The organism is Glutamicibacter sp. NPDC087661 (assembly GCF_044743275.1).
Taxonomy (GTDB): Bacteria; Actinomycetota; Actinomycetes; order Actinomycetales; family Micrococcaceae; genus Glutamicibacter.
This window is the reverse complement of the sequence record NZ_JBIUWE010000001.1, coordinates 620,153-677,673: the sequence shown is the minus strand read 5'-3', so window position 1 is coordinate 677,673 and position 57,521 is coordinate 620,153. Positions and strand designations below refer to the sequence as shown.

Annotated in this window: 50 protein-coding genes (1 of these 50 cut by a window edge); 23 read left to right on the top strand and 27 right to left on the bottom strand. The window is 60.5% G+C overall.

The window, feature by feature from the left end; all coding sequences use genetic code 11:
* On the top strand, positions 1–1,102 hold the 3' portion of the coding sequence (locus tag ACIOTN_RS03175; RefSeq protein ID WP_332498792.1) for a benzoate/H(+) symporter BenE family transporter. 86 nt of this gene lie to the left of the window's left edge; only the last 1,102 of its 1,188 coding nucleotides appear in the window; its start codon lies off the left edge, out of view; its stop codon occupies positions 1,100–1,102.
* 24 nt (positions 1,103–1,126) lie between these two features.
* On the opposite strand, the gene zapE is transcribed toward ACIOTN_RS03175, so the two are convergent.
* A complete protein-coding gene (gene zapE / locus ACIOTN_RS03170; RefSeq protein WP_388022377.1) occupies positions 1,127–2,167 on the bottom strand; it encodes a cell division protein ZapE in 1,041 nt (346 codons plus the stop codon).
* A gap of 214 nt (positions 2,168–2,381) precedes the next feature.
* Here zapE and ACIOTN_RS03165 point away from each other — a divergent pair, with 214 nt between their 5' ends.
* From ACIOTN_RS03165 to ybaK, 3 genes are read left to right on the top strand one after another with little or no spacing between them, the layout of a single operon-like run.
* Positions 2,382–3,296 carry a sulfurtransferase gene (locus ACIOTN_RS03165; RefSeq protein WP_332594951.1) on the top strand — a complete coding sequence of 305 codons (915 nt, stop codon included), beginning with the start codon at positions 2,382–2,384 and terminating at the stop codon, positions 3,294–3,296.
* Positions 3,293–3,733, top strand: a complete 441-nt coding sequence (locus ACIOTN_RS03160) for a SufE family protein (protein WP_105656729.1) — start codon at positions 3,293–3,295, stop codon at positions 3,731–3,733. Before ACIOTN_RS03165 ends, ACIOTN_RS03160 begins: the two co-directional genes overlap by 4 nt.
* A 57-nt stretch (positions 3,734–3,790) precedes the next feature.
* A complete protein-coding gene (ybaK, locus tag ACIOTN_RS03155; protein ID WP_332594950.1) occupies positions 3,791–4,294 on the top strand; it encodes a Cys-tRNA(Pro) deacylase in 504 nt (167 codons plus the stop codon).
* A gap of 85 nt (positions 4,295–4,379) precedes the next feature.
* Here ybaK and ACIOTN_RS03150 read toward each other — a convergent pair whose 3' ends face one another.
* Positions 4,380–5,603, bottom strand: a complete 1,224-nt coding sequence (locus ACIOTN_RS03150) for a S9 family peptidase (protein ID WP_105656731.1) — start codon at positions 5,601–5,603, stop codon at positions 4,380–4,382.
* Positions 5,604–5,665: 62 nt separating this feature from the next.
* On the opposite strand from ACIOTN_RS03150, the gene msrB reads away from it, so the two are divergent.
* From msrB to ACIOTN_RS03110, 8 genes are all read left to right on the top strand, one after another.
* Positions 5,666–6,109: a peptide-methionine (R)-S-oxide reductase MsrB gene (msrB, locus tag ACIOTN_RS03145; protein WP_105656732.1), complete on the top strand. Its 444-nt coding sequence runs from the start codon at positions 5,666–5,668 to the stop codon at positions 6,107–6,109.
* A 149-nt stretch (positions 6,110–6,258) separates the two neighbouring features.
* Complete coding sequence (locus tag ACIOTN_RS03140) at positions 6,259–7,644, top strand: DUF6421 family protein (RefSeq protein ID WP_402734774.1); 1,386 nt, start codon at positions 6,259–6,261, stop codon at positions 7,642–7,644.
* Positions 7,645–7,666: 22 nt separating this feature from the next.
* Positions 7,667–8,371 carry an SDR family oxidoreductase gene (locus ACIOTN_RS03135; protein WP_286134570.1) on the top strand — a complete coding sequence of 235 codons (705 nt, stop codon included), beginning with the start codon at positions 7,667–7,669 and terminating at the stop codon, positions 8,369–8,371.
* A gap of 82 nt (positions 8,372–8,453) precedes the next feature.
* Positions 8,454–9,515 carry a low specificity L-threonine aldolase gene (locus ACIOTN_RS03130; protein ID WP_105656735.1) on the top strand — a complete coding sequence of 354 codons (1,062 nt, stop codon included), beginning with the start codon at positions 8,454–8,456 and terminating at the stop codon, positions 9,513–9,515.
* A 61-nt stretch (positions 9,516–9,576) separates the two neighbouring features.
* On the top strand, positions 9,577–10,215 hold the full coding sequence (locus ACIOTN_RS03125; RefSeq protein ID WP_105656736.1) for a DUF3000 domain-containing protein: 639 nt from the start codon (positions 9,577–9,579) through the stop codon (positions 10,213–10,215).
* 46 nt (positions 10,216–10,261) lie between these two features.
* Complete coding sequence (locus ACIOTN_RS03120) at positions 10,262–11,512, top strand: HRDC domain-containing protein (RefSeq protein ID WP_105656737.1); 1,251 nt, start codon at positions 10,262–10,264, stop codon at positions 11,510–11,512.
* A 158-nt stretch (positions 11,513–11,670) separates the two neighbouring features.
* Positions 11,671–12,921 (top strand): acetyl-CoA C-acyltransferase, encoded by a 1,251-nt coding sequence (locus ACIOTN_RS03115; protein WP_181148799.1) that lies wholly within the window; start codon positions 11,671–11,673, stop codon positions 12,919–12,921.
* Between the two features lie 10 nt (positions 12,922–12,931).
* Positions 12,932–15,055, top strand: a complete 2,124-nt coding sequence (locus tag ACIOTN_RS03110) for a 3-hydroxyacyl-CoA dehydrogenase NAD-binding domain-containing protein (RefSeq protein ID WP_402734773.1) — start codon at positions 12,932–12,934, stop codon at positions 15,053–15,055.
* A gap of 201 nt (positions 15,056–15,256) precedes the next feature.
* On the opposite strand, the gene ACIOTN_RS03105 is transcribed toward ACIOTN_RS03110, so the two are convergent.
* Positions 15,257–15,388: a putative transporter small subunit gene (locus tag ACIOTN_RS03105; RefSeq protein WP_219844114.1), complete on the bottom strand. Its 132-nt coding sequence runs from the start codon at positions 15,386–15,388 to the stop codon at positions 15,257–15,259.
* Entirely contained in the window at positions 15,388–17,079 is a 1,692-nt protein-coding gene (locus tag ACIOTN_RS03100) for a sodium:solute symporter family protein (RefSeq protein WP_105656739.1), read from the bottom strand. Before ACIOTN_RS03100 ends, ACIOTN_RS03105 begins: the two co-directional genes overlap by 1 nt.
* Positions 17,080–18,080: 1,001 nt before the next feature.
* Between ACIOTN_RS03100 and ACIOTN_RS03095 the strand changes: the two genes are divergently transcribed.
* Entirely contained in the window at positions 18,081–18,554 is a 474-nt protein-coding gene (locus ACIOTN_RS03095; protein WP_133834257.1) for a Rieske (2Fe-2S) protein, read from the top strand.
* A 74-nt stretch (positions 18,555–18,628) separates the two neighbouring features.
* Here ACIOTN_RS03095 and ACIOTN_RS03090 read toward each other — a convergent pair whose 3' ends face one another.
* Positions 18,629–19,603, bottom strand: coding sequence for an aldo/keto reductase (locus tag ACIOTN_RS03090; protein ID WP_105656741.1), 975 nt, complete (start codon positions 19,601–19,603; stop codon positions 18,629–18,631).
* Between the two features lie 135 nt (positions 19,604–19,738).
* Here ACIOTN_RS03090 and argG point away from each other — a divergent pair, with 135 nt between their 5' ends.
* On the top strand, positions 19,739–21,166 hold the full coding sequence (argG, locus tag ACIOTN_RS03085; RefSeq protein ID WP_105661468.1) for an argininosuccinate synthase: 1,428 nt from the start codon (positions 19,739–19,741) through the stop codon (positions 21,164–21,166).
* A 145-nt stretch (positions 21,167–21,311) separates the two neighbouring features.
* On the opposite strand, the gene ACIOTN_RS03080 is transcribed toward argG, so the two are convergent.
* The 6 genes from ACIOTN_RS03080 to ACIOTN_RS03055 all read right to left on the bottom strand — a co-directional run bounded on the left by ACIOTN_RS03080 (position 21,312) and on the right by ACIOTN_RS03055 (position 26,372).
* A complete protein-coding gene (locus tag ACIOTN_RS03080; protein WP_105656743.1) occupies positions 21,312–21,647 on the bottom strand; it encodes a hypothetical protein in 336 nt (111 codons plus the stop codon).
* 21 nt (positions 21,648–21,668) lie between these two features.
* A complete protein-coding gene (locus ACIOTN_RS03075) occupies positions 21,669–22,085 on the bottom strand; it encodes a GNAT family N-acetyltransferase (RefSeq protein ID WP_402734772.1) in 417 nt (138 codons plus the stop codon).
* Between the two features lie 81 nt (positions 22,086–22,166).
* Positions 22,167–22,736 carry a hypothetical protein gene (locus ACIOTN_RS03070; RefSeq protein ID WP_105656745.1) on the bottom strand — a complete coding sequence of 190 codons (570 nt, stop codon included), beginning with the start codon at positions 22,734–22,736 and terminating at the stop codon, positions 22,167–22,169.
* Positions 22,737–22,764: 28 nt separating this feature from the next.
* Positions 22,765–23,316 carry a DUF402 domain-containing protein gene (locus ACIOTN_RS03065; RefSeq protein WP_286134572.1) on the bottom strand — a complete coding sequence of 184 codons (552 nt, stop codon included), beginning with the start codon at positions 23,314–23,316 and terminating at the stop codon, positions 22,765–22,767.
* A gap of 65 nt (positions 23,317–23,381) precedes the next feature.
* Positions 23,382–25,349 (bottom strand): 1-deoxy-D-xylulose-5-phosphate synthase, encoded by a 1,968-nt coding sequence (dxs, locus tag ACIOTN_RS03060; protein ID WP_105656856.1) that lies wholly within the window; start codon positions 25,347–25,349, stop codon positions 23,382–23,384.
* A 168-nt stretch (positions 25,350–25,517) separates the two neighbouring features.
* A complete protein-coding gene (locus ACIOTN_RS03055) occupies positions 25,518–26,372 on the bottom strand; it encodes a phosphotransferase (RefSeq protein WP_105656747.1) in 855 nt (284 codons plus the stop codon).
* Between the two features lie 94 nt (positions 26,373–26,466).
* Here ACIOTN_RS03055 and ACIOTN_RS03050 point away from each other — a divergent pair, with 94 nt between their 5' ends.
* A complete protein-coding gene (locus ACIOTN_RS03050; RefSeq protein WP_105656748.1) occupies positions 26,467–27,081 on the top strand; it encodes a class I SAM-dependent methyltransferase in 615 nt (204 codons plus the stop codon).
* A gap of 96 nt (positions 27,082–27,177) precedes the next feature.
* Here the strand turns inward: ACIOTN_RS03050 and acnA are convergent, their stop codons facing one another.
* From acnA to ACIOTN_RS03035, 3 genes are all read right to left on the bottom strand, one after another.
* Positions 27,178–29,913 (bottom strand): aconitate hydratase AcnA, encoded by a 2,736-nt coding sequence (gene acnA / locus ACIOTN_RS03045; RefSeq protein ID WP_181148800.1) that lies wholly within the window; start codon positions 29,911–29,913, stop codon positions 27,178–27,180.
* 164 nt (positions 29,914–30,077) lie between these two features.
* A complete protein-coding gene (locus ACIOTN_RS03040) occupies positions 30,078–31,400 on the bottom strand; it encodes a class I SAM-dependent RNA methyltransferase (protein ID WP_105661469.1) in 1,323 nt (440 codons plus the stop codon).
* Between the two features lie 30 nt (positions 31,401–31,430).
* Positions 31,431–33,425, bottom strand: coding sequence for an APC family permease (locus tag ACIOTN_RS03035; protein ID WP_181148801.1), 1,995 nt, complete (start codon positions 33,423–33,425; stop codon positions 31,431–31,433).
* Between the two features lie 145 nt (positions 33,426–33,570).
* Between ACIOTN_RS03035 and ACIOTN_RS03030 the strand changes: the two genes are divergently transcribed.
* On the top strand, positions 33,571–34,248 hold the full coding sequence (locus tag ACIOTN_RS03030; protein ID WP_105656751.1) for a TrkA family potassium uptake protein: 678 nt from the start codon (positions 33,571–33,573) through the stop codon (positions 34,246–34,248).
* A 16-nt stretch (positions 34,249–34,264) separates the two neighbouring features.
* Positions 34,265–34,930: a TrkA family potassium uptake protein gene (locus ACIOTN_RS03025; protein ID WP_105656752.1), complete on the top strand. Its 666-nt coding sequence runs from the start codon at positions 34,265–34,267 to the stop codon at positions 34,928–34,930.
* Here the strand turns inward: ACIOTN_RS03025 and ACIOTN_RS03020 are convergent.
* The 4 genes from ACIOTN_RS03020 to dut all read right to left on the bottom strand — a co-directional run bounded on the left by ACIOTN_RS03020 (position 34,927) and on the right by dut (position 37,296).
* Positions 34,927–35,658: a DUF3159 domain-containing protein gene (locus ACIOTN_RS03020; RefSeq protein ID WP_286134105.1), complete on the bottom strand. Its 732-nt coding sequence runs from the start codon at positions 35,656–35,658 to the stop codon at positions 34,927–34,929. The genes ACIOTN_RS03025 and ACIOTN_RS03020 overlap by 4 nt on opposite strands.
* 61 nt (positions 35,659–35,719) lie before the next feature.
* Positions 35,720–36,094, bottom strand: coding sequence for a hypothetical protein (locus ACIOTN_RS03015; RefSeq protein ID WP_105656753.1), 375 nt, complete (start codon positions 36,092–36,094; stop codon positions 35,720–35,722).
* A gap of 3 nt (positions 36,095–36,097) precedes the next feature.
* Complete coding sequence (locus ACIOTN_RS03010; RefSeq protein WP_105656754.1) at positions 36,098–36,799, bottom strand: DUF3710 domain-containing protein; 702 nt, start codon at positions 36,797–36,799, stop codon at positions 36,098–36,100.
* A gap of 38 nt (positions 36,800–36,837) precedes the next feature.
* Positions 36,838–37,296 carry a dUTP diphosphatase gene (dut, locus tag ACIOTN_RS03005; protein WP_105656755.1) on the bottom strand — a complete coding sequence of 153 codons (459 nt, stop codon included), beginning with the start codon at positions 37,294–37,296 and terminating at the stop codon, positions 36,838–36,840.
* Between the two features lie 140 nt (positions 37,297–37,436).
* Here dut and ACIOTN_RS03000 point away from each other — a divergent pair, with 140 nt between their 5' ends.
* The gene (locus ACIOTN_RS03000) at positions 37,437–37,970 is read left to right on the top strand and encodes a DUF3093 domain-containing protein (protein ID WP_105656756.1); all 534 of its coding nucleotides are present in this window, start codon (positions 37,437–37,439) and stop codon (positions 37,968–37,970) included.
* Positions 37,971–38,057: 87 nt separating this feature from the next.
* Here the strand turns inward: ACIOTN_RS03000 and ACIOTN_RS02995 are convergent, their stop codons facing one another.
* Positions 38,058–38,357 carry a DUF4193 family protein gene (locus ACIOTN_RS02995; protein WP_105656757.1) on the bottom strand — a complete coding sequence of 100 codons (300 nt, stop codon included), beginning with the start codon at positions 38,355–38,357 and terminating at the stop codon, positions 38,058–38,060.
* A 260-nt stretch (positions 38,358–38,617) separates the two neighbouring features.
* On the opposite strand from ACIOTN_RS02995, the gene sepH reads away from it, so the two are divergent.
* A complete protein-coding gene (sepH, locus tag ACIOTN_RS02990; protein WP_105656758.1) occupies positions 38,618–39,685 on the top strand; it encodes a septation protein SepH in 1,068 nt (355 codons plus the stop codon).
* 89 nt (positions 39,686–39,774) lie between these two features.
* Here sepH and ACIOTN_RS02985 read toward each other — a convergent pair whose 3' ends face one another.
* From ACIOTN_RS02985 to ACIOTN_RS02975, 3 genes are read right to left on the bottom strand one after another with little or no spacing between them, the layout of a single operon-like run.
* The gene (locus ACIOTN_RS02985; protein WP_105656759.1) at positions 39,775–40,959 is read right to left on the bottom strand and encodes an alkaline phosphatase family protein; all 1,185 of its coding nucleotides are present in this window, start codon (positions 40,957–40,959) and stop codon (positions 39,775–39,777) included.
* Positions 40,960–40,961: 2 nt separating this feature from the next.
* Positions 40,962–41,549: a DUF5998 family protein gene (locus ACIOTN_RS02980; RefSeq protein ID WP_105656760.1), complete on the bottom strand. Its 588-nt coding sequence runs from the start codon at positions 41,547–41,549 to the stop codon at positions 40,962–40,964.
* A gap of 51 nt (positions 41,550–41,600) precedes the next feature.
* Positions 41,601–44,261 (bottom strand): GNAT family N-acetyltransferase, encoded by a 2,661-nt coding sequence (locus ACIOTN_RS02975; RefSeq protein ID WP_105656761.1) that lies wholly within the window; start codon positions 44,259–44,261, stop codon positions 41,601–41,603.
* A gap of 98 nt (positions 44,262–44,359) precedes the next feature.
* Between ACIOTN_RS02975 and ACIOTN_RS02970 the strand changes: the two genes are divergently transcribed.
* On the top strand, positions 44,360–46,993 hold the full coding sequence (locus ACIOTN_RS02970; RefSeq protein WP_105661470.1) for a DNA topoisomerase (ATP-hydrolyzing) subunit A: 2,634 nt from the start codon (positions 44,360–44,362) through the stop codon (positions 46,991–46,993).
* Positions 46,994–47,064: 71 nt separating this feature from the next.
* On the opposite strand, the gene cydC is transcribed toward ACIOTN_RS02970, so the two are convergent.
* Genes cydC through ACIOTN_RS02955 form a run of 3 tightly spaced genes read right to left on the bottom strand, consistent with a single transcriptional unit; the run spans position 47,065 to position 53,070 of the window.
* Positions 47,065–50,394 (bottom strand): thiol reductant ABC exporter subunit CydC, encoded by a 3,330-nt coding sequence (cydC, locus tag ACIOTN_RS02965; RefSeq protein WP_402734771.1) that lies wholly within the window; start codon positions 50,392–50,394, stop codon positions 47,065–47,067.
* 27 nt (positions 50,395–50,421) lie between these two features.
* Positions 50,422–51,447, bottom strand: a complete 1,026-nt coding sequence (gene cydB, locus ACIOTN_RS02960) for a cytochrome d ubiquinol oxidase subunit II (protein WP_105656764.1) — start codon at positions 51,445–51,447, stop codon at positions 50,422–50,424.
* A 24-nt stretch (positions 51,448–51,471) separates the two neighbouring features.
* Complete coding sequence (locus tag ACIOTN_RS02955; RefSeq protein WP_105656765.1) at positions 51,472–53,070, bottom strand: cytochrome ubiquinol oxidase subunit I; 1,599 nt, start codon at positions 53,068–53,070, stop codon at positions 51,472–51,474.
* A 397-nt stretch (positions 53,071–53,467) separates the two neighbouring features.
* Here ACIOTN_RS02955 and ACIOTN_RS02950 point away from each other — a divergent pair, with 397 nt between their 5' ends.
* Positions 53,468–53,839, top strand: coding sequence for a BlaI/MecI/CopY family transcriptional regulator (locus ACIOTN_RS02950; protein WP_066144398.1), 372 nt, complete (start codon positions 53,468–53,470; stop codon positions 53,837–53,839).
* Between the two features lie 155 nt (positions 53,840–53,994).
* On the opposite strand, the gene ACIOTN_RS02945 is transcribed toward ACIOTN_RS02950, so the two are convergent.
* Complete coding sequence (locus ACIOTN_RS02945; protein ID WP_353615986.1) at positions 53,995–54,174, bottom strand: hypothetical protein; 180 nt, start codon at positions 54,172–54,174, stop codon at positions 53,995–53,997.
* Here ACIOTN_RS02945 and ACIOTN_RS02940 point away from each other — a divergent pair.
* Entirely contained in the window at positions 54,097–54,825 is a 729-nt protein-coding gene (locus ACIOTN_RS02940) for a M56 family metallopeptidase (RefSeq protein ID WP_332727150.1), read from the top strand. The two genes, ACIOTN_RS02945 and ACIOTN_RS02940, sit on opposite strands and share 78 nt — an antisense overlap.
* A 70-nt stretch (positions 54,826–54,895) precedes the next feature.
* Here the strand turns inward: ACIOTN_RS02940 and ACIOTN_RS02935 are convergent, their stop codons facing one another.
* Positions 54,896–57,004, bottom strand: a complete 2,109-nt coding sequence (locus ACIOTN_RS02935; protein WP_105656859.1) for a type IIA DNA topoisomerase subunit B — start codon at positions 57,002–57,004, stop codon at positions 54,896–54,898.
* A gap of 221 nt (positions 57,005–57,225) precedes the next feature.
* On the opposite strand from ACIOTN_RS02935, the gene ACIOTN_RS02930 reads away from it, so the two are divergent.
* Positions 57,226–57,450, top strand: coding sequence for a hypothetical protein (locus ACIOTN_RS02930; protein ID WP_105656767.1), 225 nt, complete (start codon positions 57,226–57,228; stop codon positions 57,448–57,450).
* Positions 57,451–57,521 lie beyond the last annotated feature (71 nt).

Below are 57,521 nucleotides of genomic sequence, written 5' to 3'. Positions count from 1 at the left end.
ATCCTTCGCCGTCGTACTGGCCGGATTATTCCAGGTCGGAGCTTCTAGCGAACAGGCCGCCTCAGGCTTATTCGTCCTGTCCCTCTGCATAGGCCTGAGCACCATTGCGCTTTCGCTGCGATACCGCCAGCCGATCAGCATTGCATGGTCCACTCCCGGTGCCGCGATGCTCGCCTCACTGGCTCCCGGAGTGTTCGGGTTCAATCAGGCAGTGGGGGCATTCATCGTCAGCGGCGCACTGATCATGTTGACCGGTCTGGTACCGTCCTTGCACCGGCTGCTCACTCGTATTCCGGTCCCAATTGCCCAAGGCATGCTCGCCGGTGTCTTGATCCCGCTGTGCCTGAAACCATTTACAGCCGTGGCCAGCATCCCGTTGCCCGCGTTGGGTATCCTCCTGGTGTTCTTCGTCGGGCTCAGGATCCTTCCGAAATTCGCTGTAGCGCTGAGCATGCTGGCGGCGGTGGGGTTCGGCCTATGGCATATTGGACGCACCGCGACGTGGGATTCACTCGAAGTTCTTCCGCAGCTGCAATGGGTCAGTCCTGAATTCTCCTGGCAGGCCATTGCCAGCATCAGCGTTCCGTTGTTCGTGGTGACGATGGCATCGCAGAATATTCCGGGCGTGGCCGTGCTCAGCTCCTTCGGGTACACAGCGCCGTGGCGCCCCACCATGCTGGCGACCGGAGTGGGGTCGGCTAGCGGCGCGTTCTTCGGCGGGCATGCCATCAACCTGGCGGCAATCACCGCGGCGCTGGCTGCCGGAGAGCAGGCCGGCCCGGACCCCCGGCTGCGTTGGCGGGCGGCGGCGAGTTCAGGCGTGTTCTACTTGGTCTTCGGTGCCTTGAGCGCGCTGATCGTATCGGTGGCCAGCGCGTCGCCCGAGGGGCTGTTCCAGGCGGCGGCGGGCTTGGCGTTGCTGGCAACACTCGCCAATGCGCTGCTCGGAGCGATGGCCGATTCCTCCTGGCGGTTGAGCGCATTGGCCACGGTCCTGGTCGCTGCCGGCAATCTCACGCTCTTCGGGATCGGCGGAGCCTTCTGGGCCTTGGTGGCAGGGCTCTTAACGCACTTCATCGTCGAGCGCAGGGCTCGACGATGAAGTGGCGGGACCGGTGTTTCCGGCTTAGAGCGCTGGTTCTCCAACTTGGCCTTCACGAGCCAAAGCGGTCAGGCGCGAGACGGCGCGGAAGTACTTTTTCTGGTAGCCGCCGGACATCATTTCCGGGGTGAACAGTTCGCTGAATGGCTTGCCTGAGGCAACGATTGGCACGTCCTTGTCGTACAGGCGGTCAGCAAGAACCACGAAACGCAGGGCGATGGCCTGATCGGTGATGGTATCCACGTTGTGCAGAACCAGCACATCAGTCTCGGAAAGCAACTGGCGGTAACGCGACGGGTGAACCTTCGAAAGGTGAGCCACCAGATCGTCGAAGTTGTCATCGGCCAAGGTCTTGTCCGGGTAGCGATCCAGGGCGAATGCCTCGATGCTCGCATCGTCCAAGGGCTCGGGGGCATCGGGCAGGCCACGGTGGCGGAAGTCTTCGCCTTCGACGCGGTGCACGTCGAACTGCTCTGACAGGGTCTTGATTTCACGCTGGAAATCCACTGCCGCGAAGCGCCCCTCGCCCAGCGCACCAGGCAGGGTGTTGGAGGTTGCCGCCAGCTTCACGCCAGCATCGGACAGCTCGCGCATCAACCGGGACATCAGCACGGTGTCCCCCGGATCATCCAGTTCGAACTCGTCGATGCAGACCAGCGAGTATTGGCTGAGCACTTCAACGGTCTGGCGGAAGGACAGCGCGCCAACCAGGTTGGTGTACTCAACGAAGGTGCCGAAGGCCTTGCGGCCCGGGGCTGCATGCCACAGGGAGGCGAGCAGGTGGGTCTTGCCCACGCCGAAGCCGCCATCGAGGTAGATGCCGTTCTTGGTTTCCTTCTTCTTGCCGAAAAGCTTGGAGAAGAACGAACCGGAGCTGTTCTTGCCCACGGTTTCTGCGAAAGCCTTGAGCTTATTGACGGCTTCGGTCTGCGAAGGCTGGTTAGGATCCGGGCGATAGGTATTGAAGGACACTTCACCAAAGCGGTAGGACGGGTGGAATCCGGCCAGCAGTTCTTCGATTGAAAGATTCGGCTTGGTCTCGCTCAGGTGGGTGATCGTCGCCATTGGCTGTGGGAGTCCTTCAGTTGATTGCTCAGGAAATGGTCGGGAAGCCGTGGCTTTCCCATCGGCCAGTTTACCTTGAACGCGGCGAATCATTGCCGAAAATGTCGTAGAGCACACTGGGTTCGCAATGGATGAGGACTAGGCTAGAAGTAATGCCCGTGCCCGCTGTTTCCAGCGTGGCAAAAACTGACACCCGCAAGGATCGTGATTAGGAATGTCGTTGCCCGTCGAATCCAACGAGAAATATGCTGCCTACGCTCACCCAGAACGACTGGTTTCCACCCAGTGGGTGGCAGACAACCTCGGAGCCGAGAATCTCGTAGTACTGGAATCGGATGAGGACATCTTGCTGTATTCCACTGGCCACGTGCCAGGCGCACTGAAGATTGACTGGCACACGGAGCTGAATGACGAAGTCACGCGCGACTACGTCGACGGCGAAGGCTTCGCACAGCTGATGGCCGCCAAGGGCATCACCCGCGAGTCGACCGTGGTCATCTACGGGGACAAGTCCAACTGGTGGGCCGCCTACGCGCTGTGGGTCTTCACACTTTTCGGCCACGAAGATGTCCGCCTGATGGACGGCGGCCGCGACAAGTGGATCGCTGAAGGCCGCGAGCTGAGCACCGAGAAGCCGGCCGTGACCGCCACCGAATACCCGGTGATCGAGCGCGTCGACTCCGAGATCCGCGCTTTCCTTCCGGAGGTCCTGAAGCACCTGGGCAACCCGCTGATCGACGTGCGTTCGGCCGAGGAATACACCGGCGAACGTACCCACATGCCGAATTACCCGGAAGAAGGCGCCCTGCGCGGCGGGCACATCCCAACCGCCGCATCGGTGCCATGGGCCAAGGCTGCGGCCGAGGACGGCACCTTCCGCTCGCGCGGAGAATTGGAAGCCATCTACCTCGACGGCGCCGGCCTGAAGCCGGGCGACGATGTGGTGGCCTACTGCCGCATCGGTGAACGTTCGAGCCATACCTGGTTCGTGCTCAAGCACCTGCTGGGCTTCGAAACCGTGCGCAACTACGACGGTTCATGGACCGAGTGGGGCAACGCGGTTGGCGTGCCCATCGTTCGCGGCGAAGCCGCCGGCGAGATGCCTGCACAGCGCGGAGCCCGCGCATGAGCCAGCTCCCCGATGCACTGAACGAAATCGTCGAGGAGTTCACCGAGGTGCCCGAGGCCGACCGCTTGGAACTGCTGCTGGAGTACTCGCGCGAGCTGCCCGAGCTTCCAGCACGCCTGGCTGATCATCCTGAACTATTCGAGCAGGTTGTCGAATGCCAGTCGCCGCTGTTCCTGGCCGTCGAGGTCTCGGCCGAAGCGAATAACCCGGTGGGACTGTTCTTCTCCGCTCCCCCGGAGGCTCCAACCACCCGCGGCTTCGCCTCGGTGCTGGCTGCCGGCCTGGACGGCGCGGAGGCCGCAGCGATTCTCGCCGTTCCCGATGACATGCCCCAGCAGCTGGGTCTGACCCGTGCGCTGTCGCCGTTGCGCATGCGCGGCATGACCGCCATGCTCGGCCGCATTAAGCGCCAGATCTCAGAGCAGCTGCCTGCGTAGGTTTTGCATCGAACGCAGCTAGAAGCCAATAAGCAGTAGTTAAGGATCCCCAAGCACGTGGGCAAGAAGAAGCAGGCCGCCTCCACCCCGGCGACCGCCGCGCTGGATGCGGCAGGTATCAACTATGTAGCGCACAGCTATGCGCATAGCGACTTGGCCGAAAGCTACGGCGCCGAAGCAGCCGAGCAATTGGGTGCCAGTGGCGACCGGGTCTTCAAGACCCTGATGGTCTCCACCGGGGCCAACGCCGCCCAGGATCTGGCCGTCGCAGTGGTGCCAGTGAATGCGAAGCTGGATCTGAAGGCGATTGGCACCGCGTTGGGCAAGAAGAAGGCGCAGATGGCTGACAGGGCTGCCGCCCAGCGACGCAGCGGCTATGTCCTGGGCGGGATTTCCCCGTTCGGGCAGCGCCAGAAAACCGCTACCGTCATTGACTCCAGTGCGCAGCAGTTCGAGACGGTATTCATTTCTGGCGGGCGCCGCGGTTTCAGCCTGGAGATCGCTCCGCGAGATGCCGCGAAGGCGACCGGAGCCATTTGGGCGCCGATCGCCTCCGGCTAGACAGCGATTGGCCAAAAAAGGGCCCTGCCTGCGGGATCGAGATCTGTTGATCGTTCTCGCGGGCAGGGCCCTTTGCCGCCTTGGGCTACTGGACTTGAGGCAGCGGCATGCGCTTGCTCAAGAAGTCGGTGATCGCCCGGGCAAAACCCTGTGGATCCACATTCGGCTCACGCGTGTGCCCTGCCTTGGCAAAGGTCTTGAGCGTGACCAAATCCGGGCGCAGCGCCGCCAGTTTCAAGCTCGGGCCATTAGGGACGAACTCGTCATCACGGCTGTGCATTATCAGCGTCGGGAATTTCAATTCGTCCGCGCGGTCCACCCAATTCAACCGGCGCAGATTGACCGGGGCCGCTTGGCCGGTGACCCAGCGCCCTGCCTTATTGGACAGCAGCCACTGGCCGAACAGGCCCACCGATTGCGGGATCTTATTGGCCCGGGCCTGGTGCGAAAGCACATCTACCCAATTGATTACCGGGCCGACCAGCATGAGCGAGTCAATATGGTGGGCCAGCTTGCTCCGATCGGCGGCCTGCAGGCTGATGGCACCTCCCATGGACCAGCCCAGCAAGATGATCTGCTTCGCTCCGCGGTCCAGTGCGAATTGGATACCCGATTCCACGTCATGCCATTCGGTATCGCCCAGACCGTAGCGGCCATCCGGGGCGCTCGGAGCCAAACCGTCATTGCGGTAGCTCATCAGCAAGGTCGTAACCCCGAGTTCGCTCAAGGCAGGCAGCGCCCGAATGGTCTCATTACGTCGGGCGCCTCGGCCGTGCACGCCAATCACCCAGACATCTTCGTTCGTGGAGCCACGCACCAGCCAGGCTGGACCGTCGCCGCCATCCAGGGGCACGACTACGTCTTCTGCGTCAAAGCCCAGGTCCGCGGGGTGCTCGTAAATTGCCCCGGATAGGTTGCCGCGGCGTACTCCCTGGAGGGTGCCGTGATAGATCTTCTCGATTTTGCGCGCCACCAGGCGGGATTTGCCCGGAACGGCTTCCGGCGCGGAAAGCCGCAGCGCGCAGGAGTCGAATTCGGTGAGGAAGCTGCACGGACCAGGTTCGCTGGTATCGGCGTCCTTGTTGAAATGCAACCAGAGTTTGCCCTCGGCATCGGTGACGACCTCCCGGATGATGCTGTTGCCGGTGCGGCGTTCTTCCGGGGTCACTACACGTCGGGCGAAGTAACCGGCGAGCGCTGATACGCTGGCGGCCACCAGGGAACCGGCGCCCAGTCCCAGCCCAACCCCAATCAGGGTTGCAGGCACTGCGCTGCGGGGTTGCATGGTATCTACGATGTTCCGAGCCATGTTTTCATCTTTCCATGACCTGGCCCGGGAATCATCTAGCCTGCTCAAGCGTTTTATATTGCATGAATGATGAATCGGTAAACCAATCAGCACAGCCAGCAGACGAAGCAACCGCGCGCAGCGATGTGCAGTGGCAGCAGATCCTCTCTTCCGAGGAATTCCGCGTATTGCGCCAAGCAGGGACCGAGCGTCCATTTACCGGCGAATACTGGGATACCACTACCGAGGGCGTGTACTCCTGCCGAGCCTGCGGTTCGGAACTGTTCGCCAGCACTACGAAGTTCGATGCCGGTTGCGGCTGGCCTTCCTTCTTCGCGCCGTTGGCCGAAGATCGGGTGCGCTATATCAGCGACGAGTCCATGGGCATGAAGCGTGTTGAGGTGCGTTGCGCCAATTGCGATTCGCATATGGGCCACGTTTTCGAGGGTGAAGGTTTCCAAACCCCAACCGATCTGCGTTACTGCATGAACTCTTTGAGCTTGACCCTGCGTCCTGCTCAGGGCTAATGCCTTTGTCGGTGGCAAGGCATGGATCACTTTTAGAGCAAGAGTTGCTTATTCACTGATGACTTAGCATCACCTTTTCTGTTGTTTGAGCGTAGCGTTCAAGGTAAGCACTTGAGCGCTGCCCCAAACATGAAAAGAAGGTGTATGAAATGACTCAGATTTCCTCCAAGCCAGTACCGGCCACCGACGCAGAAGTACTGCAGATCGCAAACTCGGAAGCTTGGCTGACGCTGAAGTCTGCCGCCACCGAGTTCCAGGGCCTCCAGGGACAGGACGGTTCCTTGGCCGACAGCGCATCTGCACCACAGGCTGCCAAGCTCGTTGATTCCATCATCGAGTCGGTGCAGTCCTTGCGCGTGCACTTCGAGCACGACGCAGAGTACCTCGAACAGGTGGTCACGGACCTGCGCCAGTGGGCAGATGCAGGCTTCGGCGTTCCCGACTTCCTCGATTCGCTGATGCAGTTCCAGCCCCAGGCCCAGCGCATTGACGGCCTGCTGCATCTGGTGCTTTTCCCGATGTACACCCAGAACGGTTCAACCAACCGCCACCTCGAAGCCGTGCTGGTGCAGGTCATGTGGCCTGAGTTCATTGCCGATCTGGAGAGCAAGGACTACGCCAACGCCCTGTTCGTGCCGCTGCGCTTCATCGACTTCACCGAAGGCTACAACACCAATTCCGCGGTGCTCTTCCCGGAGTCGGTCGCCATTCGGCAGACTCCGTCATTCACTTGGGGCGCGATCTTCCAGGATCGTGAGGCTGTACGCTTCCGCAAGGTCCTGCAGGAAGCTTCACGCATCACCAACCTCGAACTGCCCGATGACGCCGCAGAGCTGCTCAAGGACCAGCACCTGACCGAAGAAACCTTCATCATGTGGGACCTGATTCACGACCGCACCCACATGCGTGGCGATCTGCCATTCGACCCGTTCATGATCAAGCAGCGCATGCCGTTCTTCCTGTACTCGCTCGAAGAACTGCGTTGCGATTTGACCGCGTTCCGCGAATGCATGAAGATCGCCGCCAACCCGGCTTCGGATCAGAAGAGCGCCAAGATGGCCAAGCTGGTGCAATACGCGGTGATCTTCGACCGCATCTTCCGCTTCGCCATCACCGGCTCGCGCGTACGCAACTACGACGGTCTCGGTGGCCAGTTGCTGTTCGCATGGATGCACCAGCACCATGTACTGCACTGGACCGACACCAAGTTGAGCATCGATTGGGATCAGGTACCCGAGGTGGTTGCAGCCTTGGGGGATGCGATCGACGAACTGTATTGGAAGTCCATCGACCGTCCGAAGCTGGCTCACTGGCTTGCTGCCTACGAACTGGTTTCGGCCACCGTCACCCCGAACCCCGCGTCGGTCTGGGCCAAGGGTCCGGATGCCCTGCCGCTGACCGCACCACTACGTGAAATCACCGACCAGGTCATGGACGATGAATTCCCGCTGTCGATGTTCTACGAAGCTCTGAATAAGAAAATGGCCACCGTCATCGAATCGACCAAGGGCATGACCGGGGCAACGAAAATCTAGCCTTTCCTCTAGGCTAGAAAATGTGAGCAAAGAAAGAATCTCCTTGAACGAGACATCCAGACTAGTGCTCCTTGCCGGTGCTACTTCCGCCTCCGGCATTGCCAGCGCCACCGCGCTGGTTGATGCCGGAGCGCGTGTGCTTGCAGTGGGAAGCAACCAAGAGCGCCTCGACGAACGCCTCCCGTTCGTTCATGCCCGCTATGAATGCGATCTGGGCGACTTCGCAGCGGTCAAGCAATTGGCACTGCGGATTCATGAAGAGCACGGCAGCATCGATGCGCTGATCCACCTGGTAGGTGGCTGGCGTGGCGGTAAGTCGATCACCGGCCAAACCGACGAGGACTGGGATTTCTTGCACAGCAGCGTGCTGACCACCCTGCGCAACACCTCCCGCGCCTTCGTCGATGATCTGGTCGCCTCCCCCGCAGGCCGCTTGGCGATAGTCAGTGCCGAGGCAGTGCTGAATCCGACCCCGTCCAATGCCAACTACGGTGCGGTCAAGGCCGCAGCGGAACACTGGGTCAATGCCATCGCCCGCCTGTTCGCCAAGCAGGCAGAAAATGCCGCCGCGGTGAGTTGGGTCGTCAAGGCATTGAGCGACAAGTCTCCCGAAGAAACGCCTTCCGGGCAGACCCCGGTGCAGTTTCTTGCCCAGGCCGCAGTGGCTTTGCTTGGCCAGGATGCCCGCGAGCTCAACGGCACCCGGGTTGCATTGCCCAAGGCCTGATTACTGGTCGGTGCACACCTCTGGGCGCTGCACTGGCATAGCTTTCGACTTCACCCCTTGAACTACTAAGGACCTCCACAGCATGACTTTTACCCACGACGCTTCGATTCGCGGATTCGCTTCGGATAATTATTCTGGCGTGCACCCGCGCATCATGGATGCGATTGCCCGCGCCAACGGCGGCCACCAGATCTCCTACGGTGAGGACCAGTACACCGAGGAACTAGGCAACGTCGCCCGCAATGCCTTTGGCCCGGAAGCCCAGATCTTCCCGGTTTTCAACGGCACCGGCGCCAACGTCATCGCCTTGCAGTCCTTGCTTCCACGCTGGGGCGCTGTCATCTGCGCATCTTCTGCACATATCAACGTGGATGAGAACGGTGCGCCGGAGCGCATCGGCGGCTTCAAGCTGCTGCAGGTTGACACTCCCGACGGCAAACTGACTCCAGAGCTGATCGACCAGGAAGCATGGGGCTGGGGCGACGAGCACCGCGCGCAGCCGCTGGCCGTGTCGATCACCCAGGCCACCGAGCTGGGCACCCTGTACACCCCTGGGGAAATCAAGGCCATCACCGACCACGCGCACAAGCTGGGCATGAAAGTGCATCTGGATGGCTCGCGCCTGTCCAACGCCGCGGCCTCCCTGGGCGTGCCGTTGCGCGCGCTGACCACTGACGTCGGCGTGGACATTGTTTCCCTCGGCGGTACCAAGAACGGCATCCTGCTCGGTGAGGGCATTTTGACCCTGCGCAGCGAACTGGCCCAGGACCTGAAGTACCTGCGCAAGATGAACATGCAGCTGGGTTCGAAAATGCGCTTCATCTCCGCACAGCTGATCGAGCTCTACGGCACCGATCTGTGGCGCGAATTGGCAAGCCACTCCAACGCCATGGCCGCCAAGCTCTCGCAGGCAGTTGAGGAAATTGACGGAGTCCAGCTGGTCTACCCGACTCAGGCCAACGGCGTCTTCGCCCAGCTGCCTACCGAGGTCAGCGACCAGCTGCGCGAGCACTTCCGCTTCTACGACTGGGATCGCGCGGCCGGCCAAGTGCGCTGGATGTGCTCGTTCGACACCACCGAGGAAGATGTTGCAGCGTTCATTGCCAAGCTGCACGAGCTGCTCGGCGCCTACGCCGCCGCTTAGCATGAACCCGCGGTCGGCGCGCCGTACCCATGCTCGGGTACGGCGCGCTTAGACTCAAATTGTGACCAATGATCGCCCTGCTTCCGCCATTCCGAAGGCCTTTGCCACGGCCCTTGAAGAGTTGTCGCATGCCAAGGTGCGCAAGGAACTGAAATTCACCGAAATTCCGGCCCCTGGCAGGCTGGCGCCGTTCGCGCTGGCACTCAGCGGCGACGTGATGGATGTGGTTGCTCCCGGACACGGCCCCCAGGGCCAGGAGATTGGCCGCACCCCGTTCCTCCAACCAGCCGAGCAGCTGGCCACCGGACGCTTCATCCTCCTCTTCGACCCCGCAGGCCAAGAACTGTGGAATGGCCAGTTCCGCATCGTCACCTACATTCGGGCCCGTCTGGATCATGAAATGGGCCAGGATTCCATGCTGGCTTCCGTCGCGTGGTCATGGCTCGAAGAAGCCCTGCGCGATCGCGACGCCGCATACCATTCCGCTGGCGGTACTGCGACTCGGGTAATTTCCGAATCCTTCGGCAATCTCGCCGGGGAACAAGACCATATCGATATCGAGCTGCGTGCTTCCTGGTCCCCGGACTCTGACCATCTGGGAACGCATCTGAGCGCGTGGGCCGATATGGTTTGCACTTTCGCCGGCCTGCCTCCCCTGCCCGAAGGTGTGCAGCAGCTGCCTCATCGCCGCCTGAGCTAGCGATTATCAATGCGATGGAGCCGAATAGTCCTAGAATGGAAGCACCATGCCGAATTCTGACTCTTCCGCTCCCGCATCATCCACCACTGCCAACGAGGCCGCCGCACCCGTTCTGACGCCACTAAGTGCGCCACGCGACGGGATCCCCGAAGTCATCGACACCGCACCTGCCTTGCGCCGTGCAGTGCGGGCGCTGGAAGCCGGCATCGGCGATCTGGCCGTGGATACCGAAAGAGCCAGCGGGTTCCGCTACGGCCAGCGCGCCTTCTTGCTGCAGATTCGCCGAGAAGGTGCGGGTACTTGGCTGATCGACCCTGAAACCCTGGACGATCTGTCCCCGCTGCGCGAGTTCGTCAACGAGCAGCCCTGGATCCTGCATGCGGCCACCCAGGATTTGCCGTGCCTGCACGAATTGGGCATGTCCCCTACCTCGCTGTTCGATACCGAGATGGCTGGCCGTCTTGCGGGATTCCCCCGCGTCTCGCTGGGTACCATGGTGGGCGAATTGCTCGAGCTGCAGTTGGCCAAAGAACATTCGGCAGTGGACTGGTCCACCCGCCCGTTGCCTGAATCATGGCTGAACTACGCCGCACTGGATGTGGAAGTTCTCGAAGAGCTGCGCCAGGCCATCACCGCGGTGCTGGAAGAGCAGGGCAAGCTGGATTTCGCCTTCCAGGAATTCGAGTACGAACGCAATCTGCCTGACCCTTCCCCGGCACAGGTGCCGTGGCGCAAATTGTCCGGCATCCATAAGCTCAAGAGCCGACGCAATCTGGCGGTAGCTCGCGAACTGTGGCTTTCCCGCGAAGCCCTGGCGCAGAGCCGCGACGTTGCCCCGGGTCGGCTCATTCCCGACCGCGCCATCATGGCCGCCGTGGATCAGCGCGCCACCAGCGTTCCAGCGCTCTTGCAGATCCCCGGGTTCCACACGCGCAATGCCAAACGCGATGCCGCACGCTGGGTCGACGCGATCAAGCGCGGCAATAGCACCAGGGACCTGCCCGACCTGCGCGCCCCCAAGCCGGACTTGCCGCACCCCCGCTCATGGGCCGAAAAGAACCCGGCCGCGGCGAACCGGCTGGACGCGGCCAAGCTGGTCGTCAATGAGGTGAGCGAGCACTGGAATATTCCCGGCGAGAATCTCTTGACCCCGAAGTACCTGCGTGAATTGTGCTGGAATGCGCCGGCTCGCATCAGTGAGGCAAGCGTAGCGGACATGCTGGAAAATCTCGGTGCCCGCCAGTGGCAGCGTGGACTTCTTGCGGACAAGCTGGCCATCGCGTTGAAGCAGGCCTAGGCGGTTTCCAAGAAGGATTCACCGCGGGTTCCCGGATTTGCGAGGTGCTGCACTTGCACTTCAAGTTACTACTGAGTAACGTATGGTTCAGGTCACAGTGATGCTGGCCACTGCCCGGTCTTCACGGGCAGCATGAACCAACCCCAAGGAGCCCGACGGTGAGTGCCAACGCTTCGACCGTGCGCAACAATGCGCGCCCTTCGCTCGACGACCGCGATGTCGTCTTCATCGACGGGGTACGCACCCCATTTGGCAAAGCCGGCGAGAAGGGGATCTACCACGGTACCCGCGCCGATGACCTTGCCGTCAAAGCCGTACGCGGCCTGCTGGAACGCAACCCGGAAGTTCCTGCCGAGAAGATCGACGAGATCTCCATTGCCGCAACTACGCAGTCCGGCGATCAGGGCTTGACCTTGGGCCGCACCGTGGGCCTGCTCTCCGGTATCCCCAAGTCCGTTCCGGGCTTCGCCATCGACCGCATGTGCGCCGGAGCGATGACCGCCGTCACCGCGACCGCCGGCGGCATCGCTTTCGGCGCCTACGACGTAGTGGTCGCCGGCGGCGTGGAGCACATGGGCAACCACCCCATGGGCGCCGGAGCGGACCCGAACCCGCGCTTCCTCTCCGAGCGCATCGTCGACCCGCAAGCATTGAACATGGGCAATACCGCGGAGAACCTGCACGACCGCTTCCCTGCGATCACCAAGGAACGCGCCGACCGCTATGCTGTCGCATCGCAGGCCAAGCTGGCCAAGGCCTACGAGAACCAGCAGATCCAGGCCGATCTGATCCCCGTGGCAGCCAAGCGGCCGGGCGAAGGCTGGGCCGTGAACTCGGTTGACGAGCCGCCACGGCCAGGCACCACCATGGAATCGCTGGCCGAACTGCGCACCCCCTTCCGCGCCCACGGACGCGTGACCGCAGGCAACGCAGCAGGCTTGAACGACGGAGCCACCGCCGCCCTGCTGGCCAGCGGCGAGGCAGTGCGCGAACTGGGCCTGGAACCGAAGATGCGCATGGTCTCCTTCGCCTTCGCCGGCGTGGACCCGGACGTGATGGGCTACGGGCCGGTGCCGGCCACCGAAAAGGCCCTGGCCAAGGCCGGCCTTGGCATCAACGACATCGGCCTGTTCGAAATCAACGAGGCTTTCGCCGTGCAAGTGCTGTCCTTCCTCGACTACTACGGAATCGACCAGGACGATGAGCGCGTGAACCGGTACGGCGGTGCCATCGCCGTGGGCCACCCGCTGGCCTCTTCCGGCGTGCGCCTGATGTCCCAGCTGGCCCGCCAGTTCTCCGAAGACCATTCGGTGCGCTATGGCATCACCACCATGTGCATCGGCTTGGGCATGGGCGGCACAGTGATCTGGGAGAACCCAAACCACGCGGACTTCGGCAGCAAGGCATAAGGAAGAGACAATGACTGCAATGAGCAAAGATTTCCAGGCTGTCGCGCAGCTGATGCACGATGAGACCGTCACCCACACCTTCGTGAAGGATGTGGCCTTGCCAAGCGGCAAGACAATGGCACTGCTGACCCTGGATAACGGCCTGGACCACAAGAAGCCGACCACCCTCGGGCCCAATGGCCTGCTGGAACTGCGCGCCGCGCTGGAAGTCCAAGCAGAACGCGCCAAGAATGGCGAGATCGATGCCCTGGCGATCACCGGCAAGCCGTACTTCCTGATTGCCGGTACCGACCTGTCGGCCGTCACCCGCCTGAGCGCACCGGATCAATCAACCGCCATGGCTTCGCTGGGCCACTACACCTATGAGCTGCTTGCCGATTTGGGCGTTCCGACCTTCGCTTTCATCAACGGCCTGGCGCTCGGCGGCGGCTTGGAAATCGCGCTGGCTTGCAACTACCGCACGGTCAGCACCGCCGCGGGCGCTTTGGGCCTGCCAGAAGGTTTCCTCGGCCTGATTCCGGGTTGGGCCGGCGTATACCGCCTGCCCCGCCTAGTCGGCCCCGAGAACGCGCTGAAGGTCATGATCGAGAACCCGCTGAACAGCAACCGCACCCTCTCCGGTCCGGCAGCTGCCAAGATGGGGGTGGCCGACGCCCTGTTCGAACCAGCTGACTTCATCGAGCACTCCATTGCCTTCGCTGACGGTGTCATCTCCGGAACCACAGAGGTCAAGCGCCCCAATGCGGTCGATCCAACCGATCCCGAGGTTGCTCGCCGCTGGCTGGATGCGGCCGACGCTGCCGAAAAGTTCGTCGATGCGAAGCTGTCCGGCGCGGCCCCGGCACCGTACAAGGTGCTTGAGGTCTTCCGCAAGGGCCTGGCCATCTCGCAGCAGGAATCAGCAGTCCTTGAAGTCGAAGCGCTGACTGGCCTGATGAGCACCCCGCAGTTCCAGAACACCGTGTACGCCTTCCTGGACCTGGTCCAGAAGCGCGGCAAGCGCCCCGCCGGCGCACCGGATCCAAAGCTCGCGCGCCCCGTCACCAAAGTGGGTGTCGTTGGCGCAGGGTTGATGGCTGGCCAGCTGGCCCTGCTGTTCGCCCGCCGCCTGAACGTTCCGGTGGTTATCACCGATCTGGATCAATCGCGCGTGGACAAGGGCCTTGCCTACATCCATGGCGAGATCGACAAGCTGCACGCCAAGGGCCGCATGAGCCAGGATGCGGTCAACCGCACCAAGGCTCTGGTTACCGGATCGGTCACCAAGAAGGCGTTCGCGGATGCCGACTTCGTCATCGAGGCCGTCTTCGAAGAGCTGAATGTGAAGAAGCAAGTTTTCGCAGAGGTTGAAGCCGTGGTCTCCCCCGAGTGCATCCTGGCCACCAACACTTCCTCGCTCTCTGTCACCGAGATGGGCCGCGACTTGTCGCATCCAGAGCGCCTGGTCGGTTTCCACTTCTTCAACCCGGTAGCCGTGATGCCGCTGCTGGAAATTGCTGCTACGGAGTGGACCAACGATTCCTCGCTGTCCACTGCATTCGTGCTGGGCAAGAAGCTGAAGAAGACCACGGTGAAAACCAAGGATTCTGCCGCATTCGTGGTCAACCGCGTACTGCTTCGCCTGATGAGTGAAGTCCAGGCCGCTTTCGACGAGGGCACCGACGCGAAGACAGCTGACTCGGCACTGACCCCCATGGGCCTGCCAATGAGCCCGTTGACCTTGTTGGCGATGGTAGGTCTGCCGGTCGCGCAGCATGTCAACGAGTCGCTGAACGCCGCTTTCGGCGAACGATTTGCCGTCTCGGAGAATCTGCAGAAACTGATCGATGCCAAGATCACTGCCCTCTGGGTCAAGGATGAGGCAGGCAACCAGGTGCTGAATCCCGAGGCTGAAAAGCTGATGGCCTTCGGCGATCAGCACTCGAGCAAGGAACAGATCCTGGCTCGTGTTCAAGATGCTCTGGCCGAGGAAATCGGGCTGCTGCTGGATGAGGGCGTCGTTGCCGAAGCAGCCGACGTCGATCTATGCATGATCACCGGTGCCGGCTGGCCAATGCACCTCGGTGGCATCACCCCGTACCTGGACCAGGTTGGCGCCTCCGAACGTGTCAACGGGAAGAGGTTCAACGGCTAGTACCTTCCGGGCCGTTCTTGGTTCCGGTGCTTCTCCCTGAGTGCTGGACCCATGCGAGATGCCGTGACCGCTTCCCTCATGAGGAAAGCTGGTCCCGGCTTCTTGCTGCCCCGTTAAGATGCAGGAACCCCGTACAGCTGGTAAATGCTGCTGTACGGGGTTCCTGCGCTCCATGGAGCTGGGCTTCGCATGCCCAGTTACTTAGATGATGTCTTCACCATTGCGACGGGCTTCCAGCCATTCCTGGATAAATCCCCTGCTGATGAAGAACAGTACTCCGGCCACTATAACTGGCCATACCAGTACGTACAGGCTCAGGAAAAACGTCGTCATTATTTGCCTCCCAGGCTCTTTGGGTCGTGTCCGGCTTCTGCAGCCCCGGTCTTTGCAGGTACTGCGTCGAAGTCACCGGTGCGTACTGCGATGACATCGAAGTCGAATTCCATCTTGGATCTGAATGACATGAGGTAGCAGACGATGGTACTTACCGAGTAGGCAACCAGCGAGGCGCTCAAGGTCGTGTAGTCGCGCAAGAATCCGAAGACGAATGGTGCGCTGGCCAGCATCGCGACGACCCCAACAATTTTGGCGACGCGCAGACCGAAGAACCCGAAGCTCATCAATGCCAAGACCACGCCAATGCCAATCACCGACAGCAACTCGATCAGCAAGCCGGTGACGCCATTGATAGGGATCAGCTCGAAGCGAACCGGGATGAAGATCGCCAGAGCAACCAGTACTGAAACGGTGAAAGCCTTGTTCGTGACCTTCTTCCAGTAGAAGCTGGCCAAAACCGGGAAGACCAGCGCGCCCCAAAGAGCTCCTACGAAGACCAGCAGGTCCAGGATGTTCAGTTGCATGCTCGCGAAAGCGACTGCCAACGCGGTGGCAACGACCATGGTCGCACGGCCAATGAGAAGCATCTTCTTCGGATCAGCCTTGTCCTTGCCTGCGACGTTCTGTCCGTACACGTCGGCCATCATGATCGAGGACAAAGCTGCCAAGTCCGAGTCAGCAGTTGACGACAGTGCACCAATGATCATGATGAAGAACAGCGCCAGCAGTACACCTGGCAGGTAGCTGGCTGCCATCTCAGGGATGAGGTTGTTCATGTCGCCACCGGATGGCTCGAACCCAATGTACAGGGCGAGCACGCCGAGCATGCCCACGCCAATGACCATCGCGCCGTAGCCGATGGTTGCAGTGATGAAAGTTGGCTTGATCAGGTCCTCGCGTACTGCGAAGAGACGCTGGGCAATGGTCTGGTTGCCAATTGCGTAGGCCAGAACAGCGGCAATGTATGGTGCGCCCTGGCCCAAGAATGCTTCAGAAGAGAAGAAATTGGACTGCTGCGGGGTCAAGTTGCTCGCACCGGTTTCGAATGCGGCCGGGAACCCTGAGGCAAAGAAGATTACTGGGACAATAATTGCTACAGCGCCGAGCATGGCAACGACCTGGACAAAGTCGGTCAATACCGAGGCACGGAATCCGGACCACAGCGTGTAGAGCAGAACGCCGCCGGCAACGGCCAGCACGCCTTGGATGAAGTTGAAGGGCGAAAGCATCGAAATCAATACGCCACCGGCAATGAAGTTGGACATCAAGGAGATGACCGAACCAACGATATTCGACCCGGCGAGCATCAGCTGGCTGGAGCGCCCATGGCGTGCGTGCATGACCTCTGCGAGCGTGTGCGCGCGTGGCGCGACCTTGCGTATCCGCTTGCCGAATGGGTAGATGAACAGAATCATCAACGCACCCCAGAGCCCATAGTGGATCGGGCCGGAGATTCCGTAGGTGTACCCGGACGTGGCCGAGGCATACATCGATGAGGCCCAGATCCAGGTAGCGGTCATGCTTGCAGCGGAAATGCCGAATCCAATTTTATTTCCCGCCGTCATGTAGTCGTCGGCGTTTTCTTTCTTCTTCCCGATTCGGGTGGAAATATAGAAGGTTCCTCCATAGAAGAACACCAATAGCAAGACAACAGTTAGGGCGCTGAACTGCACTATTTCGTTATTCACGCGCCACCTCCCTCTAATAGACAGTGATGAGATTCGCGCCGGGAGCTAAATGCTCAACCGGCGACTTATCCTGCACGTCTTCCTGCGAGATGTCATCGCAAGGGGTAAATTTCAGCTGACGCGCACAAGCCCCTGGGCCCATGAACCACTTCCCAACACTCAAGTTTCGTTCGTTTCTCATTCGTATCGTTCATCCCTAGTCACGGGGAGCACCAGCTCGTGGATTCGCTCCAGAACCTGGCGCTTTTGGCTTCACAACGTGAATCCGGACCCATGGTTTGCCTGCATCGCACTTGCGGCTAGCCATACTGGCGCGCAATGGCGCTTCGGGTCAGTTCAGGCGCGGTACTCGCGTTGGCGAATGCCGCCTGCCTTCCATCGGAGGACTGCTGCCCGGAACTCAACACGCGATTACTGCGTGGAGTAACTCAGTCGGCGATAAAATGCCGCACGGGAAAACAGCGAAAGCTCTCTCCGAAATTAGTAGCTTCAACTAACTACATACAAATATTAGCATGAATGCAAAGATATTCGAATCTTCCGCCGCAAGGCAGCGGGGCAACCCAATCACCGATCGGCCGGCAGGGGGCACGATGTTGAATCAGCCCATCGCCTGTATCAATCACGGGACTACCTTGCAGATGCGTGTAACGGTGCGCACATAAGTGCGGAAAACCGGGGTAAAAAATATCTAGTTCTGGCCGTTCTATTCCCCACTGGGAGACGGGCGGGCATGCCCCAATTACACCACCCGAAATGCCCCACCTGGATTACTAACCTCTCCAAAGTGCGGGATTCAGAGCCATGCCGAGGGAGCACCCGGCGCTATGGATACTCTCGGGACTTCGAAAACACTGCATAAATATTCATAGTATTCGATACCGCCTGGCGAACGCATGCAGACCGCTCCCCCGCCGATCAAACTCACCGCATGCCGCATCCTCCTGACGCGGACGCTTTGCTCTTAGCGCCGGCACAGAGATCTCTGCCAGAATGGGTGCATGACTGACATCGCCCGACCAGCCCGTCGTACGTTCATGTGCGCCTCGGCAGCACTTGGTTCCGCCGCACTGCTCACCGCCTGCGGTGATGGACATTCTGAAGCCGACACCCCCGAGGCATTGCCGATCCCTGAACCAACCGGAGAAGGACAGGCGCTCATGAAGGCCAAGGACCTTGCCATCGGATCGCGTGCACTCGCTCCAGCCAAGGATCCTTCCGGAAAAGAAGTAGGCGTTTTGCTCTTCCGCAAGGATGAGAAGACAGTTTTGGCCTACTCGAACGTCTGCACCCACCAGGGTTGTGCCGTGAGCCCGAAGTCCAGCAAGGAAGATTTCTACTGCGCCTGCCATGGCTCACGATTCGCACCCGCTGACGGTACCGTGGACGAAGGTCCAGCTATCGCGGCTCTGCCACGCTACGCGGCGGCAATTGAAGGTGACGACATCGTCGCCTATATCACCGCCGCAGAGTAGTTTCCCAGCTCTTTTAAAGCACGAAAGGCTGAACCCGGATGGGTTCAGCCTTTCGTGCTTTCTAATTGGTTCGTTTAGAACAATGCAACCTTCTGCGGGGTCGGGAAGAGCTCATCCATCTGGACCCGTTCCGCAGCGCTCGGAACCCAACGCACCGCTGCAGCGTTGGCTCGAATCTGCTCGGGACGGGTGGCACCGGCAATCACTGAGGCCACCGGCGACTGCGCTGCCAGCCACGAAAACGCCAATTCGATCGGCGTCAGATCCCGTTCGGCGGCAAACGCATCGAATTTATCCAACTGCTCGAAATCGCTGGTTTCCACGAGATGCTGACGAGCGTGAGTCAGGCGACTGCCTTCTGGGGCATGCCCCTTGGAGTATTTCCCGGTCAGCAGGCCGTTTGCCAGCGGGAAGTAGGGCAAGACGCCCAGATCGAATTCACGAGCCGCTGGAAGCACTTCCAGTTCTGCACGGCGGTCAATCAGGTTGTAGTGATTCTGTGCCGAGACGAATCGCTCGGTTCCCAATTCACGGGCCACGTACTCCGCCTGGGCGATTTGCCAGCCGGCCCGGTTGGAATGACCGATGTAGCGAACCTTGCCGCTGGTGACTAGCTCATCCATAGCCCGCAAGGTTTCTTCGATGGGAGTGTTCGCATCTGGGGTATGGAACTGATACAGGTCGATGTAGTCGGTACCGAGCCGCTTGAGCGACGCTTCGACGGCTTTGACGATATAACGGCGCGAACCACGTGCATTGAAGTCCGGACCATTTGCGCCCTGCATATCCATGCCGAATTTGGTGGCCAGCACGATGTCATTGCGTGCTTGCCCTAGCGCTTTGCCCAGACGGATTTCGGAAAGCCCTGGTTCCTTTCCATAGACATCCGCGACATCGAAGAGCGTAATACCCGCATCAAGCGCCGCATGGATAACCGCGTCGGTTCCTTCTTGGGATTCGGTCGCAGTACCTGCGCGGCCAAGATTGTTGCAGCCTAGCCCGACGACGGAAACACTCAGGCCGCTGCGGCCTAGCTGACGGAATTCCATGGACACCTCATCTGTTGGTTTGTTCATCCGCTTCACTGAGCGACGTTATACCCATAGGCTATCCGGTAGGTAGTTGTGCTCAACATTTCACAGCACAATTCACTGCATTGCATATTTATCCATTAGGATGGAAACATGTCTAAAGTTCTTACCAATCTCCCTGTAGGCGAGCGCGTAGGTATCGCGTTCTCCGGTGGCCTCGACACCTCGGTGGCAGTAGCCTGGATGCGCGACAAGGGCGCCATCCCTTACACCTACACTGGCGACCTCGGCCAGTACGACGAGCCAGATATCGACGCTGTACCTGGCCGTGCACTGGAGTACGGTGCAGAGAACTCCCGCCTGGTTGATTGCAAGCCTGCTCTGGTTGAAGAAGGCTTCGCAGCACTCGCCTGCGGCGCTTTCCACATCCGCACTGGCGGCAAGACCTACTTCAACACCACCCCGCTGGGCCGCGCCGTCACCGGCACCCTGCTGGTCCGCGCAATGCGCGAAGATGGCGTGGATGTCTGGGGCGACGGTTCGACCTACAAGGGCAACGACATCGAGCGCTTCTACCGCTACGGCTTGATGGCCAACCCTAAGCTGCGCATCTACAAGCCATGGCTCGACCCCAACTTCGTTGCAGAGCTTGGTGGCCGCCAGGAAATGTCCGAATGGCTGCAGGAGCACGGTTTCCCTTACCGCGATTCGGCCGAAAAGGCCTACTCAACCGATGCCAACATCTGGGGCGCAACCCACGAGGCGAAGACCCTGGAACTGCTGAACAGCTCCATCGAGTCTGTTGAGCCGATCATGGGCGTGAAGTACTGGGACGAGAACGTAGAGATCAAGACCGAAGATGTCTCGGTTTCCTTCGTCGCTGGCCGCCCGGTAGCCATCAATGGCAAGGAGTTCACCGATCCGGTGGCTCTGGTCAACGAAGCTAATATCATCGGCGGACGCCATGGTCTGGGCATGAGCGACCAGATCGAGAACCGCATCATCGAGGCCAAGTCCCGTGGCATCTACGAAGCACCAGCAATGGCGCTGCTGTACATCGCCTACGAACGCCTCGTGAACGCGATCCACAACGAAGACACCGTGGCCAGCTACCACAACGAAGGCCGCCGCTTGGGCCGTCTGATGTACGAAGGCCGCTGGCTGGACCCGCAGGCCCTGATGCTGCGCGAATCGCTGCAGCGCTGGGTCGGCTCGGCCATCACCGGTACCGTCACCATCCGCTTGCGCCGTGGCGACGACTACACGATCGTGAACACCGAGGGCGAGAACCTGAGCTACCACCCGGACAAGCTTTCGATGGAGCGCGTAGGCGACGCCGCTTTCGGCCCAGTGGACCGCATCGGCCAGCTGACCATGCGCAACCTGGATATCGCGGACTCCCGCGGCCGCCTGGAGCAGTACGCCAACATGGGCCTGGTCGGCGGCACCACCGCTGAACTCGTCGGCTCGCTGGAAGCTGGCGGAGCTGATGACATCGTGAACGCAACCCAGGTTGATAGCGATGACCTGGCGACCGACCGCGCTATCGAGTCTGCTGCATTCGACGCAGGCACCGACTAGACGCCAAGGCACAGCTAGAGGATCGGCCAGGTTCTCCCTTCACGGGGAGAACCTGGCCGATCTTTTATTCTGCCCGGAAACCGGTCAGCGCAAAAAAATAGTCCCAGACGTGTGAACGTCCGGGACTAGCCTGGGTTGCAGGCTGTCAGCCCTCGATCAAGGACAGCAGCGGGCTCACCGCGATGGTGAAACCAATCAAGGAAATCAGTCGAAGTACCATGCGGACACGTGCTCCCTGCTTGGTATTCGGTTCTGGCAGGCGGAAGCCCTGTTCAACGATCCACACCAATATGGCAATGACAACTCCGGTCAAGGCAACCTGCGCTGGGGCGAGGCCAGAAAGCAGGGACACCACTCCAATGCCGATGATGACACCGACGCAAGCCTGGAAAACCAGGTGCAACGGCGTGCGGGTTGCTCCCATCCGCGGGACTTTACGCTGGGCACCGGGGGTCTCGTCCCGGTCTTCTTGTGGAATCATTTCTCCTTGTTTCCTGCTCGTTTAAACCTGTGCTTTCGCGGGGCCGCGCGAAGACACCACATCCTTGGACAACAGCAGGCCACTGCCGCCGTTAAAAACCACAGTACCGAACCGTGGAGCCCGGGCTACTTCTTCGAATCCCAGGGCACGATGAAGCGCCAAAGACGCAGTATTCTGCGCGTTGACCACGCACCATGCGGTCGAAGCGCGCTGCGCAATCCATGACAGCCTGGCCTCGGTTAGGCTTCGTGCCACGCCCCGTTGCCGGTATCCGCAGGCAACCTCGATCCCGGCAAGGTAATAGCCAGCTGGCGCCAACGGATCAGCAGGCTCCCACCAATGGGCTCGAGCCCAGCCAAGCAGCTCTCCGGCCGGGTTCTTGACGACTACCTGGCATTCACCAGCGCCCCAATTTCCAGGTTCAGCCTGACGCCCCAAACTCTCCGACAGCCGACGGATGGCCGGGTGGTCCGCTGCCTGCATTGGCTGCGTCGCAACTATGGGGCTTATCATTCGTGATCAGTCGATGGACATCGGCTTTGGTGGCATCGGGTGCGCCATCTTCAGCTTGTTCAATTCCGCATAGGGCGCAACACCGATACTCATCTTGGTGAAGTCCAGCTTGGCTTCGCGGATGCACGTCTTGATCGCAGCGACTGCAAGCTTTGGAGCTGGTGATAGGACTCGGATGTTCAGCTTTCGGTTACCGAAATCGCTGGACTCCACCGTGCCAAGTCCGCGCCATGCCAAGTGGCCGGTCAGCGCTTCCTTGGCCTTCTTGTCCAGGTACTGGTCGCGCTCGGTGCCATTTGCGGATTTCAGCGCGTACTGCACGATAACCCACGACTGATCTTCTTCCTTGATCTCTGCATAGCCTTCGGCAGCACAGGCTTCAGCGAAACCAGCGAACAATTCGTCGGCGCGGTCGGTGTTTACGTTCTGGACTTCATTGGTCTTGGACATATGTCCCACGGTGCCGTGATTGATCACGAACTGACCCAATTCATCGTCCTCGAACTGCTGGAACCATGCTTCGCGGAATTCCAGTTCGTTCTTTTCGTTCATCCGGTAGGTGCGAATGATCGCCATGTGATTACCCCTTGGGTCTACGGTGTGCTTAGTTATCTAAATTTTTGGAGGCTTCGGCAAGCTGTGCGGCTAGGCGCTCAGCCTTGGATTGCCAGGTGGCGCGGTGTTCGGCATTGAACGGTGCATCGTTGTTGATCACGGTGCCGAGCAACAGTCCAGCTTCTCTTCCAATACTACGAACTAGGGAAGCTGGATAGTTCATGCCTATTTCATGTTCGGCGAATTCATCTTCATCATCAAGGAACACGCCTTGGCTACGTGAACGAATCACGTCCAAATCCATGTCAATGGAGTTGACTTCCCAAGCGCCACGCTTCATCCGTCGCCATCCGATGTTGCTGGACAGGTCGATGTAGACATCAAAATCTTCCAGTGCATCCGCATAGAGGGTGGCAATCCACTGGCCCGAGTGTGGAATCAGGCAGAGCGCATTACTCGCTGCCAAGTGTGCGGTGCCCGGACGGGCTACCAGTGCGCCGGCCGGCTGGTGAAGCCAATGTCCGTATTTGTCCTGTCCGAGATAAAATCCGGGCACCACCCAGTGCGGGCTGGAATCATACTTCCAGGCGCGCGCTACCACCAAGGAACCCTCGGCGATAGTTTCTGGGCTACGGGGCAGGTCTACCGGGCAGCCGGACGGTGAGCTCACAGCTTCGGAATCTGACCGGTAGGCAGGTCTTGTCCAGGGAGGGGCCGGGCGAATGGAACCTTGGTTCCCAGAACCTGCGCCAGGGTATCGCGGGCTACCTGCTGTGCAGTCAGTCCAACGCGGTCCAAGACCTCAGCACGAGTTCCGTGCGCCAAGAATTCGGTAGGCAAACCTACTTCGTTCAGAGCCGTATCGACACCCGCTGCACGCATTTCGGTGCGCAAGCGCGAACCCACACCGCCGGCTCGGACGCCATCTTCGATGCAGACCACAATGCGGTGACGGGCTGCCAGTGAAATCACCGAGGTTGGCATTGGTAGAACCCAACGAGGATCCACCACGGTCACCGATACGCCCTGGCTGTTCAGTCGTTCTGCGACATCCAGCGAAAGCTCGCTCATGGCGCCCACGGAAACGATGAGAACATCCGGTGCGGAACGGTCCCCCAAGCGTGCCAGAACATCCACGCCATCTGGCAGGCGGTCCACAGCTTCGATGGGTTCACCCACCGAGCCCTTGGAGAATCGCACGACACTTGGCGCATCATTGATGTCAAGGGCTTCACGCAGTTCCTCCCGCAGGCGGTCGGCATCGCGCGGCGCAGCCAGATGCAGGTTAGGCACGATCTGGGTCAGCGCCATATCCCACATGCCGTGGTGGCTGGCGCCGTCCGGGCCGGTGACTCCAGCGCGGTCCAGCACGATGGTGACACCTGCCTTATGCAGGGCCACGTCCATCAGCAATTGGTCAAAGGCACGGTTGAGGAAGGTCGCGTAGACGCAGACCACCGGGTGCAGTCCGCCAAAGGCAAGGCCGGCGGCAGTAGTCATGGCGTGCTGTTCGGCGATGCCCACGTCAATGACGCGTTCAGGGTGTTCCTGGGACATTTTCTTCAGGCCCACTGGCTGCAGCATGGCACCGGTGATCGCCACAATGTCCTCGCGCTCGTTGGCCACCGCCGCGATCTCTTCGCCGAAGACGCTGGTCCAGCTCTGCGCGCTGGACTTGGAAACCGGCAGACCGGTGATTGGGTCGATAACGCCAACGGCGTGGAACTGGTCAGCTTCATCGGCGCGGGCCGGAGCGTAGCCGTGGCCCTTCTCAGTCAGGGCATGCACGAGCACTGGGCCCGCGTACTGCTTGGCCTGCTGCAGCGCTTCTTCTACTGCGCGCTGGTTGTGGCCATCGATCGGGCCGATGTACTTCAGGCCCAAGTCCTCGAACAGGCCTTGCGGTGCCCACCAGTCCTTGATGCCCTTCTTGGTGGCGTGAAGGGACTTGTAAGTGAAATCGCCTACTGGCCCGGATCCCTTGAGCTTGACCTTGAGCTTGTCCATGGCGTTCTCGTAGGCCGGGTGGGTACGGAACTTGTCCAGCTGCTGGCGCAGTCCCGAAAGCTGGTTGGCCAGGCCGCCGATGGTCGGGGCGTAGGAGCGGCCGTTGTCGTTGACCACGATGACTGCTTTGCGGTCCTTGTCGGCAGCGATGTTGTTGACTGCTTCCCAGGCCATGCCGCCGGTCAAGGCGCCATCGCCCACCAGGGCTACGGCGTAGCGGTCATTGTTATTCATCAGCTTGTTGGCGCGGGAAATTCCATCAACCCACGACAGCGAGGAGGAAGCATGGGAGGACTCAACCACATCGTGTTCTGATTCACCGCGGTCAGGGTAGCCCGACAGGCCTCCTTGCTGGCGCAAGGTCTCGAAATTCTGGCGTCCGGTAACCAACTTGTGCACATACGACTGGTGTCCCGTATCGAAGACGATGGAGTCAGTTGGGGAATCGAAGACACGATGGATGCCCAAGGTCAGCTCGATAACACCGAGATTGGGACCCAAATGGCCGCCAGTACGAGCAACATTGTCGATGAGGAAGCCGCGGATTTCCTCCGCCAAGTCGTCGAGCTGCTCGAGGGTAAGCGCCCGCAGGTCACTTGGTTTCTTGATGGTCTTCAATAAAGACACGTTCATCCCCTTCACAAATTCGCCGACAATAGGCTGGAAAGCCCATGCGAAATACCTAGTTTACCGCGTTCAAGGCTTCTTTCATTATCCGTCAACGTCCGTGCTGGTGCTAATTTCCTAGCAATGACGTTCACTACCCCGAACGCATGTGCCCGTTCGCGTGCGAGCCTAGTTGCGGTCCAGCGTATCGGCCAGCATTTGCAGCCCTTGCGCTTCGAAGGATTCATCTCCAACTTCATAAGACCAGACGGCCGTGCCCAGGCCTTCACGTAGTTGCATCATTTTCCATGATAATTCTTCGCGCGGATCATAGCCGTAGCCCTGAAGGAAGGCTTGTTCCAGCTCCGGATGCCCCACCCACTGCTGTAGTGAGAGTCGCGCGAAGTCGCTGGAAGCTGGACGGAATTCAAAACGTCCAAAATCAATGACTTTCAGTTTTCCTTGGTCTACGAGCCAATTACGAGGCTGCCAGTCTCCGTGCGTTGGGACGACGGCCACGGATTTAGGCTCGTAGCTGGTGAACAGGTCCCTGATCTGCCGGCACCGTGAAGCACCAATGCGGTGCTTGCGTTCAAGCAGCTGAAGGAATTTTGCCGTCAGCCGGGCTTCGTAGCCATGAGCAACACGCTGTTCTTGATCGTGCAGCAACCTGAGCGCGTGTCCCGCCTGTCGATGCGAATCCGGCGCGTATTCATGTTCTGTCCCTACGCACAGTTCTCCGGGTTGGTAGTCCAGCACTGCCAGGCGGTGCACATCGCTTGAAAAACGCAGCCGCGCGGCCAGCCCGGCTTCGGCAAGTACACGCGTGTACCGGCGATGTGCTTCCAGCTCCCGGATGATGTGATGGTTGCTTTCGCCCGCGGTCTTGAGCACGAAGTGCTTTCCGGCTGCATCCAAATGGAGGACTTTAATGTCTGTCAGCCCCCAAGACATGTCCGAAACGACTGTTGCCTCTCCGAGCCAGGAACGCACTTGGTGCACTTGGCCCGCATTCAGCAGATCTTCAAGGGCAGGTGACGTCATCGGAAGTTCCTCTCCGCCAACAGTTTTCTGGAAGTGATTCCCGAGTCTAGCAATTGATCTCCAGGCTCCCTGCGGGCGGCGCTAAGCTGAGCGTATGCCATCTTCCTTCGATCCTCATCACGTCTCAGCGAGTTATTCGAGTCTCGCCAGCGCCTATATCGATCTGTTCGCTTCGCCCGAGCAGGCGGAGCTTGAAGACCGGGAGCTGATTGCGGCGTGGGCGGGGCAGCTGGAGGGGCCGGTCCTGGACGCTGGCTGCGGGCCTGGGCATTGGACACAGTTCATCGCCGATGCCCATCGGCCGGCTACAGGCGTTGACCTCGTTCCGGAGTTTCTGCACTTCGCACGGCGCAACTTCCAGAAGCCCGATTTCCTGCGTGCGGACTTGGCACAGTTGCCGTTCGAAGACCACCATTTTTCCGGGGTGCTCGCCTGGTACTCGGTAATCCATGCTCCTCCAGCCGAGCTTCCGCAGCTGTTGGGCGAGTTTGCCCGGGTGCTCAAGCCACGCGGCAAGCTGCTGCTCGGATTCTTTGCCGGGGATCAGCTAGAAGCCTTTGGCCACCAGGTCGCCCCGGCCTGGTATTGGCCGCCCGGGGAATTGGAGCTGTTGTTGGAAACGTCAGGCTTCAGCGTGCTGGAAGTTGGCACCCGCACCCGGTCCACGGCCCGCACCCATGGTCAGCTGAGTGCGCAAAAGGCTGGTTAAAAACCTGAGACCCAAGGCAATTGCCTTGGGTCTCAGGTTTTCCCGCGATGCGGAACTACTTAGAGATTCGCTTCGACCGGAGCCGAGGTGGATCTGCTAGTTGGCAGCGGCGATCTGGCGCAGTACGTACTGCAGGATGCCACCGTTGCGGTAGTAGTCAGCTTCACCTGGGGTGTCGATGCGCAGAACTGCGTCGAACTCGGTAACCTTGCCGTCTTGTGCGGTTGCGGTAACCTTCAGGGTCTTCGGGGTGGTGCCGTTGTTCAGCTCGGTCACGCCGGAGACAGCGAAGGTCTCGGTTCCGGTCAGACCCAGCGAATCAGCGGATTCGCCCTCTGGGAACTGCAGCGGCAGAACGCCCATGCCGATCAGGTTCGAGCGGTGGATACGCTCGAATGATTCGGTGATGACGGCCTTGACGCCCAGCAATGCGGTGCCCTTGGCAGCCCAGTCACGCGAGGAGCCCGAGCCGTATTCCTTGCCGCCAAGAACGACCAGCGGGGTGCCGGCAGCCTTGTAGTTCTCTGCAGCGTCGTAGACGTAAGCCTGCGGAGCATCAGCCTGGGTGAAGTCGCGGGTGAAGCCACCCTCGACGCCGTCCAGCAGCTGGTTCTTGATGCGGATGTTGGCGAAGGTACCGCGGATCATGACTTCGTGGTTGCCACGGCGCGAGCCGTAGGAGTTGAAGTCCTTGCGATCCACGCCGTTCTCGATCAGGTAGCGGCCAGCCGGGGTTTCCGACTTGAACGAACCTGCAGGCGAGATGTGGTCGGTGGTCACCGAGTCGCCCAGCTTCAGCAGCACGCGTGCGCCGCTGATGTCCTGGACTGGCTGCGGCTCGGCGGTCATGCCGTCGAAGTACGGTGCCTTGCGTGCGTAGGTCGACTTCTCGTCCCATGCGAAGGTCGAACCCTCCGGGGTGTCCAGTGCCTTCCAGCGAGCGTCGCCTTCGAAGACTCCGTCGTAGCCCTTGGCGAACATTTCCTTGTCGATCGACGAGTCAATGATCTCCTGGACCTCGACAGGCGATGGCCAGATGTCCTTCAGGAAGACATCGTTGCCCTCGGCGTCCTGGCCCAGTGCGTCGGTCTCGAAGTCGAAGTCCATGGTGCCAGCCAGTGCGTAGGCGATGACCAGTGGCGGGGAAGCCAGGTAGTTCATCTTCACGTCTGGGTTGATGCGGCCTTCGAAGTTGCGGTTGCCCGAAAGAACTGCGGTAGCTGCGAGGTCGTTGGCGTTGATGGCCTCGGAGATCTCGGCATCCAATGGACCGGAGTTGCCGATGCACGTTGCGCAACCGTAGCCAACAACGAAGAAGCCGAGCTTCTCCAGGTATGGCAGCAGGCCGGACTTCTCGTAGTACTCGGTAACGACCTTCGAGCCTGGCGCGACCGAAGTCTTGACCCATGGCTTGGAGGTCAGGCCCTTGTCAGCTGCGTTGCGAGCCAGTACGGCTGCGGCCAGCATGACCGAAGGGTTGGAGGTGTTCGTGCACGAGGTGATCGAAGCGATCGAAACCAGGCCGTGGTCCAGGGTGAACTGGGTGCCATCTTCCTTGGTGACATCGACGGCTACCGACGGGCGGCCAGCGCCCTGGGTGTCTTCGGCGTTCGATACGTAGTTGTGCAGGTCCTTGCGGAACTGTTCCTTCGAGGAAGACAGCTCGATGCGGTCCTGTGGACGCTTCGGGCCGGCGATCGATGGAACCACGGTCGACAGATCCAGCTCGAGGTATTCCGAGAAACGGATCTCGCGGCTTGGATCGTGCCACATGCCCTGTTCCTTGGCGTAAGCCTCGACCAGTGCCACGTTCTCGTCGCTGCGGCCGGTCAGGCGCAGGTAGTCGAGGGTGACATCGTCGATCGGGAACATCGCGGCAGTGGAGCCGAATTCTGGGGACATGTTGCCGATGGTTGCACGGTTGGCCAGTGGCACTGCTGCCACGCCTTCGCCGTAGAACTCAACGAACTTGCCAACAACGCCGTGCTTGCGCAGCATTTCGGTGATGGTCAGCACCACGTCGGTTGCGGTGGCGCCAGCTGGGATCGAGCCAGCCAGCTTGAAGCCGACAACGCGTGGGATCAGCATGGAGACAGGCTGGCCGAGCATTGCTGCCTCGGCTTCGATGCCGCCAACGCCCCAACCCAGCACGCCCAGGCCGTTGACCATGGTGGTGTGGGAGTCGGTGCCTACGCAGCTATCCGGGTAAGCGCGCAGTACGCCGTTGACCTCGCGGGTCATGACGGTGCGTGCCAGGTACTCGATGTTGACCTGGTGCACGATACCGGTGCCCGGTGGGACGACCTTGAAGTCATCGAATGCAGTCTGGCCCCAGCGCAGGAACTGGTAACGCTCGCCGTTGCGCTGGTACTCGATCTCCATGTTGCGCTCGACAGCGCCTTCGAAACCGAAGGTGTCGATCTGCACGGAGTGGTCGATGACCATTTCGGCTGGTGCCAGCGGGTTAACGCGGGTTGGGTCACCGCCGAGGTCCTTGACGGCCTCGCGCATGGTTGCCAAGTCAACGACACAAGGCACGCCGGTGAAGTCCTGCATCAGCACACGTGCAGGGGTGAACTGGATTTCGGTGTTCGGCTGAGCCGAAGCATCCCACTGACCCAGTGCATTGATGTGCTCGTTGGTTACGTTCGCGCCGTCTTCGGTGCGAAGCAGGTTCTCAAGAAGAACCTTAAGGCTGTAAGGAAGGCTGTCCGAGCCTTCAACCGTATTTAGTCGGTAAATTTCGTATTCGGTTCCATTGACGTCAAGTACGCCCTTGGCACCGAAGCTGTCCACATTGCTCACGTGGGACTCCTCTCGCCAGACACTCATTCTGTTGCACACGCACACTGTAATTCCAGTTAGGAGTTCCTAACTGAGATAGTCAGGCTCCTAGCGTGGCAGAGCTAAAAACAGTCTATCGCCTAAGCTCATAAAAAGACTCCTCGGAATAAATTTTCATCCGAATTCGTGTCTAATCGGACAATTTCAGGTGTTTAACGGCGCACGAAGAGCCCGATGGACTCCATATGGTGGGTATGCGGGTACAAATCGTGAATCTCCATATGCTCTAATTCGTAGCCGCGGCCCATCAAACGCGCGGTATCACGGGCGAAAGCCGCAGGGTCGCAGGACACGTAACAAATCCGGGATGCAGCAATGGAAGCCAGCTCCGCAGCCACCTGCTTATCGATCCCGGTGCGGGGCGGGTCAAGTACCACGGCGTCCAGGGAGGCATCCCCGGCGACCTGCCGTAACACTCGCTCAACACGGCCTCGGATCACCGTGGCCTGCGAATAGGAGCGCAGATTCTTCTTCGCATCGGCATGCGTGCCCGGAGCGCCTTCAATTGAGAAGACCCGGCCCTGGGAGCCAACTGCCTTAGCCAACGGGACGGAGAACAAGCCAGCACCCGCATAGAGGTCGGCGATTTGCTCGCCAGCGGCTGGCTCGGTCAGTTCAACTACGCGCTGGGAAAGCAGGCTGGCCGCCTCTCGATGCACCTGCCAGAAGCCTTCACCGGTAATCCGGAACTTCTCCCCCAGTACCTTTTCGGTCAGGAACGCCGAACCAGCCAAGGTCTGCAAGCTGCCTTTGCCGTCAGCCGCCGCGCCGCCCCGCTGGCTGAAAGCGGCGACATTGACACCCTCCGGGAACTGCTTTGCCACCTTTGCCGCGGCGCCGGTACTTGCTTCAGCCAGCAGGATCAGCACGGTCTGGTCATCCTGGCTGGATACCGCAGCCTCGACACGCTCGATTCCGCTGTAGTCCACAGAGTACAAGCCGGTGGCCTCGATAGCCGGATGGGCCAATGGCATCTGCGCGATGCCGGTCAACTGGTTACTGCGGAATGCGCTCATCGCGAGCTTGCCCTGTGCGTCCACCGAATAGGACATCCGGGTACGCCAGCCCAGGCCGTCGGCCGCGCCCTTGACCGCTTGCACCGCAGGGAAGTTGTAGTCCTCCGCCTTCAGGCCGCCTAGACGGGTCATCTGCTCGGCAGCAACCTGCGACTTGAGCTCACGCTGGTGCTCAAGGGTGATGTGGCCGAACTCTGCGCCACCCACCGGGTCACGATGCTTCAGGGCATCAGCGGCATCCCAGAAGTGGGGCACGCGGTGCTCGCTGGCTTCGAGCACCTCGGCGACGTCGGCACGCCAGAATTTGGCCTCCGGCGCACTGTCCGTCAGGCGCACATTCACCAACTCTCCGGGAATGCCGTGGCGCACGAAGATCACGCGGCCCTCATGGCGGGCGACGGTGTGGCCGCCATGGGCAATCTTGCCCAGGCGGACGGTGAGCATTGGTGTTTCAGTCATCGATCTTGTCTTTCATCAGAAGCATTGAATTCAGCGGTGTGCCGAAGATTCTTCGGTCGGCCCGCCGCCCAGGGCATGCGAAGCACTGAGCAAGCGCCATGGAACCGAGGCGATCAAGACGCCCGGTTCATAGTGCAGCCGGTTTTTCACTCGTAAAGCGGTTTGGTTGTGCACCAGCTGTTCCCACCAGTGGCCCACTACGTATTCAGGGATGTACACGACGATCAGTTCCCGCGGGGATTCACGCTTGATGGAACGAATATGCTCAATCAGCGCCCCGGGGATATCGCGGTACGGAGAAGCCAGGGCGGTGATCGGCACCGGAATCTGCAGGCGTTCCCAGTCCCGGAGGGTCTTTTCGGTTTTGCTTCGTTCCACATCCACGATGATTGCTTCGAGCTTCGAGGGACGCGAAGCTCGGGCGAAGGCCAAGGCCCGCAGCACCGGCTTGCGCACGGTGGAGACCAGCACCAGTGCATGCACCCGGGAGGGCAAGGCCGTGGCGGCAACGTCCTCATCCACCGCCAGCTCGTCGTCAACCTTCTGGTAGTGGCGCTGCAGTGAATCCATGATCAGCATCAAGGCCGCAATGCCCAGCACGGCCAACCACGCGCCGTGGACCAAGCGGGTGGCCAAGACGACCACCAGCACCAGTGCCGATAGGACCAGGCCCACCAGGTTCAGCAGGCGCTTGCGCTGCTTGGCCGCACGGATCCTGCGGTCGGCAATGGGAACCAGCACGCGTTTCCAGTGCTTGAGCATGGCCAGCTGGCTGAGCGTAAAGGAAACGAACACGCCCACCACGTACAGCTGGACCAGCAAGGTGACATCGCCTTGGAACAGCAGCACCAGTGCAATCGCGGCAACGCCCAGGGACAATATGCCGTTGGAGAAGCCCAGCCGATCACCGCGGGTACGCAGCTGGCGTGGCAGGAAGCCGTCGGTAGCCAGATGGCTGGCCAGCAGGGGGAAGGAGTTGAAGGCCTGGTTTCCGGCCAGCAGCAGCACGGCAATGGTCAGCACCGAAACAATGACCAGGCCGAAGGTGAAATCGCCGAACACGGCTTGCGCCAGCTGGCCAAGGACCGGGACCTGCACAAACCCTTCAGGGATCGGGGCACCGTCGAGCAAGAATGAGGCCTGCGGGTCGGCGACGACCTTGATGCCGGTGGCACGGGCAAGCATCAGCGTGCCAAGTGTCAGCACCCCGGAGAGCAGGCCCAGCACCAGCAGGATCCGCGCCGCGTTCTTGGCCCGCGGCTTGGCCAGGGTCTGCACGTTCGAGATCGGGACCTCGATACCGGTCAGCGCCGCCGAACCCGTACTGAAAGCACGCAGGATCAGCAATGCACCGACGACACCGTGCAGCCCATTGGCAAACTCTTCTTCCGGCACAATCGTGAAATCCGCGCTCGGGGCAAGCCCGAGGGTACCGGTCAGCGCCATCACCCCGCCGATAGCGACCAGCAGCAGCATGCCGATCACGAAGAGGTAGACCGGAATGGCCAGGGTCCAGCGCCCTTGTCCCCTGCCGCGCAGATTACCGACCACGAGGAATGCGACAAGTCCAGCAGCCACCCAAGCCTTGTACTCGGCCACTGCAGGGAAAATGGCGGCGAGATACAGGGCAGCTGATGAGCTGGACACAGCAACGGTGAGCACGAAGTCGACCAGCAGCGCAGCGGCGACCGCTGTTCCCGGGCGCGCACCCAGGTTCTTCTTCACGATCTCGTAGTCGCCACCGCCAGAGGGGTACTCCATGACCGATTGCCGGTAGGACAGCACCAGCACCACCAGCACGGCAAGGACAGCAAGTCCGACCATCGGCGAAAGCGCGGTGGCCGCGATGCCCGCAATGGCCAGGGTCAGCAAGATTTCGTCTGGCGCGTACGCCAAGGACGACAGGGCGCTGGACGAGAAAATCGGCAACGCGACGTTAGGTGGCAACGGCTTCTTTTTCAGCTGTTCAGTTCTGAAAGGCCGGCCCACCAAGATCCGCTTCAGACCGTCAAATAATGCAGGCACGACACAACGTTATCGCAGGGTGCAAGGCACATGGGTGCTGCACCACCGATAAACTGGGTGCGATCAGCGCTATTGTTGCATTCGGAGCACACAGCTTGTGTGCGCCACTGGACATGCAGCAAGCAGTAGACCCAAGGAGTTCTCGGTGGCACATTTCGTGATCATGGGGTGCGGACGCGTCGGTGTCTCGCTAGCCCACACGCTGGATTCAGCGGGGCATTCCGTGGCAGTCATTGACCAGGACCCGCATGCCTTCCGCCGGCTGAGCAAAGGCTTCTCAGGTTCCACGGTGACCGGCATGGGGTTCGACAAGGACACCCTGGAAGCTGCCAAAATCGATGAGGCCTATGCTTTCGCCGCCGTATCCAGCGGTGATAATTCCAACATTCTCGCCACTCGCGTATCGCGCGAAACCTACAACGTCCCCCATGTCGTGGCCCGCATCTACGATCCAGGGCGCGCCGAGATCTACCAGCGCCTGGGTATCCCCACCGTGGCCGCGGTCCGTTGGAGCACCGATCAGGTGCTGCGCCGGATCCTGCCCGACTATTCGATGCGCGGTGACTTCCGGGAGCCATCGGGGCGCCTGATGCTTTCCGAAGTTGCCCTGCACCGCGACTGGTATGGACGGCTGGTCAAGGAGCTGGAAGCGGCCGCCGGGGTACGAGTGGCCTATCTGACCCGCTTCGGCGAAGGCACCATCCCCGAGAGCCGCACCCGATTGCAGGGCGGCGACCTGGTGCACGTGATGATGCGGCTCGATGAGTCCAAGGACATCGAAAAGATCCTTGCCAGCCCGCCGGCTGCGCAGGCCAACGAATAATCTGAGAGGCACCCCCATGAAGGTCATGATTGCCGGGGCCGGCTCGGTCGGTTCCTCCATTGCCCGCGAACTTGTGATCAACCATCACGAAGTCCTGCTTATCGACCTGCAGCCGGAAATGGCCGAGCGCGCCGACCTGGAAGCGGTGAAGTGGCTGATTGGCGATGCCTGCGAATTAGCTGTCTTGCAGCAGGCACAGCTGGAAGAGTACGACGTGGTCGTTTCGGCAACCGGCGATGACAAGGTGAACCTTGTGGTCTCGTTGCTGGCCAAGAGCGAATTCGGCATCCGGCGCACCGTAGGCCGCGTGAACAATCCGAAGAATGAGTGGATGTTCGATGACGCCTGGGGCGTAGATGTAGCGGTCAGCACCCCGCGGCTGATGACCGCGCTGGTGGAAGAAGCCGTGGAGGTGGGCGACCTGGTGCGGCTGCTGACGCTGAAGACCGGAGAGGTCTACATGGTCGAGTTCACCGTCCCGCACGATTCGGCGTTGATTGGCCGCAGCATCGGGCGCATCTCCTGGCCCGAAGACACCACCATGATGGCAGTGGTTCGCGATAAAACGCCGTTCCCGCCCAGTGCCGATGATGTGATTGAGGGTGGCGATGAAATCTTCTTCATCACCACCCCGCAAGCCGAAGCCTTGTTGCGCCGCACGCTTCGCGACGCCACCCGCTAGACGGCTTGTGCTGGAGGGCTGGTCCCGTTGCTGGCTTCTGCTGCAGGCTTCGAGACCAGCCAGGCGAACCAGAGCCCCGCTGCATACAGCGGCACCCCCATCAAGGCGCGGGCCAAGCCCAAGGCCACGACGTCATCTGCGATGTACATCGGGATCTGCACTGCAAGGCGCAGCGCGAAAACAGCAATGATGATCCAGGTGGCCACCTGGTAGCGGCGCAAGCGCGCGGGTTTCTTGCGCCACTCGGTGCCTTCATTGCGGATGAACCCGAAGAGCAGGCCGATCAGCGGCCAGCGGGCCATCACCGAAATCAGCAATCCCGCCAAGTAGGCGGCCGATACGTAGAACCCTGGAATGTAGTAGTCCTTGGCATTGCCTGAATTGCGTGCGGCGAAGGCGCAGATCAGGATGCCGATCAGCCCGGAGCCGGCCTGGATCAGCGTCGAGCGCTTGGCTAGGCGGATGATCATGAACACCACGCCAAGACTGATCGAAGCGATCAGCCCCCAGCCCAGATTGGAGGTCAGCGCGAAGACCATGATGAACACGAAACCGGGAAGCACCGTTTCCAGGATTCCGCGCACGCCACCGACGGTGGAGAGCAGATCTATCCCGCCGTCGGCATTTTGCGCGATGTTGGCGTTCGAGCCAATCATTTCCGCGAAGCTTGGATGCTTTGCTTCCGGCGTGGATCCATCTTCCGGACGCGATTCGTCGTTGTTCATCATGTTTTCTTCCAGTTAGACGCCAGCATGCTCTCGTTCCCAAGACCTTGAGGGAACGCGCGGATCACCCGCGGGCCTCCGGCACGATTACGTAGCGCGGATTAAAGATCGTCGGAACTTGATCCACGGGAGCGACCATTCCCGAGTATTCCACCTTCACGCCCGGCTTGATTCCCGGAACGGATTTCTGGCCCATGAACGCCAAACGCACATGCGGTACAGTCCCGCGACGAGCAGACACCGCACCGAGCCGGTCGACCACCACCGCGGTCAGCGTGGGTGCGACGTGTGGCGCGGAATAGCTAACCGATTGGATGTAGCCCGTGTGCTCCACCCTGCCCTTGACAGGCAGCTGTTCCAAGCTGTCCAGCCGCTGGTAGCTGAGCTTTTGGCCCGAGGGGCCAAGCAGCGCAGTGACGGGTTTGTCCTTCAGCGACATGCATTAGCCGATCTGGGTGATCTCTGGTCCGCGTTCTGGACGCTTCAGCTCAGAGTTCTGCTCAGGGTTCTGCTCAGTGCCTGCCGGGCGGGCCTGCGCATTGGCCGGAACACTCAGGGGCAAGAGTTCGGCCGGTGGCAGTGGCTTGTCGCCGCGGTTGACCACGACAGTGCGCAGGATCCCGTCAACGATGCCAGCCGCTTCTTCGTCTCCAATGGCAGCGCCGCCAATGACCGCACGCAGGAACCAGCGGTGGCCGTCGATGCCGACAAAGCGCAGGGCGACATGCCCGGCGCGACCATCAGGCAGCTGCTGCGGCACCTTGGCGAGCAGCTCCTGGCCGTAATCGCCGTCGCGGGTGAAAATTTCGCCGTTCTGGGCACTGATATCGCTCTTGATCTTGTCGCTGATGCCAGGCCACAGCGATTCGGACTTCGAGGAAGAGAAAGCCATCAGCTGGATACGCGACTCGGCGATCTCCAGCGACACCGCGATGACACGCTTGTTGGACTCTTCAACGTCCATGCGGACCTTCAAGCCTGCTACTGGCTTGATCAGGATCGAGCCGAAGTCAAGGTATTCCTGCGTATTCTCGACCTCGCTGTAGTCGAACGGGCCGTCCTTCGGCTCGGCCTCGCCCTGGCCTGCCTCAGCAGCTGGTGCGTCGACTGGCTGGTCTTGGGCTTTCTTGCGCTTGAAAATCATGGTGTCCTTAGAAAATCTCGTCTTGCACTCAAGGGTACTTACTTGGAACTGAATCCGCCGGTCGAACCGAACCCGCCAGCGCCGCGAGCACTGCCGTCCAGCGAATCGACTTGGATGAACGCTGCCTGCTCGACTTTCTGGATTACCAGCTGGGCGATTCGGTCGCCTCGGCTGACTTCGAAAGACTCAGACGTGTCGGTATTCAGCAAGGTGACCATGATCTCACCACGGTACCCCGCGTCAACAGTACCCGGTGCATTCACAACGGTAATGCCGTGCTTAGCAGCCAAGCCGCTGCGCGGATGCACGAGACCGACATAGCCATGCGGGATGGCCAGCGCAATGCCTGTTGGAATGAGCGCGCGGGCGCCAGGCTCCAGCACCAGCGACTCGCGAGCATGCAAGTCAGCACCAGCATCTGACGGATGCGCGTAGCTGGGAACCGGCAGTTCGGTGTCAAGCATCTTGATGGCAATGGAAATTGATGGCTCACTCATCGGTGTAGGTCTTCCCCCGGAGTTATGTGAAATAGTCACTCGATAGTTTCTCGTGGCTAACTCTATCGCGCGCGCAGGGCAATCCCCTGCCGCCAGCCCCGAGGTCATGGAACCAGGAAATATTGCCTAAACTTGGAACCATGAGTAATTCCAGCCCCGAGGGTTCGAACGTCCTGTACAGCGAAAAGCTCTGGCCATCGGCCAGTACCTGGATTTGGCCGATCATCATTTCCATCACCGCAGGTATCGCAGTAGCACCGATTAACGGCATCCTTGGATGGGTTGCCGGTGGCGTAGTTTTGATTTCACTGGTCGCGGTGTTCCTGCTGCGCGTGCCAGCCATCGAAGTCACCGATGATCTGGTCACCGTTGGCCGGGCCAGCATTGAACGCAAGTACATCGGCAACGTCGTCGGCTACCGTGGCGACGAAGCTTTCAAGCAGCGTGGACAGAAGCTTCACGGCTTGGCCTACATGCTGTTGCGTGGCTGGATCGACGGTGCCGTGCGCATGGAAGTGACCGACGAGCGAGACACCACGCCGTACTGGCTGACTTCCACCCGCCGCCCCGAAGAGCTGGCTGCCGCACTCTCGGGCGTGATGTACGAATTCACCGAGGAAGGCAAGGCCGAAGCAGCCAAGGAGGAGCAGGCAGAAGACGCTTCAGGCGAATAGCATTCACGGCTCCATAGAATAAAGCGATGGCGTCCTGGACCTTCCGGTCCAGGACGCCATCGCTTTCAGAACTGTTGCGTAAGCTTCCTAGCCTTCGCACTCGCTGCAGAATTTCTGCCCGTTGTCTTCACGGGCCAGCTGCGTGCGGTGACGCACCATGAAGCAAGATGCGCAGGTGAACTCGTCTGCCTGCTCCGGCAGGATCTCGATGCTCGCTTCTTCCTGCGATGCTTCGCCGCCGGGCAAAACATATTCCTCAGCCAAGGGTGTTTCGGCCTCGTCAACCAGGTTGGCCATGGCTGCGGTCTTGCCTGCCTTGAGCTGAGCGATTTCCTTGGCTCGTTCCGCTTCTGACATTGCTACGGGTGCAGCAGATTCATTTGCCATAATCGTTTTTCGCTCTTTCCTGCAGGTCTTCGTCCTAGCCGGCTGCTTCACAAGGTGAAAACTTATACCGGCATAGAAGTATAGCGTTATTCCGGGTCATCCATTCCCGTTCATGCCACGCTATGCCATGGGCGGAAGGTTCAAGGAATTACTGCGTGAGGTTGATGACTAATCTTGCGCCACACCCTGCGCGGTGGTAGGAATTCAGGCTTCGAGGTGGCAGAGTTTTACACAGGAAATAGAGCGTGTGGAGGGTAGGAATGCGTCAGCTGAGACTGGTAGGAATTCATGAAAATGGTTCCAGCCTGCAGGTCAGCAGCGACGACGGGATGAGCTTCGAGCTACCTGTTGACGATGCACTGCGCAGTGCAATGGCCGAAATTGCCCGTTCGCGGGCTCCAAGGAACCGTGAGGAGTCCTCGGTCCATTCGCCGCGCGAAATTCAAGCGCGAGTGCGCGCTGGTGCTTCCGCCTACGATCTGTCTCTTGAGTGGGATATCCCAGTCGAGGACATCGTCAAGTACGAAGGTCCGGTGCTGGCTGAGCGCGAGCACATCGCCGAGCTAGCACGTCGTGTCGAGGTTTCAGGACCACAAACCGATGCCGAATACCGCGAAGTATTCGGCGAAGAGCCTGCGGATCTTGGTTCCATGGTGGTCCACCGCCTGCACCAGCTGCACATCGACGCCGACTCGGCTCGATGGAACGCCTGGAAAGATCCAGAAGGCCAATGGATCGTTACCGTGCAGTTCGATTCCCCGCTGCCGACCGAGAATGTCGAGTCCCTGGGCTCGGATTCCACTGAAGCTTCCTCGAACAGTGCGCGGTGGGCATTCACCCCGGCACGCAAGTCGTTGAAAAATCTGAACCGCTGGGCACAAACCTTGAGCGAACAGGTGGCCCCTGAATACTTTCGCCCGGTCTCTGCGCTGAACCAGCCAGAGCCTGAGCAGGCTCCTGCAGCCAGCACACCGGAACCGGATGAGACCGAAGAACTGGTCACGTTGCTGAACGCTCGTCGTGGGCAGCGCACGAAGGACCAGGATCCGGAGCGCGAGTCACGCTACAACGAGATCATCGAACGCAGCATGAGCAAGTACGACGCCGACGATGAGGACTCGCTGCCGCACCTTCCGCAAGGAATTTCGGCACGCACTTCGCAGCTGGTGGTCGTCACCGATCAGGATGCCGGCGGTGCGAACAGCACTGAGGACAAGCCGTCCGAGCAGAATGCCGAGGAGTCCGCTCCGCGCAAGGCCAAGCGGTCTTCGGTCCCCAGCTGGGATGACATCATGTTCGGCAAGCGCAAGAAGGACACCGATTCCTGACGCGCCGCCGGGCTAGAGCGCATACGGGTGCGGGAGCAGCATTTATTCAATGCTGCTCCCGCACCCGTATGCGCTTGTTCCGTTGAGAACTAGGTGGTGCGGTGCACCAGCAGCGGGATGAAGCGCTCCCCCGCAGTGAGCGATCCGTGCTGCCCTACCATGTCAAACGCCATCGGCGTAACGCGTCGGCCGTCGTAGAAAGCGATAGCTTCCGCTGCCAGAATCATCAGATCACCCAGCCGGGCTGCATGCTCTTCGGTAATGGCGCCGAAGTAGCCCAGTTCAATGGCTTCCTCGCGCGTCATCACCCAGGCTTTGGTGCCGTAGGCCTGCTGCCAGGCCTCGCGTACGCGTAACCGGCTAGCCGCGTCGGTCTGCGTGTCGAAGGTCAATTGGACTCCACGAGGTTCGCCGCTGGTCAGCTCCACGCCTTCGATAAGCTCCGGCTGCTGGCTGTAGTCGATGCGTTGGGATGCGGGGATGTCCACCATTCCATGGTCACCGGTAATCAGCACCGTGGTTTCTTCTGGCAGTTTGGAGACCAGGTTCTTAATGACGTAATCCAACTCTTCGAGCGTGTCCCGCCATTGGCTGGAGTCCACGCCGAATTTGTGTCCGGCCTTGTCCAATTCATTGAAGTACGTGTAGACCAGCGAATTGCGGTTCGACTCGAAAATGGTTCGGGTAGCACGCGCACGGGCCGCAGGCTGGTTCGCCGGCACGAATTTGGGGCCGCGCAACGACGCGCGAGTCAGGGCCGACTTGGCGAACATCGGAATAGACACGGTAGCCACGTGGATGCCGTGCTCGGCGACTTTCTGGAAAACGGTCGGGCGAGTCTGCCACGCTTCGGGGTCCAAGTCCCCTGGCCATCCTCCGAGCTGGTTAACTACACGGCGCTTGGCCGGATCGATGACGTCATAGCCAACCATTCCATGTTCGCCGGGAGCCAGGCCCGTGGCCAGGCTGCTCAGGGACGTCGCGGTGGTGGAAGGGAATCCCGTTCCCAGCTTCTGCCCCTTTTCGAACAGGCCGCGCAGGAAGGGTACATGCCCGAGATGGCTCTTGAGCTGGTTCCAGCCCAGTCCGTCAACCATAATCAGTGCCACACGTTTTGTCGGGGCAAAGCCCAAAGCGTTCTCGTAGCCCGGAACGCCCATTGCAGCGGCTGCCGACGGAAGGATCTCCGACAGCGTAGCTTGGCCGTATTTGGGCGCGTCCGGGATTTTCTGTGCCGGGACAGGCAGGTTGCTGCGTTTCTGTTCCTCGATCATGCTCAGGCGATCGTGGCCAGGCGCAGGCGGACAGCGAATTCCCGTGCCTTGTTCACGGCCTGCTGGCCGTCGGCCTCGGCGCTGACGCGGATGACCAAGTCCTCAGGCTGCGAGGTGCCGTTCAGCCCGTGGTCGGCATCGCACTGCGGATCGGCACAGGCGGCAGGGGCCAGATCAATCCGCTTGGTTCCGTTCCAGGACAGTCCAAAGGTCAATTCCTTGACCGGGTCAGCGGCCGAGTAATGCTGCGGCTGGTGGTAGACGTAACTGGTGGCAACCGAGGCGATGCGGGCCAGGGAAATCATTTCGACGGAGACCTGCGCCATGACGTCCTTGCCGTGGTCGTCAAGCTGCTGGTCATCGACGTGCACAATGAAAAGCACCTTTTCACTCATCACCATAACGGTGATATGGCGGTGCACTTCGGTATGGTCGAAGTGAGTTTCCAGATGTACATAGTGGTCAAGCACTGGTTGGCCCATCATGGCTTCAGCCAGTACATCCTGGACCATCTGCGGATAAAAACCCGCACGGACCAGATCATGCTGAAGCTCAGCGCCAGGAGTGGTCGAATACGTTGGAGAACTCATGCCCCAATTCTACTCAGTCGCCACAGGCAATTCACGTTTCGGCGATTGCACTCAATTACGCAATGCCCGGCGGACGCTATCTGTGCGTTGCTCAGCGTTGCTGATCTGGATGTTCACCGCCAGCACGCTCAACGAATCGGTGGCAACGGTGATCGGCGCGAATTTGGCAACGGTCACTTCAGGATGGTTGTCCTTGAAGAGCGAGACGCGGGTGATGAAGTCCTTCAGGGCATCAAGATCCACCGCCGGCAATCCCTGGTAGCCGAAGAGCCGCACGCTGCTGCGCGGACGGCGGATGAGCTGTTCCAGATCATGGGTGGAGAACGGCGCCACGCCGTGGGCCCAATCATCGAGCAGGTTTACCGGATCGCCGCTGAGCCCGAAGGAAATGACTGGACCAAGCAACGGGTCTTCCACGGCCTTGACCACGCAAGCCTGGCCAGCAGGAGCCATGCTCTGCACTTCCAGGGAGTCCACGCCGTAAACCGCCATCAGCGACTTCATATGCGTGAAGTTCGCTTCCAGGCTCTGCTTGTCCGGGATGCTCAAGCGCACGCCGCCCAAGTCCAGGCGTTGGCGCAGATCAGGGTCGTTGGCTTTCAGTGCCACCGGCCAGCCGAATTCTTCGGCCGCCGCAACAGCTTCTTCTGCGGTGTGCACCACCCGATGGGACAGGAACTTGATCCCGTAGAAGTCCAGCAGCTTCTGCACCTGCGCGTCGTCCAATTCCAGCAGGTTGGTCCCCGAGATGGTCTGCACCAATTCATCAAGGTACTCCGCGGCACCGTCCACGTCGATTCCAGCTGGATCCTTCATCGGCTCGTAGGGAACGTCAACCCACTGCTGGTATCCATAGGCCTTGGCCAGGGCGCCGATGACGGTGGTTGGCGAGGTGTATACCGGAATCCCCTGCTTCAGGCCGCCAGTAATTTTCGTATCCGCCAGGCCCGGAACCAATGCCACCACTGGTTTTGGCTGGCCAATGAACTCCTTGGCGACCTTCAGAACTGCGCTGGTATCCAGCTCCGAGTAGGGCAGGTGCGCCAGCAGAATGGTGTGGATCTGCGGGTCTTCCACCAGTTCCTTGATCCGGGCGCGCAGCACCGGAATGGCCTTGGACTGGCCCATGCTGTAGTCCAGCTCTTCGCTCTGCACGACGGTGTTCAGGTTCCTGTCCTCGGCGACGTCGCACACCACCTCTGCGATGGTCGAGGAGTTGGACAGGATCGCAACGTTCGGGCCCTTCGGCGCAGGGAAGACCGAAAGCAGGGCCGTGACATCCAGCAGCTCTTCTGATGAACGCACGCGAATCACGCCAGACTGGCGAAGAATTGCGTTCATTGCACCTGGTGGCGCTTGGCCTACGCGCACCGAGTGGCCCGGAGGAAGGCGGCGGCCCATCACATCGGATTTAGCCACGATCACAGGCTTGCTGCGGGCCAGGCGCCGGGCGATGCGTGCGAACTTGCGTGGGTTGCCAAAGGATTCCAGGTACAACGCGACAACATGGGTACGCAGGTCGTCCTCAAAGAACTGCATCGCGTCGTTGCCGGATACGTCAGCGCGCAGGCCTGCGGAAATGGCGCTGCTGGGGCCAACACCTTGCTGCAAGGCCACACCCTGGATGATTGTGCCCATGGCGGCCGATTGGGTGAAGAATCCGACGTTTCCGGATGGCGGAACGTGGTGGCTTCCGGTGGCATACAGCTTCACCTGCGGGTCGGTATTCATCAGCCCGGCAGAACCCGGCCCTACCACCCGCATGCCGTTGGCACGAGCCAGCGACACAAGTTCACGCTGGGCACTCAACCCTTCCGGAGTTTCGTAGCCGGTGGTCATGATGACCAGGGATTTGACCCCGTGGGTGGCGCAGTCCCCGATGGCTTCCATGACCCCTTCGCGCGGAATGCACAGGAAGGCGACATCCACCGGTCCCGGGATTTCGGTGATCTTCCCATAGGCCACCATGCCGCCCACTTCCAAGGCCGCATCGTTCACCGCATACACGGCACCGGTGTACCCGGATTCCACAATTTGTTCCAGCACGTCGTGCCCCAGCTTGCCCCAGGTGCGGCTGGCTCCGATGACGGCAACGGACCTAGGCGCCAGAAGAGCAGCAACACTGCTCGCCTCGGCGCGGTGTTCTCGCGCCTCGGTCACTTCGCGGGATTTCTCGGTGGGACTGATGGAAAATTCGAGCATGACTACGCCGTCTTCAAAATGCCGTGCGACCGCGTACCCGGCATCGGAGAAGACGGTGAGCATCTTCCGGTTCTCTGGAAGAACCTCGGCCGAGAACTTCTCGATGTCGTTTTCACGGGCCGCCGCGGCCAGATGCTCCAAGAGGATCGAGCCGATACCAGTGCCCTGGTATTCGTCCGAGACGTTGAAGGCGACTTCCGCCTCCCTCGGGTCATCCAAGCGGTCGTAGCGGCCGACGCCGATGATCCTTGCGCCACGAACCACGGTGAAGGCGACGCGATTCACATGGTCGACATTGGTGAACCGTTCGAGCTCTTTAGGGGTCAGTGACGACTTATACGTAAAATAGCGTAAGTAGACTGACGTCTCAGACTGCTGCTTGTGCATCTCCTGGAGCGCTTGGGCATCCTGCGGAGTAATCGGCCGCAGGTGTGCAGTTGTCCCATCGCGAAGCACAACATCTGCTTCCCAATGCGCCGGATATGCCGCCGAAAGTTTACGATCCACCATAGGCTTAGGATAGTCGGCAGTTCGGCGTTGCGCCCAGATGCAACACGAAGATTCGGCAGTTCCGGCCCTAAGACAGTAGATGAAGGACGAACAGAGTAATGGCTCGTAAGAAGTCTGAAGAGATTCCAGCGGATTTCGTTGAAAATATCGTCGATATAGACGTCACCAATGAAATGGAATCATCCTTCTTGGAGTATGCCTACTCGGTGATCTACTCCCGCGCGCTTCCCGATGCCCGTGATGGGCTGAAGCCAGTTCAGCGCCGCATCCTCTTCCAGATGGCGCAAATGGGCTTGCGCCCGGAGAAGGGCCATGTCAAGTCTGCCCGCGTGGTCGGCGAAGTGATGGGCAAGCTGCACCCCCATGGCGACACCGCGATCTACGACGCCATGGTCCGCCTGGCCCAAGACTTCTCCCTTCGGCTGCCGTTGATCGATGGCCACGGAAACTTCGGATCGCTCGATGACGGCCCGGCAGCCCCGCGTTACACCGAGGCCCGTCTGGCAGCCTCCGCTGTTGCCATGACCGCTAACCTGGATGAAGAGGTCGTGAACTTCGCCCCGAACTACGACAACCAGTTCATGCAGCCCGAAGTGCTGCCGGCAGCATTCCCCAATCTGCTGGTCAATGGCACCACCGGCATTGCCGTGGGCATGGCCACCAACATGGCTCCCCACAATCTGGGCGAAGTTGTCGCTGCTGCGCAACACCTGCTCAAGGAACCTGACGCCACCGTCGAAGAACTCATGAAGTTCATTCCGGGCCCGGATTTGCCCTCGGGCGGCAGCATTACCGGTTTGGACGGCATCAAGGATGCCTACCGCACCGGTCGTGGCTTGTTCCGCACCCGAGCTACCGTGGCCCTGGAGAAGATCTCCGCACGCAAGTCGGGCCTGGTAGTCACCGAACTGCCTTATGGCGTGGGCCCTGAAAAGGTCATCGAGAAGATCAAGGATGGCGTCAACAGCAAGAAGATCTCCGGCATCTCCGATGTTGTCGACCTGACCGACCGGCATCACGGCCTGAAGCTGGTTATCGAGCTGAAGAACGGTTTCAACCCGAACGCTGTCCTGGCCAGCCTGTACAAGTACACCCCGATGGAAGACTCCTTCGGCATCAATAACGTTGCCCTGGTCGACGGCCAGCCACGCACCATGGGGCTGGGCGAACTGCTCACCGTGTATGTGGACCACCGACTGGATGTTGTACGCCGTCGCACCGCGCATCGCCTGGCCAAGCGTGAAGACCGTTTGCATCTGGTGGAGGGCCTGCTGATTGCCATCGTTGATATTGACGATGTCATTGCCATTATCCGTTCCTCCGAGCAGACCGCAGAAGCACGCGAACGCCTGATGACGGTCTTCGACCTGAGCGAGCCGCAGGCCAGCCACATCCTGGAACTGCGGTTGCGCCAGCTGACCAAGTACTCCACGCTGGAGCTGGAGACCGAAGCCGAGCAGCTGCGCAACGAAATCGAGGAACTGCGCGCCATTTTGGAGTCCGATGAGCTGCTGCGCACCCTGGTTTCCGATGAGCTCGGGGAAATGGCCGACACTTTCGGCACCCCGCGCCGGACCAAGCTGCTGAAGTCTGCTCAGCTGGCACCGCTGAAGGGCACCGCGTTGCCTGAAGAAGTCGGGACAGGCAAGAAGGCCAAGTTGGCCATGGAAGTCTCCGACAGCCCGTGCTGGGTATTGCTCTCGGCCACGGGGCAGCTCGCCCGGACTCCTGATCGGGACGTCGTGGACTACTCCGCGGCGCGCATCAAGCACGACGTGCTCACCTCGCAGGTTGCTTCCAGCGCCCGTGGTGAGATCGGAGCGCTGACGAGTGTCGGACGGATTATTCGCATCTCGCTGATCGATGTTCCGGTGCTTCCCGAATCCCATGGCTTCCCGCAGCTGGCCCACGGCGTGCCGATCTCCGAGTTCCTCAAGCTGGGCAAGGGCGAAAGCGCGGTGGCACTGGTTCCGCTGAACCAGGTGATTGCCGTGGGCACCAAGAACGGTGTGGTCAAGCGGGTCACCCCGGACTACCCGCTGAACCGTGACGAGTTCGAGGCGATCACGCTCAAGGACACCGACGTCGTGATTGCCGCGGCGCCGGCCGAGGATGCCGATGAGCTGGTGTTCCTGACCAGGCAGGCTCAGCTGCTGCGTTTCAGCGCTTCGGCGGTGCGTGCCCAGGGCCGCACCGGACAAGGCATGGCCGGCATCAAGCTCGCCGCCGATGACCAGGTGATCTTCTTCGGTGTGGTTCCTGCCGGTGCTGGCGACGCGGTGGTAGCCACGATCGCTGCCGGTTCGCAGACCCTTCCTGGCACCTCGGGCCAGTCGGTGAAGCTCACCGACTTCTCCGAGTTCCCGGCGAAGGGCCGCGCCACCGCGGGCGTGCGCGCTCACCGTTTCGTCAAGGGTGAGGACTACCTGCAGCTGGGCTATGCCGGCCAGGGTCCTGCGCGTGCCAGCTCCAAGGCAGGCGTAGTGCGTGCTTTGCCTACCGAATATGGCAAGCGCGATGGTTCGGGCGCGCCTTTGGCCCAGTCAGTGAACATCATTGGCGGAACCATTGCCGGCGGGCACGATGCTTCTGCAGCACCTGCTGCCCAGGACCTCCAGGCAACCGCGCGGCAAGAAGCGTTGATTCCCGAGACAACCAAGGCAAAAGCGGCCCCGGCCATCACGCCGGGCGAAGACGCGCTGCCTTTCGACGACGGTGGAGTAATCCTCTAATCCAGCAGCGCCAGAACTGAACGCGGCGTCGTTTCCACCTCCTATCCGTGGGTGGAAGCGACGCCGCAGTCCTATGCGCTGACCCTGGGCTTCTGGCTTCCCAGTTCAATGCGGTGGGTGCACTGCCCGGCAAGCATCTGGTCATGGGTGATCAAGACGACGGTTCGTCCGGCAAGGGCGAGATGCAAGGTGGAAAGCAGGTCCTGGGCTTCATCCACCCCCAGATGGGCAGTCGGTTCATCAAGCAAGATGATCTGGTGGCCGCCCACCATGGCACGGGCCACGGCGAGCTTGCACCGCTGACCGCCGGAGAGCTGGTGCCCGCCGGAACCGATGCGTGCCTCGAGGCCTTCTGGCTGTGTTGCCAACCAGTCCGACAGCCCGACTTGCTCCAGCACTTCTTCCAGCTGCGCATCGCTGCGCAGCTGGCCTTCAGTGACGCCCAGCATCAGGTTCCGGCGAATCGAGGAGTCGAAGAGGTGCGCCTCTTGCGGGCACCAGGCAACCGATGACAGGTCTGCCTGCTCTAGATCCAGCAGGTTCCCGCGGGCATCGATGCCCTTCAACTTGCCCGATTGCGCTGGCAACGCGCCCAGCAACGCGGTGAGCAACGTCGATTTGCCAGAACCCGATGGACCGGTAATGGCCGTCCATTGCCCTGCCGGGATGCGGGCGTTCAGATTCTCCAGAACTGGCGTTCCCTGCTCGTACCCGAGGCTCAGCGCTTGCGCATCGAAGCCGGCGATCCTGCTTTGCTTCACCGGCGGGTTGTGCTGCGCTGCTCGTGCGCCGTGGCTTTGCATGCCGCGTTCTTCCAGCCTCGATGACAGTACCTTCAGCGCCCGCCCCTGCTGCACCGCCAGCAGGGCATTGCCAGCGCTCTCCCCCAAGGCCAGGCCCAGGAGCACGGCCAGTGCCGTAAACGATGCGCTGCTGTGCGATAGCGCGGTGATGGCAATGGCAAGCAATACGCTGGTCAACGTGGCCAGGGCCGTGGCGCTGCCTTGGCCCAGGGCATGCCGGCGAGCGCGCTGCGTATTGCGTGCTTCGGCGTCCTGGAACCGGCCAATGGTCCGTTCCATGGCCTGATTGCTGCGCAGTGCGGACTTGTGCCGCAAGATGCCCAGCACGCTCTGGTTCATCTGCATCCGGTGGCTGAGCTGATGCACGAGGTGTTCGCCTTCAATGCGCTGCACAAGCCAACGCACCGGGAAGACCAGCACCAGCAGCGCACCGAGGGCCAGATATCCGAATTCGGGCTGGATGAAGTACAAGGCCGTTGCTGCTGCAACCCACACTACGATTGCCTGCAGCGGCGGGAACAGCACCCGGGCCAATAGGTCGCGCAGTTCATCGACCTCGGCCAGCAAGAATCGCAGGATGACCGAGGAACGGGTCAGCAAGCCCCACTGTGCGGGGTTGGCCACCATCGCGTTCCACATCTTCTCGCGCAAATCCGAGGCATAGGCCAGCACCGCGTCGTGAATCGCGAGCTGTTCCAGGTAGCGGAAGGCAGCTCGTCCGATTCCCAGGCCTCGGACCATCGCGAAGGCTACGGTCAGGTGCAAGATGGGAGGCTGGTAGCTGGCTTCAACGATCAGCCAACCGCTCAGGGCCGCGAGCGCCACGGCGCATAGCACGCTGACTGTCCCCCAGAGCACGCCCTTGGGGGCAGCTTTGTACCCGGCAAGCAAGTCGCGCATCGGGGTGAACTTGGACTTCACCGGCCGTTGGCCAGTGGCGCCAGGCTGCGTTGCCGCGGTGGCTCGCGACCGGTTGCCTGCGGATTCTTCACGGTGGGCAGGGCCAGCACCATGCGCTATGCTGCCCGCACGTTCGTCCTGCCCGAAGGCGGGGTCGTGGCTGGCGACCAGCATCGCGCAGCGGGCTGGAAGTCCACTCAGCAGTTCGCGTACTTGCTGGGCGTTGCGCTCATCGAGGTGCGCGGTAGGCTCATCGGCCAGCAGCACGGTGCAGTGGTCGTCGCTGTGAACCCGCAGCAACGCGCGCAGCACTTCCAGGCGGCGCAGCTCGCCGGGTGAATATTCACCGATCGGGCGCTCGAGCATGGACTCCATCGATAGCCGGGAGCTGAGCTCTCGGCGCAGTTCAGCCGATGCCGCGGGGGCGTCCTGGTCCAGTTGCCCGTTGCCGGTTGCTGCGTTGAATTGCGGATGCTGGCTAATCACTGCAAGCTGGCCGGCTATGAAGACCCGCCCGGTGGCCAAGGCCGGATCGAAGGTGTTGTCGCTGCTGTGCGCCTCGGCGATCAGCTTGAGCAGCGTGCTCTTGCCCGAACCGCTGGCAGTGGACAATACCAGGCGCTCCCCCGCGCGCAACTGAATATTCACGGCTTGGTGGAGTGGATGCATGCCATCGTAGCTGATCCGCAGGTCCGCGACGTCCAGGACGCTATCTGCGTTCCTGGCCGTGCTGGCACGAAGCTGATGGACCGGGGTGGCAGCGGTGATGGCTGTGTACTTCTGGTAGGCAGCCAGCCCGTCATCGGCCGCATGGTAGGCAGAGCCCACTTCGCGCAGTGCCGAGAACAGCTCGGGTGCCAGAATGAGGATTATCAGCCCGGCGGCGAGATCCATATTCCCGCTGACCAGTCTCACGCCGATCATCACCGCGAGTACCGCCACCGAAAGGGTTGCGATCAGTTCCAGCCAGAAGCTGGACATGAATACGGTTTTCAGGTTGGCCATGGTGGCCGCCCGGTATTTGCTGCTGACGGCGGCGATGGCGCTGCCGTGCGCCCGTGCCCGGCCCAAGCCCAGCAGTGCGGGCAAGCCCTGGGCGAGTTCGTAGAGCTGGTGGGCAAGCCGATCCAAGGTGGCTTGGGATTCGTTGAGGGTGTCCTGGGTGTGCATGCCGATCAATGCCATGAACACCGGCACCAGCGGGATCGTCAGGAGCAGCACCACTGCGCTGATCCAGTCCAGCTGCAGAATGTAGAGGCCAAGCAGTAGCGGGACGGCCAGGGCGCCGATGAGCGCAGGAATGAATTTGGTGAAGTAGTCATCGAGCTTCTCAAGGCCATGGCTGGCCAAGGTGGCGGTGACCGGTATGGAATGCTGTTCCGCCGCGGGGACGATGGCCGGTTGCGCGGCTTGCCTGCGCACCAGGTTCAGCCGTAGCCGTTCCTTCGCGCCCAGGCCCATGCGGCGGGCGCCGGCGTTCAATCCCCATGCGCTGAGCGCTCGAAGCGCGGCGCCGGCCAGCGCCAGGATCAGCAGGTGCGATTCATTGGCCCCTCCATCGGCCATGGTGGCGATCCATTGGCCCAGCGCGTAGGCGACGAATACCAGCCCGACGACTTTGAGCGCGGAGAACAGCGCCAAAACCAGGAATTGTCGTGGCGTGATCAGTTCACGCGGCAGGAATCGCGGGGCTGGCATTACTACTTCTTTCCCTCGGAAATGCGGTTACTTGATGATGGAGACGACTCGATGAGTTTCTGGAATGTGCTCTTCGCGCAAGCGCTTGCGGAAGACCCAGTAGCTCCAGGCCTGGTACGCCAGGACCATTGGCACGCCGAAGGCGGCCACGACGCTCATGAGCTTCAGGGTGTAGGCAGTGCTGGACGCGTTAGCCACGGTCAGGTCGAAGGCCGGGTCGATGGTCGATGGCAGCACTACCGGGTAAGCGGCGGTGAAGATCGCTGCGACCCCGGCGAGCAAGGTGGCGCCCAGGGCGATGAAGGAGAGTCCCTCGCGCCCAGCGCGGCCGCTGGCTATCGAAATGGCCAGGCAGACCGCTGCCAGGCCCAACACCGCCCAGGCGATGGTGGAATCGTTGTCCAGCAGCACCAGCAGGACCCACGCAACTAAGGGCAGGATTGCTAGCGGCAGCCAGCGGCCTACGAGCTTTCCTGCTTCATGGCGGACTTTTCCGTCGGTTTTCAACCGCAGGAATGCCAACGCATGGATCCAGCAGAACGCCACCACTGCTGCGCCGCCGAGGACGGCATGCCAGTTCAGCCACGCGAAGGCCCCTCCGATTCGGTCGCCGTTCTCGTTCAAAGGCAGACCCAAGGTGGTCAATGCCAGCATGGCACCGACACCGAAGGCGGCCACCAGCGATCCGATTCCCAAGGCCAGGTCCCAAGCTTTCCGGGTTGCTGCGGTGATCGCCTTGCCTCGGTACTCAATGGCAACGGCACGGAAAATCAACGCCAGCAGGACAAAGGTCAGCGGAATGTAGAGGGCCGAGAACAGCGAGGCGTACCAGTGCGGAAACGCTGCGAAGGTCGCACCGCCGGCGGTCAGCAGCCATACCTCATTGCCATCCCAGACCGGGCCGATGGTATTGAGCAAGAGCCGTTTGCGCTTCTCGGTGGAACGGCCGAGACCGATGAGCATGCCCACCCCGAGGTCAAAGCCTTCGAGGAAGAGATAGCCGCACCAGAGCAGCGCGATCACAATGAACCAAAGTGTTGGAAGCCAATCCATTGATGTTCTCCTTAGTCCGTGCCGCTAGTAGGCGAAGGCCAGTACGTCGTCGTCATCGTTGTCCGGGTCCGAGGGGCCGTCCGCTGGTGAATGATCTGACGGTTCAAGCTCCGGCATTGCCGATGCCACGCCGCCACGAATGTAGCGGCTGAGCAGCACCAGTTCCACGACCAGCAGCACACCGTAGATTGTCGTGAGCGCGATCAGCGAGAAGAGCAGTTCTCCTGCGCTCACTGTCGGAGAGACCGATGCTGCGGTGTACATGAACACCTGGTCCACGCCACCCATCTGCGGGTTGGGGACTACAGTGAATGGCTGCCGGCCCATTTCGGTGAAAATCCAGCCAGTGGCGTTTGCGCCGAAGGGTGCGGCAATGCCTAGCAGGGCAAGGCGCGAGAGCCATTTGTTTTCTGGGACGGTGCCCTTGCGAGTGATCCATAGCGCAACGCCAGCAGCCAATGCCGAGAGCCCGCCGAGGGTGATCATCAAGCGGAAGCCCCAGTAGGTCACTTCCATCACTGGCAAGTAGTTGATTTCCTGGCCTGCGTACTTGCCGAAGGATTCATCGTTCGGATAGTACTTGCCGTATTTTTCCTGGTATTCCGGAATCAGCGTGTTCACGCCCTTGATTTCGGTGGTGAAATCCCCATTGGCCAGATACGAGAGAATGCCCGGGATTTCGAAGACCGCTACGACGTTGTCGCAGTTGGTTGAACCCTTGGCGGTGATATCTCCCAAGGACAGCACCGAGAAGCCTGTTCCATCGTGGCAAGCTGCCTCCGCAGCAGCCATTTTCATCGGCTGCTGCTCGAACATGAGCTTTGCTTGTTCGTGCCCGCTCAGTGCCACACCGAGGAACGCGACCATTGCTACCGCGGCGCCGATGCGCAGGGACTTGATCCAGACTTGGTAGTCCACCTTGTCACGGCTTTTACCGCGGCTGGGATCTTCGCCCACGACAACATATCCGTTGGCATCCACCGAGTCGATGCCTTCTTTGCGTCGGCGGTAGAGATGGAACCATGAGATGCCCAGCAGGAAGCCGCCGGCAACGGCGAAGGCACCGAAAATAGTGTGCGGGAACGTCACTAGCGCCGTGTTGTTGGTGAACACCGCCCATGCGTCGGTCATCACGGCTCGGCCGTCAACTATTTTCGTTCCAACCGGGTGCTGCATCCATGAGTTCGCAACAAGGATGAAGTAGGCGGAAAAGATCGTTGCCAGGGATGCGCACCAGATGGTTGCCAGGTGCACGCGTTTGGGAAGCTTCTTCCAGCCGAAGATCCAGAGCCCCAGGAATGTAGATTCTACGAAAAAGGCCAGCAGTGCTTCCATGGCCAACGGCGCTCCGAATACGTCCCCTACATAGCGGCTGTATTCGCTCCAAGCCATGCCGAACTGGAACTCTTGGACAATGCCCGTGGCGATGCCCATGATGAAGTTGATCAGGAAAAGCTTGCCCCAGAATTTTGTCATTCGCAGCCAGTGCTCGTTGCCGGTGCGATGCCACATGGTTTGCAGCGTGGCCACGGTCAGGCCTAGTCCAATGGTCAGGGGCACCATCAGGAAGTGGTAGACCGTCGTAATGCCGAATTGCCAGCGGGCAATCTCTAGAGCATCCATGGATTCCTCAACTATCGTGGGATCGAAGTTCAATCACTTTTCTACGTTCCGTAGAAAAGTTCTCCAAGGCCACCATAGACGATTTCGACAGCGTGTAGAAATCGAGACGATAAGCAATTTCAGAAACTGGAAACTTCGCCAGTGCGCACGTGGGCGCAAATACTAAGCCTATTGACAGGGTTGTGTCTACGGTTCTTAAAAAACCCAAGTCAACAAGTTTCACCCGCGACATTCTCGCACCTCATTGCGAAACGGGTAAAGCATGTACTCACCCCTCTCTTTTACATGCCGTAGAAATATTGTGGAAAGATGGCTACAATTAAGAACCCAAGCAGTGTGCTTGCACTCCATGAGTCAAGCAACCGCGTCAAAACTAATGCAAGTGAGGTACGACCTAGTGGCCAGCCTTGGCGATCTGGAACGCTCCGTCATGGATCTTCTGTGGGATTCTGCAGAACCACTCACCGCGAATGACCTTCGTGATGATTTGGCGGCGCTTGGCACCGACGCGAAAGAACTCGCAGTCACTACGGTGCTGACTGTGCTAGCCCGTCTCGAAAAGAAGGGTTTGGTAGAGCGCGAGCGCACTACCCGCCCTCACCGGTACGCAGCTTCATCCTCCCGTGAGGATCACACCGTTGGACTGCTCAACGACGCCCTGGGCACCGCCCAGGACCGTGAAGCAGTCCTGGCACGATTCATCGGAGGCATCTCCCCCGACGAGGCAGCATCCCTGCGTGCTATCTTGGACTCAGTAAAGTCCGCATAATTTAGAAGAACTTCGGGGACTGAGTGCTTCTCACCTCATATTTCCTAGCGGCGTTGGCTATCGCATTGGCGTGGCCGACGCCGTTGGCTTTATCCAAGGCTAAATGGACCGCCCGCTCACCAGTGCAAGCGGTACTCCTTTGGCAAGCCATCGCATTAGGCGGTGGACTTTCCATGATCGGCTCGATGCTTGTCTGGGGCTTGGCCCCATTGGGCGATGACCTCATCTCCGCGCTTCATGGCGGCTGGCTCCTGATAATGGGAGATCCCAGTGTGCCCGACCCCGGCGAAGTGCACCTGTTCGCCTTGAGCGCAGCACTGCTCTTCGGATTTCACCTGGTATTAACCCTCATACGAGCGGCTTGGCGCATCTCTCGCCAACGAGCCAAGCACCGGCATCTGCTGCGCCTCTTGAGCAACCCGTCCCAGACGCGGCCAAATACCCTAGTGATTGATCACGACATGCCTGTTGCATATTGCGTGCCGGGGATTTCGCAATCGGTGACCGTGCTATCGCGCGGATTGCTCACCCAGCTCTCTGCCGAAGAGCAACAGGCGGTTATTGCCCATGAACGCTCCCATTTGGATCAACGGCATGATCTGCTGATCCTGGCATTCACGGCGTGGCACGAAGCATTGCCTTGGCTACCGACTTCACGCCTTGCCCTCGACGCAGTGCGCCAACTGATAGAAATGCTCGCCGACGACAAAGCACTGGAAAAGGTCAATAGGCACACTTTGCTCAAAGCCATTGTCACTGTCGCCACCGCCGCAGCAATGGATGATTCGTCGTCAAAGAATCATTCGTCCAGTGCCGGCCTAGTTGGCATGCCAGATGGTGAAGTCTCCTCCCGCCGGCTGCAACGCTTGCTCTCCCCGCAGGATCCGCTGGGCCGCCCGCAGCGCGCACTAGTGCTCCTGAGCACCATCATGTTGCTGATCTGCCCGACAGTCCTGCTCATCGCACCGCGGTTGCTGGACTGGTAGCACTCTCTTGGCGCAAACAGCGAAGTCCCTGGACCCCGTTAGGGCCAGGGACTTCGCCGTTTGCATTGCTCTAGACGTCGATACGATCTCGTTCAAGATCGTCGGCGCCGTCGATAATGAACTTCTTGCGAGGCGCTACGTCGGAGCCCATCAGCAGATCAAAGACCTCCTCGGCTGCCTGCGCATGCTCGATGCCGACACGGCGCAGCATACGATGACGCAGGTCCATGGTGGTTTCAGCCAGCTGGTCCGCGTCCATTTCGCCTAGGCCCTTATAGCGCTGGATCGGCTCCTTGTAGCGTCGGCCTTCCTTCTCCAAGTTGGCCAGCAGCTTGGTCATTTCCGCCTCAGAGTAGGTGTAGATAACCTCATTCTGCTTCGACCCCGGATTGATCACCTCAATGCGGTGCAGCGGCGGAACCGCTGCATAGACGCGACCGTGCTCGATCATGGGACGCATGTAGCGATAGAACAACGTCAACAGTAATGTCCGAATGTGCGCACCGTCAACATCAGCATCAGTCATCAAGATGATCTTGCCGTATCGGGCTTGCTCAATGTCGAAGCTGCGCCCCGAACCGGCCCCAATCACCTGGATCATCGCTGCGCACTCCGCGTTCGAGAGCATGTCCGAAATCGAGGCTTTTTGCACGTTGAGGATCTTGCCTCGAATTGGCAGCAGCGCCTGGTACTCGCTGGAGCGCGCGAGACGGGCAGTGCCCAATGCGCTGTCGCCCTCGACGATGAACAGTTCAGACTTTCCAACTTCCTTGCTGCGGCAATCGAGCAGTTTGGTTGGCAGCGAAGAAGACTCCAAAGCGGTCTTGCGACGCTGGGTTTCCTTGTGCATACGTGCCGACACGCGAGATTTCATCTCGTTGACGACCTTCTCCAGCAGCGTGGACGCTTCAGCCTTCTCGTTGCGCTTATTGGATCCCAGTCGGTCGTTGAGTGCCTTCTCCAGCACCTTGGAAACAATCTGGCGCACCTGCGGTGTACCCAAAATTTCCTTGGTCTGCCCTTCGAACTGCGGCTCTGCCAGTCGGACGGTCAGCACGGCAGTCATGCCCGCCAGCACGTCGTCCTTCTCCAGCTTGTCCTTCTGGCCGAACTTGAGCTTCCGCGCATTGGCCTCCACGTTCTTGCGGAAGGACTTGAGCATGGCCTGTTCGAAGCCGGCAGTATGCGTACCGCCCTTGGGGGTCGCAATGATATTCACGAAGCTGCGCAGCGAGGTTTCGTAGCCGATTCCCCAACGCACCGCGACGTCAACTTCGCAGACACGCTGCACATCTTCAATATGGCTGCGACCACTGCCATCGATGACCGGAACCTTTTCATGGAACGATCCGCTGCCATGGAAACGCCAGATGTCCGTGACCGGCGAGTCGCTGCTCAGATAGTCGACGAACTCGCTGATGCCGCCATCATGCTGGAACACTTCCTCATGAGGCCCGTCCGCACCCGGGGTATCCGGTAATCCACGTTCATCGCGCAGGGTGATGCGCAACCCAGGAACCAAGAAGGAGGTCTGGCGCGCTCGATCCTGCAAATCCTTATAGGAGAACTTCGCATCCGGGGTGAAGATATGGTTATCCGCCCAGTAGCGAATGCGCGTTCCAGTCACGCCCCGCTTGGCTTTGCCGATAACGCCCGGAGCCGTCGCCGTCTCATGAGCCTTGAAAGAAGCGTCCGCTTTCTTGCGGCCCTTATCGGTAAATTTGCCTGGCTCTCCACGACGGAACTGCAGGCCGTAGGTCTTGCCGCCGCGGTCAACTTCGACGTCCAAACGGGCCGACAAGGCGTTGACGACCGAGGCGCCCACGCCGTGCAGACCGCCCGAAGCACTGTAGGAGCCACCACCGAACTTGCCGCCAGCGTGCAGCTTGGTGAAGACAACTTCCAAACCGCTCAAGCCTGTCTTGGGTTCAACATCGACAGGAATGCCGCGGCCGTCATCCTGGACTTCAACGGAGCCGTCAGAGTGCAAGATGACGTCAATTGCCTGGCCGAAACCGCCCAGCGCTTCGTCAACTGAGTTATCGATGATCTCCCAGAGGCAATGCATCAAGCCACGGGAGTCGGTGGAGCCGATGTACATGCCTGGGCGCTTACGAACCGCTTCCAGGCCTTCCAAGACCGAAAGGTGCCGGGCGCTGTAATTGTCGGATGAAGCCACTGAGCTGTTGTCTCCTACTTGCATGAGAAAGTACGTCTTATTCCATATTCTAATCGTTAATGTGTTCGAATACCCGCTATTTTCCGGTGCTGCCCAGCACGCCGGTCTCCTATGACCTTATCCACATGCGCTACGCGGTGAGCGAAAGAACAGGCAAATCGGGATAGAGTCGGAGCCCAAGCTGGTTGTATAGAGTAACCATCAACTTTAGGAGGCTGGCAATGACTACTACGACCGCTAGTCGTGAACTGAACGCCCTCGACCGGTGCGACCGCTGCGGCGCACAGGCCTACGTGCGAGCCGTGCTGGCTTCGACAGGCGGTGAGTTGCTCTTCTGCGCTCACCATGCCCGCGATGTAGAACCGAAACTGCGTCCGCAGACTTCGGTCTGGCAGGATGAGTCCTCGCGACTCTATGAAAAGCCCAAGGTGGACGCCAACGACTAAACTCGTTGCCAGCCACTAATTCGAGAAGGTGACCCAATTCTGGGTCACCTTCTTCTTGCATTAACGGCAAA

What these genes read in the sequence shown, in the direction of transcription:
- zapE (WP_388022377.1), bottom strand. Translation starts at nt 2,167, where the DNA reads ATGGCGACGATCACCCACCTGAGCGAGACCAAGCCGAATCTTTCAATC.
- ACIOTN_RS03165 (WP_332594951.1), top strand. Translation starts at nt 2,382, where the DNA reads ATGTCGTTGCCCGTCGAATCCAACGAGAAATATGCTGCCTACGCTCAC.
- ACIOTN_RS03160 (WP_105656729.1), top strand. Translation starts at nt 3,293, where the DNA reads ATGAGCCAGCTCCCCGATGCACTGAACGAAATCGTCGAGGAGTTCACC.
- ACIOTN_RS03150 (WP_105656731.1), bottom strand. Translation starts at nt 5,603, where the DNA reads ATGGCTCGGAACATCGTAGATACCATGCAACCCCGCAGCGCAGTGCCT.
- msrB (WP_105656732.1), top strand. Translation starts at nt 5,666, where the DNA reads ATGAATGATGAATCGGTAAACCAATCAGCACAGCCAGCAGACGAAGCA.
- ACIOTN_RS03140 (WP_402734774.1), top strand. Translation starts at nt 6,259, where the DNA reads ATGACTCAGATTTCCTCCAAGCCAGTACCGGCCACCGACGCAGAAGTA.
- ACIOTN_RS03130 (WP_105656735.1), top strand. Translation starts at nt 8,454, where the DNA reads ATGACTTTTACCCACGACGCTTCGATTCGCGGATTCGCTTCGGATAAT.
- ACIOTN_RS03120 (WP_105656737.1), top strand. Translation starts at nt 10,262, where the DNA reads ATGCCGAATTCTGACTCTTCCGCTCCCGCATCATCCACCACTGCCAAC.
- ACIOTN_RS03110 (WP_402734773.1), top strand. Translation starts at nt 12,932, where the DNA reads ATGACTGCAATGAGCAAAGATTTCCAGGCTGTCGCGCAGCTGATGCAC.
- ACIOTN_RS03105 (WP_219844114.1), bottom strand. Translation starts at nt 15,388, where the DNA reads ATGACGACGTTTTTCCTGAGCCTGTACGTACTGGTATGGCCAGTTATA.
- ACIOTN_RS03095 (WP_133834257.1), top strand. Translation starts at nt 18,081, where the DNA reads ATGACTGACATCGCCCGACCAGCCCGTCGTACGTTCATGTGCGCCTCG.
- ACIOTN_RS03090 (WP_105656741.1), bottom strand. Translation starts at nt 19,603, where the DNA reads ATGGAATTCCGTCAGCTAGGCCGCAGCGGCCTGAGTGTTTCCGTCGTC.
- argG (WP_105661468.1), top strand. Translation starts at nt 19,739, where the DNA reads ATGTCTAAAGTTCTTACCAATCTCCCTGTAGGCGAGCGCGTAGGTATC.
- ACIOTN_RS03080 (WP_105656743.1), bottom strand. Translation starts at nt 21,647, where the DNA reads ATGATTCCACAAGAAGACCGGGACGAGACCCCCGGTGCCCAGCGTAAA.
- ACIOTN_RS03070 (WP_105656745.1), bottom strand. Translation starts at nt 22,736, where the DNA reads ATGGCGATCATTCGCACCTACCGGATGAACGAAAAGAACGAACTGGAA.
- ACIOTN_RS03055 (WP_105656747.1), bottom strand. Translation starts at nt 26,372, where the DNA reads ATGACGTCACCTGCCCTTGAAGATCTGCTGAATGCGGGCCAAGTGCAC.
- ACIOTN_RS03050 (WP_105656748.1), top strand. Translation starts at nt 26,467, where the DNA reads ATGCCATCTTCCTTCGATCCTCATCACGTCTCAGCGAGTTATTCGAGT.
- acnA (WP_181148800.1), bottom strand. Translation starts at nt 29,913, where the DNA reads ATGAGTGTCTGGCGAGAGGAGTCCCACGTGAGCAATGTGGACAGCTTC.
- ACIOTN_RS03040 (WP_105661469.1), bottom strand. Translation starts at nt 31,400, where the DNA reads ATGACTGAAACACCAATGCTCACCGTCCGCCTGGGCAAGATTGCCCAT.
- ACIOTN_RS03025 (WP_105656752.1), top strand. Translation starts at nt 34,265, where the DNA reads ATGAAGGTCATGATTGCCGGGGCCGGCTCGGTCGGTTCCTCCATTGCC.
- ACIOTN_RS03020 (WP_286134105.1), bottom strand. Translation starts at nt 35,658, where the DNA reads ATGATGAACAACGACGAATCGCGTCCGGAAGATGGATCCACGCCGGAA.
- ACIOTN_RS03015 (WP_105656753.1), bottom strand. Translation starts at nt 36,094, where the DNA reads ATGTCGCTGAAGGACAAACCCGTCACTGCGCTGCTTGGCCCCTCGGGC.
- ACIOTN_RS03010 (WP_105656754.1), bottom strand. Translation starts at nt 36,799, where the DNA reads ATGATTTTCAAGCGCAAGAAAGCCCAAGACCAGCCAGTCGACGCACCA.
- dut (WP_105656755.1), bottom strand. Translation starts at nt 37,296, where the DNA reads ATGAGTGAGCCATCAATTTCCATTGCCATCAAGATGCTTGACACCGAA.
- ACIOTN_RS03000 (WP_105656756.1), top strand. Translation starts at nt 37,437, where the DNA reads ATGAGTAATTCCAGCCCCGAGGGTTCGAACGTCCTGTACAGCGAAAAG.
- ACIOTN_RS02995 (WP_105656757.1), bottom strand. Translation starts at nt 38,357, where the DNA reads ATGGCAAATGAATCTGCTGCACCCGTAGCAATGTCAGAAGCGGAACGA.
- sepH (WP_105656758.1), top strand. Translation starts at nt 38,618, where the DNA reads ATGCGTCAGCTGAGACTGGTAGGAATTCATGAAAATGGTTCCAGCCTG.
- ACIOTN_RS02985 (WP_105656759.1), bottom strand. Translation starts at nt 40,959, where the DNA reads ATGATCGAGGAACAGAAACGCAGCAACCTGCCTGTCCCGGCACAGAAA.
- ACIOTN_RS02980 (WP_105656760.1), bottom strand. Translation starts at nt 41,549, where the DNA reads ATGAGTTCTCCAACGTATTCGACCACTCCTGGCGCTGAGCTTCAGCAT.
- ACIOTN_RS02975 (WP_105656761.1), bottom strand. Translation starts at nt 44,261, where the DNA reads ATGGTGGATCGTAAACTTTCGGCGGCATATCCGGCGCATTGGGAAGCA.
- ACIOTN_RS02970 (WP_105661470.1), top strand. Translation starts at nt 44,360, where the DNA reads ATGGCTCGTAAGAAGTCTGAAGAGATTCCAGCGGATTTCGTTGAAAAT.
- cydC (WP_402734771.1), bottom strand. Translation starts at nt 50,394, where the DNA reads ATGCCAGCCCCGCGATTCCTGCCGCGTGAACTGATCACGCCACGACAA.
- cydB (WP_105656764.1), bottom strand. Translation starts at nt 51,447, where the DNA reads ATGGATTGGCTTCCAACACTTTGGTTCATTGTGATCGCGCTGCTCTGG.
- ACIOTN_RS02955 (WP_105656765.1), bottom strand. Translation starts at nt 53,070, where the DNA reads ATGGATGCTCTAGAGATTGCCCGCTGGCAATTCGGCATTACGACGGTC.
- ACIOTN_RS02940 (WP_332727150.1), top strand. Translation starts at nt 54,097, where the DNA reads ATGGGAGATCCCAGTGTGCCCGACCCCGGCGAAGTGCACCTGTTCGCC.
- ACIOTN_RS02930 (WP_105656767.1), top strand. Translation starts at nt 57,226, where the DNA reads ATGACTACTACGACCGCTAGTCGTGAACTGAACGCCCTCGACCGGTGC.